Genomic DNA, 57,671 nt, shown 5'->3' with positions numbered 1-57,671 from the left:
ATGGGCCTGCTCGGTGAGTATATCGGGCGTATTTATAACGATGTCCGGGCGCGTCCGCGCTATTTCGTTCAACGGGTTGTTAAGGCTCCGCAAGCGCCTTCAGTTCAGCCATCAGTAAAGGAAAGTTCCCTATGAAGACCCTCGTTTTCGCCTACCACGACATGGGCTGTGTTGGTATCACGGCGTTGCTGAATGCCGGCTATGAGATCGTCGCCATTTTTACCCACAATGATGAGCCGACCGAAAATCACTTTTTCGGATCGGTGGCGCGGCTGGCGGCTGAACAGGGTATCCCGGTCTATGCCCCGGACGAGGCGAACCACCCGATCTGGCTTGACCGCATCCGCACGCTGGCGCCCGACATGATTTTTTCGTTCTACTACCGGCACCTGCTGAGCGACGAGATTTTGCAGTGCGCCCGTCATGGCGCGTTTAATCTGCACGGTTCGCTGCTGCCAAAATATCGGGGCCGGGCACCGCTCAACTGGGCGTTGATCAACGGCGAACGCGAGACCGGCGTCACCCTGCACCGGATGGTGAAACGGGCCGATGCCGGTAATATCCTGGCGCAGCTGCGGGTGGCGATTGAGGATCAGGACACGGCGCTGACCCTGCACCGTAAACTGTCGGCGGCGGCGGCGCAGCTGCTGAACGATCAGCTGCCCGATCTGCGTCACGGGCCAGTCAGCGAATGGCCGCAGGATGAGAGCCAGGCAAGCCGGGTCGGACGGCGCACCGCCGAAGATGGCCGCATCGACTGGCATCAGTCGGCGCAGGCACTTCACAATCTGGTTCGGGCGGTAACCGATCCCTGGCCGGGTGCCTTCGCCTTTGCCGGCTCGGTAAAATTTATCGTCTGGAAGAGCCGGGTTCACCCACAGCAACACCACGCCAGGCCGGGCACGGTGCTGTCGAAACAGCCTTTTCTGATCGCCTGCGGTGACGGTGCGCTGGAGATCCAGACCGGGCAGTCTGAGCATGGTGTCTACATGAACGGCAGCCAGCTGGCGCAAAGCTTAGGAATGGTGCCGGGTGCGCTGCTCTACTCACAGCCGCAGTCGGTACTGCAGCGCCGTACCCGGGTGCTGATCCTCGGCGTAAACGGCTTTATCGGTAATCACCTCACCGAACGGCTGTTACAGGATGACCACTTTGAGGTTTATGGTCTGGATATCAGTTCTGATGCTATCAGCCGTTTTCTCGATCATCCACACTTTCACTTTGTCGAGGGGGATATCGCTATCCATTCCGAGTGGATTGAGTACCACATTAAGAAATGTGACGTCATTCTGCCGCTGGTGGCGATTGCGACACCGATCGAATACACCCGTAATCCGCTGCGGGTGTTTGAGCTGGATTTCGAGGAGAACCTCAAAATCATCCGCGACTGCGTGAAGTATCAAAAGCGCATCATTTTCCCCTCTACCTCGGAGGTGTACGGCATGTGTACCGACGCCAGCTTTGATGAGGATTGCTCCAGTCTGGTGGTCGGACCGATTAACAAGCAGCGCTGGATCTATTCGGTATCAAAACAGCTGCTGGATCGGGTGATCTGGGCCTACGGCGAGAAAGAAGGGCTGCGTTTCACCCTGTTCCGTCCGTTCAACTGGATGGGACCGCGGCTGGATAACCTCAATGCGGCGCGCATCGGCAGTTCACGCGCCATCACCCAGTTGATCCTCAACCTGGTCGAGGGTTCTCCGATCAAGCTGATAGATGGCGGCAGGCAGAAGCGCTGCTTTACCGACATTCAGGATGGGGTGGAAGCGCTGTTCCGGATTATCGAAAACAAGCAGCAGAACTGTGATGGCCAGATCATCAATATTGGCAACCCGGATAACGAAGCCAGCATTAAAGAGCTGGCAGAGCAGCTGCTGGCCAGCTTCGAACGTCATCCATTGCGTCACCAGTTCCCGCCGTTTGCCGGTTTCCGTGAGGTGGAGAGCAGCAGCTACTACGGCAAAGGCTATCAGGATGTCGAGCACCGCAAACCGGCGATCCGCAACGCGCGCCGGCTGCTGGGCTGGACGCCGACCGTGACGATGGATACCACCATCGATAATACGCTCGACTTCTTCCTGCGAACCCTTGAGCAGCAGGCTGATCATCGATGAAAAGGATCGGTCTGCGGATTGACGTGGATACCTGGCGCGGCACGCAGCAGGGCGTACCGGCGCTGCTGGCGCTGTTCAGGCAGCACGCCATACGCGCCAGTTTTTTCTTCAGTGTCGGACCTGACAACATGGGACGCCATCTGTGGCGTCTGATCAAACCGGCTTTTCTGTGGAAAATGATGCGTTCGCGCGCCGCCTCGCTGTACGGCTGGGACATCCTGCTGGCCGGCACCGCCTGGCCGGGCAAGCCGATTGGCCGCGGCCTGAGTCGCATTATGCAGGAGACGGCCCGGCAGCATGAGGTCGGGCTGCACGCATGGGATCATTTTGCCTGGCAAACCTGGGCCGGTGTCTGGCCGGAAGAGAAACTGATTGAGCAGTTAGCCCGCGGCAACGAGACGCTGAGCGAGATCCTTGGTCAGCCCATCAGCTGCTCGGCCGCCGCAGGCTGGCGCGCCGACGGGCGGGTGATGGTCGCTAAACAGCACTTTGGCTTTCACTACAACAGCGACTGCCGCGGCAGCGGCCCGTTCGTGCCGATCCTGCCTGACGGGCAGGCCGGCACGGTACAGATACCGGTCACGCTGCCCACCTGGGATGAAGTGGTGGGCCGACAGGTCAGTGCGAACGGTTTTAATGGCTATATCCTCGAGCAGATGCTCTCCGCCGGGGAAACGCCGGTTTATACCATTCATGCCGAGGTGGAAGGCATTGTCGGCTATCAGGACTTTGCCACGCTGCTGACGTGGGCGGGCCGCAACGGCATTGAGTTTTGCCCGTTAAGCGCGCTGTTGCCTGCCGATCTCTCAACCCTGCCGCGCGGCAACGTGGTGAGAGGCGAAATTGCCGGGCGGGAAGGGTGGCTGGGCTGTCAGAAACTGATTGATGAGGTGAAAGAGCCCCGATGCGGATAACCAGCAAATGGCTGCTTTTTTTGGGTTTTTTTGCCCTGTATTACCTGATCCCGCCGATGTTTCGCGATCTCTGGCAGCCGGATGAAACCCGCTATGCTGAGATCAGCCGCGAGATGCTGGCGACCGGTGACTGGGTGGTACCGCATTTTTTCGGCCTGCGCTATTTTGAAAAGCCGGTGGCGGGCTATTGGGTCAACACGCTGTGCCAGTGGCTGTTTGGTCACACTCTTTTTGGCGTGCGGGCCGGATCGATAATCACTACCACGCTGACCGCCGCGCTTATTTACTGGCTGGGCAAACGGCTGTTTGATTCACGGCGTACCGCGGCGGTGGGTGCGGTGATTTTCCTCAGCTCTCTGCTGGTTTACGGCGTCGGGACCTATGCGGTGCTCGATCCGATGCTGATGTTGTGGCTGGCGGCTGCGATGTGCAGCTACTGGCTGGCAACCCAGGCTGACGCGCGCACCACCCGGGTCGGTGGCTACCTGCTGCTCGGCCTCGCCTGCGGTATCGGATTCATGACCAAAGGGTTTCTGGCGCTGGCGGTGCCGGTGCTGGCGATTCTGCCGTGGGCGATCTGGCGTCGGCGGATCGCTGAACTGCTGTTCTATGGTCCGCTGGCGGTGCTGGCGGCGGCGGCGATCAGCGCACCCTGGGCGCTGGCGATCTGGCATCAGGCGCCCGATTTCTGGCACTACTTCTTCTGGGTTGAGCATATTCAGCGTTTTGCCGAACCGAATGCGCAGCACAAAGCGCCATTCTGGTATTACCTGCCGGTTTTACTGCTGGGGACGTTACCCTGGCTGGGACTGCTGCCCGGTGCGCTGATGACGGGCTGGCGCGAAGGTCAGCATCAGGTTGCAGCACGCTATCTGCTGAGCTGGACGGTGATGCCGTTGCTGTTTTTTAGCCTGGCAAAAGGCAAGCTGCCGACCTATATCCTGCCCTGTTTTGTGCCGCTGTCGCTGCTGATGGCGCACTACGGACTTCAGACGGCGCAACGGGCGGGGCGGGCGCTGAAGATCAACGGCTGGCTGAATGCCCTGTATGGCGTGGTGATGCTGGCTACTTTGCTACTGGTGCTGGCACCGTGGAGCCTGACACACCATCCGCTGTTTGCGTCGGGTGAAAACAGTAAACTGGCGCTGGCGGCGCTGGCGTTCCTTAGCTGGTCGCTGATCGGCCTGTACAGCACCCGTTACGCCAGCCATCGCTGGCAGGCAGCGGCGCTTTGCCCGTTAGTCGTTGCGCTGACGATCGGCCCTGTGATGCCGGATAAAATACGTGACGCCAAACAGCCACAGCATTTTGTGGCGGCAATCAGCGATCGGCTGGCCGGCAGCCGTTATATTCTGGCGGATAATCCGGGCGTCGCCTCGGCGGTTGCCTGGCATCTGCGGCGCAGCGATATCGGTTTTTATGACCAGAAAGGCGAACTGGAATATGGGCTGAGCTATCCGGATGCGCAATCCCGCTTTGTCAGCGAGGCCGCCCTGGCCGGCTGGCTCACGGCGCATCGCCGTATCGGCAGCGTGTCGTTGCTGTTGCTGGTTGACTCGGTGCACAGCGATATCGCAGCGGCGATCCCGGTACCGGATGCGGTTTATCGTCAGGGCAGGCTGATCAGCCTCTATTATGGGCAGACTCCCTGATGGTGCTGCTGATTGTGCTGGTGAGCCTGCTCAGCTGCAGCGCGCAGCTATGTCAGAAACAGGCCACGCGGGTCAGCGGTTCCCGGCTGGCGGTTACTGGCTGGCTGGCGGGCAGCGTGCTGCTGCTGGGGATCGCCATGATCCTGTGGCTGGCAGTATTACAGCGGGTGCCGGTCAGTCAGGCGTATCCAATGCTGAGCCTCAATTTTATCTTTGTTGCGCTGGCGGCGCGCATCATCTGGCGTGAGCGCCTGACGCTGCGCCAGATCGGCGGCACGCTGCTGGTGGTGATTGGGGTGACGCTGATGGGCAGCCAGCTATGAAAAGATACGGCTGGATAACGGCCAGCGTGCTGCTGGTGTCAGCGGCCCAGCTGATGATGCGCTGGGCAATGCCGCAACTGCCCGACCTGCATAGGCTGAGCTGTTGCGGCAGTCCGCTGGCGCTGCTGCCCATTCTGCTGCTGCCCACCCTGTCACTGACGGTCGGGCTCGTGGCCTACGGATTGTCGATGTTGTGCTGGTTACGGGCGTTGCGCTGTTTTCCACTCAGCCGGATCTATCCGCTGCTGAGCCTGAGCTATGTGCTGGTGTGGCTGGCGGCCGTCAGCCTGCCGTTTTTCCATGAACCTTTTAGCTGGCGTGGGCTGGCAGGTATCGCGGTTATCATTCTCGGGGTAACGTGTCTGCTGCTGGAGGAATAAAATTTCCGCCAGCCCGGCCGCTCGCGTCACCTTATCGCGATCGGACGACCACGGACGCTTATGCCGTCTGACCGGGCAGCCCCGTGCTGCTCTTTTCCCGCATATTTTCGGTGGGGAAAGCTGTTCCGGGCCGTTCCCACCATGCTCTAATCTTTAACGCCCGAATACCCTTTCCCGGCGTCCAGCCTGTTGTCCCGACAGCAGCAATGCGATCGCATTGTGACTCTGTGATTATCATTTTCACTGACAACGTCACTTTCATTACTCTTTTCACCTGAGCAATAGCGTTCTCTGGCTGGCGAAATTAGCATTTCCGTGTTAAATCTGCTTTTTATTATCATTTTTAATCTTCTGATAAAGGATTTAACCGATGCTGGTCGGCTTTAAAGCGCTGTCTGAACGTTATGCTATTGAACTGGCGCAACCGCTGCGTGTGGCGTCCTTTATCGGCACTGTACGATCCCGCCACGAGAATCAGGGGCAGATAGAGAACCGCTATCCGCCGAGCTACCGCCCGGAAGACGACGTTGCCGGTCACTTCGCCTTTGGACTCAAATATGAAGAGATCCATCTGGAATTTTTTGCCCGCCTGTTTGCCGCTATCGGCCCCGAACCGCTGGAGAACTGGTGCCGCCGCGAACCTTACGGACAATATGCCCGCCGCGCCGGTTTTTTCTATGAGTGGCTAACCGGCGAGACGCTGGCGGTGCCGGATGTAACCAACGGCGGCTATGTGGATGCGATTTCCCCGAAGGCCTACCTGACCCGCACCAGCCTGAAGCGGTCAAAGCGCTGGCGCATCAATGACAATCTGCCTGGCAGCGTTGATTTCTGTCCGATAATGCGGCGGACAGCCGCCATCGAACAGGCGCTGGCTTTTGATCTGAAGAGCGCCCTTGCCGAGCTGGATAACGCGTTTGGTGCCGATATCCTGCTGCGTACCGCCAGCTGGCTGACGTTTAAGGAATCCCGCGCCAGCTTTCTGATTGAAAAAGAGGCCAGCCAGGCCGATCGTATTCAGCGATTCGCCCACGTCATTGCGCAATATTGCGGCCAGCTTGACGATCCGCTCAGCGATGCCAGTCTGCACACCCTGCAGCAGGGCATTCTCGGTCACGATGCGCTCGGACTGGGGCTGCGCCGCTCGCCGGTATTTGTCGGCCAGGCGACAATGCGCGAAGACATCGTCCATTACATTGCGCCGCAGTTTAGCGATGTTCCGCGTTTTATGCAGGGCCTGAAAGCCTTTGAGCAGGCTACGCGCGGGGCAGAACCGCTGGCGCGAGCCGGCGTGATCGCTTTTGGTTTTGTCTATATCCATCCGATGCGCGATGGCAATGGCCGCATCCACCGCTTTTTAATCAACGATACGCTGATCCGCGACCACGCCGTGCCGGAGGGCGTTATTCTGCCGGTCTCGGCCACCATCACCAGTTCAATCGATTTCCGCGCCGGCTATGATCGCACGCTGGACGTTTTTTCGAAACGGCTGATGCGCCGCTACGCCGGCAGCTATCGGTTTGCTGAACTGATCACCTATGAAGATGGCACCCTGAGTAACTTCGTTTTCACTGACTACGACGATGCCCGTTTCGCCTGGCGTTATCCCGACCTGACCGAACAGGTGTTGTATACCGCCCGGGTGGTCGAACATACGGTGCGAACTGAAATGGCAGATGAGGCCAGAGTGCTGGTGATTTTTCAGCGGGCACAGGAGCGGTTGAAAGAGGTGATTGAGATGCCCGACCAGGACGCCAGCCGCATCATCCGCTCGCTGAAAGAGAATGGCTGGCAGGTTTCCGGCAAACTGAAAAAGGCCTTCCCGCAGCTTGATGACGCCGAAAAAGCCCAACGGATTGTCGCAGCGGTCAGATCGGCCTTTGAGGAGCCGGTGCGCTAAGCGGCACCGATCGCACTACCAGGCCATTAACTGACCGGCTGGGCCTGTCGGTTAAGCGTCAGATTCTGACGCTGGATGCTCTGGAAAATATTGTCCTTCAGCCAGTCGGTAGAGGATTTTTTGCCGCTGCGTTGGTGGGAAAAGATTTTTACCGTAAAAGGCGGCGCGTGGAAGGGCAATCTGAAGACTCTGACCTGCGCGAGCGGGGCAATTTTACCGGCGACAAAGGAGGGGATGGCCATCAGCAATTCACTCTCCGCCACGATGTGCGGCGAACTGAGCATTGACGGGGTTTTGAGGGCGATCCGCCGCGTCAGCCCCAGCCGGGCAAGATGCGTATCCAGCAATCCCTTTTTTTCATTCCACGGCGTCACTACCAGATGGCCGGCGGCCAGATACTCCTCCAGCGTCAGGCTCTGGCGATGGATGTTACCGATCACCACGAATTCATCACTGAATAAATCCACCTCTTCCAGATCCTGATGCCGGACATCATCCGGCTCGCTAAAACTCAACGCCAGGTCAACCTCACCGGCCAGTAATTCGGTCAGTGCCGGATTGTGGGGCAGGTGACAAAGTTCGAAATTCACGCCGGGCGCGCTTTTTTCCAGCGCTTTGATCAGTTCCGGAAAGATACAAAAGGCGGTGTAGTCGGTTACCGCAACCCGAAAAGTTTGGCTGCTGGTTCCGGGATCAAAGGGCTGTACCGGGCTGAGATGCTGATTGAGCACCGCGAGGGAGGCAGCAATCTGCGGTGCCAGCTGGTGGGCAAAGACGCTGGGACACATCTTATGGCCTTCGCGATAGAACAGTGGATCTTTCAGGAATTCACGCAGGCGGGTTAAGGCGTGACTTAACGCAGAAGTACTCATGGAGAGCTCAACCGCAGCCAGCCTGACCGAGCGGTGGCGATAAACGGCATCGAAAACAGGCAGAAGATTGAGATCGAGACGTCTCAGTACATGATGCATGAAATTCACCTGTAATTGATTTTATTGCACTTAATTCATTAAAGAATAGCGATTATCCTTACGGGCATCAAACAGTACTGATCAGAGAATATTTATGAGCGTGATTATTCGCCAGGCCAGCCCGGAAGATACGGATGCCCTCTATAACATGATCAACGGCTTATCCGTATACAGCGAAGCGCCTTTGCAGGCGGTGCCGGACGTTGACGAAATCAGACACGCCCTGTTTGGATCTGACAGCACAGCAGAAGCCTATATTTGTGAAATTGAGGGCGTAATTGCGGGTTACTGCGTCATTTCGATGAGTTTTTCCACCTGGATTGGCCGCCAGAGCCTGAATATGGAAGACCTCTATTTTACGCCCGATTATCGCGGCAGAGGGGCGGGCAAAGCGATGCTTCATTATGTGGCGCAGCTGGCGGTCAGCCGGCATTGCAGCCGGATTGAGTGGAATGTGCTGGACTGGGATAAATCCGCTAAAGATTTTTATCAGAGTATTAACGCGCTTCCGCTGAGCGAATGGGTGCGTTACCGGCTGGATGGCCCGGCGCTGGAAAGATTTGCCTCGCGTGAGCTCAACTGAACCAATTTGTAAAAACCGACCGGTCCGCCCCGTGGCAGGATGACCTCAGCTGCCTCATCCTGAGCGCGGCCAGATGCACATCAGGGTAAAACAGTGCGGCGCTTTTACCCGGTGTTCAGCGCTTCAGCGCGTCAAAGGCGGAAAATGTAATGAAAAAAATATCAGCGTTGCTGGCTTCGGGCTCAGCACGGGCGATCGGTGCGGCAATTGCGGCGGGTGAAATCAGCGCGCTTGAAGCCACTGAATGGTACCTGGATCGTATTGAACGATTTGATCAGGGTAAAGACGGCATTAACTGCGTCAGAACCGTGTCCCGTCTGGCGCGGGAAGAGGCGAGACGTGCCGATGCCGCGCTGGCTGCCGGCCAGGCGGCAGGACCGCTGCACGGCGTACCTTATCTGATCAAAGATAATGCGTTTACCCTCGACGGCAGCTTTGCCTCGGCAGGTGCCCGTGCGCTGGCTGAGTTTATCCCGCCTTATGAAGCGACGGTTGTGGCGCGTCTTCGCGACGCGGGCGCTGTACTGCTGGGAAAAACTAACCTGACCGAATTTGCCGACTTCGTTGCCGAAACCATGCCCGCTGAGTTTAGCGGGGCGGGCGGCGTGGTCAGACATCCGCTGGGCGGGCGATACGATCGGGGTATGGGCTCCAGCGTCGGGTCCGCCGCGGCGGTGGCAGCCGGTTTTTGTGGGTTTGCTATTGGCTCTGAAACACAAAATTCGATTCAGGCTCCGGCGGTTCACAGTGCGATCGTCGGCTTTAAACCCACGGTGGGCCGCGTCAGTCGTCACGGCTTTATTCCGCTGGTGGCCAGCCAGGATTCGCCTGGTCCGCTGACCCGAACCGTAGATGACGCGCAATTGGTTTATCAGGCGATCTGTGGGGCGGATATGAACGATACCGCCACGCTTGCCGTGTTTCCGGCTGAAACGCAGCGCAATCAACCGCTGCAGGGGCTGCGAATCGGCATCCCGCGCCGCTTTATCGCTGACACGGTGCTGACGCCCGACCGCGAGGCCGTGTTTGACCGCCTGCTGCACGCGCTGGCGCAGGCAGGGGCGGTGATTGTCGATCCCTGCGATCTGCCTGCGGCAGAACAGCTGAATGGCGTACGCTCCTGCGTTTTTCGCGCGGAGTTTCGTGCCGGTCTCAACCGCCTGCTTATGGCACTTAAGCCGTGCGGCATGCGCTCTCTGCAGGACATTATCACGTGGAACAACGCACATCCGCACAGCATTCCTTATGGACAGTCTCTGCTTGAAGCGACAGATGCCGCGCCGGATCTTTGCTCATCAGCCTATATTGACGATCGGCGGCAGGACATTGCCCTCAGTCTGGACGCCGGGATTCTGGCTGCGCTGAACAACGGACCGGCAGATGTGCTGCTGTCGCCGATGTCGGCAGCGGCAAAATGCACCGGGAAAGCGGGCGCACCGGTGGTGGCGATCCCCGCAGGTGCAGATGCGGCAGGCTTGCCGTTCGGCGTTACGGTATACGCCGCACCGGGTCAGGATGCGACGACGCTGCAGGCTGCCAAAGCCATTGAAAGCGTCATCGGCAAACGTCTGATGCCTGCTGTCACTGAGATTGAGTCGCTGAGTCACTGATTAGAAAAAAACCGAACAGCAAAGGGCTACCCGTGGGCAGCCCTTTGCGCAAAACACAGCGATTATTTAGTCAGACGGGCTGTCATGTGGACCTGATTTCCGCTGTAGGCTTCCGTAATGCTGTAGCTGGCACCCGCCATTTTCGCTCTGGCGGCGATCTGCGCTTCGGCTGCATCAAGCGTGGAGGCAGTGGCTGTCACCGTCTGTGCGAAGCTGACGGTTGAAATCAGTGAGAGGACGACGATTGCAGCGAAATTTTTGACGTTTTTCATGGCGATTTTCCCGGCGTTGACGTTTGTTTGTGAGGCATCGTGCCTCGATGGAATGAAGAATACGCAGGGAAGGCGGCGATGAACATCCCGAAAATATGCTGAAGTAAATCAAAAAAATTGATGTATCCGGTTGGCCAGCAACGCAGGGTAAGCCAGGCTACCGGTCGGGATAGTTATACCTAAAGATAATAGTCCGAAGAAAAAAAGGTTCTTACAATGACACCAGACCGTTACGCAACCGGAAACCGGCAGGCTTTCGGGCGTTAGTGGATGACTGACCGTCAGGGCGGATCGGGCCGATTCCGCTAACGACTCAGCGATCGTGACCGGTTCTGCCGCCTGGCTGACAGACTGACCCGCCAGACGGACGCGAAACCGGCTGAACCGCCCGCCGTTTTACCCCTGCTGTTCCGCTAAAACCGGCAACACTCCACCGTTCTCAGGTGACAAATCCTGCCAGGGACGTGCCTGACACAGGCCTGAGCTTTATTTAAGGAAAACAGCATGCAGCTGTCGCAGCGTATTGTCGTCATTGATGATGAACGTTCTGTTCGGAGTGGTCTGACTAATCTGCTCCAGTCTGAGGGCTATCTGACCAATGCCTTCGAGTCGGCAGAATCTCTGCTGTGTGATGAAGCCGCGATAGCCAGTGCCGCGCTTTTTATCATTGATGTGCAACTGAAAGGCATGAATGGGTTTGAGCTGTTTATCAACCTGACCCAGCGCATTGAAAATCCGCCGGGAATTATCATTTCCGGCAACGGTGACGACACCATGTTGCGCTATGCCATCAACCTGGGGGCGATTGCCTTTTTGCCAAAGCCGATCGAAATTGATACGTTGTTTGAACATATCCGACAGGAATTCTCCTCAAGGGCTGCCCGCCAATGAGTACTAATCCGCAGGCGTTACATTCAGCAGAAAACGATGAAATCGCACTATCAGAGGATATACTTTTCAGCCCGCTGGCACAGGAGGGCAATATCGACTGGCTGCTGTGCCGGCACGCCACCGCCGGTGACACCTTTGTGCTGGCGACCGCAGGCAATGAAGCGTCGGTCTTTCATGTCACGCAGCTGCTGAAAAATGAATATGCCCTCCGTGACCGGTTAGCGGAAAGCTGGGCGCTGAAACCGCAATGGCACACCCATTACCAGGGGCGTTATGCGCTGATTTATCCCGCTTTTGATTACCGCACCCTGACGGATGTGCTAAGCATGCCGCCGGGCACCCTCTCTGACTTTCTCGATTGTGCCGCGAGGCTGTGCACTACGCTGAGCCAGGTTCATCAACAGGGACTGGTGCACGGTGATATCAAACCGGCAAACTTCTTTCTGAGCGATGATCATCGCGTTTATCTCGGCGGCTTCGGGCTCTCCTCGCTGCATAATCCGCTGCCCGAGCAGCAGCGACTGCCGGTAACGGGCGGTACGCTTGCCTATATGTCGCCCGAACACACCTCCCGTTCAGCCCATCAGGTGAGTCACGTCAGTGATTTGTACAGTCTCGGCATTGTGCTTTATGAGCTGCTGACCGGCAGACTGCCTTATGGCAGCATTGAGGGCGGCCACGCGGAGTGGGTGCACCATCACATCGCCTCGGAAGCATTGCCGCCTCATCTGCTGCGTCCTGACGTGCCGGTGATCCTCTCCTCCATCATCCTGCGACTGCTGGCCAAATCGCCGGAGTACCGTTATCAGACCGCCGATGGGCTGCTGGCCGATCTTCGTCGCTGTGCGGCCACGCTGCAGCCGGATGGCATGATTGAGCCCTTTACGCTGGGACTGCAGGATTCACCTGCCGCCAGTCTGTCAGCCGATTCACTGTGTAGCGATCATCCGCAGGCCAATGAGATCATGACGGCATTTGATGAGGTCAGCAACAGCGGCAAACACAGCCTGGTGACCATCAGTGGTGCTGCCGGTGCCGGGAAATCCTCGCTGATCGCTTCAGCGCTTAAACTGCTGCGCAGCCGGAAAACCTTACTCACCCTGGTGAAAGTCGAACAGCATTCGCCGGTGTTACCCTATACGGTTTTCACCGCCGCCTTCAGGACGCTAACCCTGCACGTGCTGGGCCTGCCTGCTGAAGAGATGGTTCGCTGGAAAACGCATATTTCACGATTGCTGGGTGCCTACGCCGGACTGGCGGTAAACCTGGTGCCAGAACTGGGAATATTGCTTAATCAGAAAGCGGCAGTTTTACCGCACTCGCATACGCTGGATGCGAAAAATCGCTTTAATCTGGTTGCCTGTAGCCTGGTAAAAGCGTTTACCGCCCAGGGGCGGCCGCTGGTCATCCTTATTGATGATGGCCACTGGGCCGATCAGGCAACGCTGCTGCTGTTGCAAAATCTGCTGAGTCAGGGAGAGGATATCCCGCTGCTGCTGGTGATCGCGCACCGGGATATCACTTCGTTACCCTGCCCGCTTATCGCGGGTAATCTGAACCAGCTCTGCGCAAGCACCCCGCGCATCATGGCGATCACGCCCCAGCCGCTGTCGGAAAAAAGTATTGCGGGCTGGCTGGCGGGGCAGTTTCATACCCGCAGTTCAGCGACGGCTGAACTGGCACAGGTCATCCACGAAAAAACCGGCGGTAATCCGCTTGCTACCCATGACTTCTTCCGCCAGGCGGTGCAGCAGGGGTTAATCACCCACCATGCGCCGTTCAGATGGACCTACGATGCAGAGGCGCTGAAAAACAGCCACTACACCGCCAACGTCGCGGCCAGCGTACTGTTGCACCTCGCCTCGCTACCGCTGACGGCCCGGCATATGCTGGGTAGGCTGGCCTTGCTGGGCAGTGCCGGTGAGCTGCCGGTCCTGAGCCAGATTCTGGCCGTCTCCGCTGCGGAGATCGAGGCGATCCTGCTGCCGGCGGTGACGGCCAGACTGGTCAGCCGCAATGAGGAGGGCTATGCCTTTATGCATGACAGCGTGCATGCGGCGGCGCTTAATCTTCTGCCGGATGCAGACAAAGATGCTTTCCATTGCGCTGCTGCCAGCTATTACATGCATCAATCGCAGCACGACATCACTAATGCGGTACTGTTCCGGGCGGCGCATCACCTGCTGGCGGTTAAAAAAATTACGCTTCTGCGGCATCAGACCGGGCCGTTCTGCCAGCTGTTGCTCAACGCCAGCCGGCGGGCAAAAACCAGTGGTGATTACCTCTCGGCGCTGCGCTATTTGCAGACCGCCCGCTTACTGCACAACGACGCCGATGATGCCGGAAGCAGCGAATTTCTGCTGGAAGAGGCGGAATGCGAATTTCTTAACGGCAATCTGCCCGCCGCACTGACCTTAAGCTCCCGGGTCCAGTCTTCACCCGGCGACGCCGCCGATAAAGCCGGTGCGGCCTGCCTGATTGCTGAAATTCATATGCGTCAGTCGGACAGCAAGCTGGCGCTGGAGACCGCGCTCGCCTGGCTGGCGGTGTTTGGCATTCATCTGAACCGTCATCCGGACCAGACGGAGTGCGATGCGGCCAGAGTGAAGCTGAAGGAGGCGGTGGGTAAAAATCCCTATGCCCGCTTCCGTTCGCTGGCCCGGGTCGACTGTAAAAATACCGAAGCGGTGATGAATCTGCTGGCCAGCGCCAGTACCTTTGCCGCGTTCATCAATCCGCGACTGCACTTTATGATCCTGTGCCAGCTGCTGCATCTGACAATGGAGCGTGGGCTAAGTGGCGCCTCGACGCTGGCGCTGGCGTGGTATGGCGTGGTGTGCGGCGACCAGTATGATGAGTACAGCCGTGGCTTTGCCAGTACGCTACTGGCGCGCGAGCTGGTCTATAAGCATGACTTTGTCAGCTTTAAGGCCCGGACGCTGCTGCCGCTCGATCAGGTCAGTATCTGGACGATGCCGCTGACCTATGCCATCGAGCGAGCGAAGGCCACCTTTGACGTGGGGGTTGAAACCGGCGACCGGACGTCAGCGTGTCTGGCACTGCGGCACATCGTCATGAATTACCTGGCGCGCGGCGATCATCTTGATGGCGTACACACCTCGATTGCGCGAGGCATGCAGTTTGTCAGAAAGGCACAATACCGCGACGTGGAAGTGATCCTCGGGATGCAGCTGGACTACGTCCTTTTCCTGCGCAAGCCGCGCAGCACTATCTTCACCGGTGATGATTTTCAGCCGCCGGTGCTGGCGGTGGTTAAACCTGAACAGGCGGTTGAACCTATCTACCTGATGCAGTTCTGGTCCCGGCTTTATAAAGCGATGGCCCACTTCTTTGCCAGTGAGTATGCGGCGGCAGAGGCATGGTTTAAGCAGGCCGAACCGTTCACCGCACGTATACCGGGGCATGTGCATATGCTCGATTATCATCTCTACAGCGCGCTTTCGCTGACCGTGCCGCTTAAAAGCGGGGCGATGACGGATAAGTTACGACTGCAGCTGAAGCAGCACCTCGACAGGATCGTGACCTGGTCAAACGAAAACAGCAAAACGTTCGCCGATAAAGAGGCGCTGCTGCGCGCCGAGTGGCTTCGTCTGGAAGGGAAAACCGCACCGGCGTTTGAGCAATTTGAACAGGCGATCGTGCTGTCACGCGAAGGGCAGTTTCATCATATTAACGGGCTGACCTGCGAACTGGCGGCACGGATGGCCTATGCCAGTAATATGACGTTTGCTGGCGATGCCTACATCAAAGGGGCCATCGCCGCCTGGGATCGCTGGGGAGCCGGGGCTAAGGTTCGCCAGCTGGAGATGCAGCATCCGGCGCTGGCCAGCCAGGCAACGCAGACCGCGCTGAGTACCGTTCCGTTTGAGCAGAGTGCGGTGATCGGCGATTTACAAAGTATGGTGACGGTGATGCGAGCGCTGACAGAAGAGATTAATCTGGACCGGCTTATTCATGTGCTGATGATGATGCTGGTGGAGCGTGCCGGTGCCCAGCACTGCATGCTGATTCGACTGGTCGACGGCAATATCCCGGAAATCCAGGCAAGGGCTTCGACCACCGTCGACGGCGTTAAGGTCAAAATTGTTCGTGAGTTGCCGGTCGCCACCGATCTGCCGCTGTCGGTGCTCTCTGCGGTGATCCGTACCGGGCAGGAGATCCGTACCGGTAAGCCAGAGGTGTTCAGCCCCTTCAGTCAGGATAACTATCTGGTTGCCTCCGGCGCGGCGGTGATGTGTGTCCCGATGTTCAGACAGGCGCAGATGGTGGGCGTACTTTATCTGGAAAACCGCCTGATGCCAGACGTGTTTACCGCCGATCACTCGCGGATCGTTTCAATGCTGGGGGCGCAGGCTGCGGTCTCACTTGAGACGGCTCGTTTGTACGCCGAGCTGGTTGATGAGAATATTCAACGCCGCAAAATTGAGAAGCAGCTGCGCGCCAGCCAGACTTCTTTAATGCTCGGCGAGAAAATCAGTCATACCGGCACCTGGCACTGGCATCTTGAACCCGACATTCAGTACATCTCCGATGAATATAAACGCATTATGGGACTGCCACAGCAGCAGGCGACGACCTCGATGGTTGAGTTTCAGAGTCGCGTTCATCCGGATGACATTCTGTGTCTGAGGGAGCTGATCGAAACCAGCGTGCGGGAAGGGACGGTGATGCAGGCTGAGTTTCGTATCATTCGCGATGACGGTGAATGCCGCTACATCAAAGGCATCGGCGAGCCCAATGAAAACTGGCCAGAGGTGGCAGAATATTTTGGTACGCTCACCGATATTACGGCTCAGCGCCAGTCGGAAGATGCGGTGCGCATCGCTCAGGCGGAACTGGCCCGCGTTGCGCGGGCAACCACCGTCGGCCAGCTGACCTCTTCGATTGCCCATGAGATTAATCAGCCACTGATGTCAATCGTGGCCAATGCCGGAGCCAGCCAGCGCTGGCTTAAACGTGACCCGGCGAATCTTGACAATGCCAGTCACAGCCTTGATGAGATCATCCGGGAAGGCCGCCGGGCTGGCGACATTATTCGCGGACTGCAGGCGCTGACGCGTAATCAGGTTGCTGAATTTGCGCCGGCAAAAATGCACCAGATTACCCGCGATATTATCGTTCTGTCGCGTCTGGAGCTGGAACGTCGGTTTGTCTCACTGGAGCTGGATCTGGCGGCAGAAAACGACGACGTTTTCTGTGAGAGCGTTCAGATACAACAGGTGTTGCTCAACCTGGTGATCAATGCGATTGAAGCGATGGCTGACAACATCGGTGCGCGCCATTTACGCATCGCCTCTTCACATCCTTCCGCTAAGGTGATTCGCATTGAGGTTGCTGATAACGGCGCGGGTCTGTCTGAAGCGGTGATTGGAAAAATATTCGATTCGTTTTACACCACTAAAGCGGAAGGGATGGGCATGGGACTGACCATCAGTAATGAGATTATTAAGCGTCACGGCGGTGAGCTACGCGCAGAAAACCGTCCGCAGGGCGGGAGCCTGTTTTGGTTCACTCTGCCATTAGAAGGAAAAGAGACGACTGCCTGACTGCGGACCCACTGTGTTGAGCGCAGAACCGGGCAGGGCGAGCGGACAGGCTGACGGGCCGCGTCCGCCCGCCGGTTTATCATTGTCACTATCCCGCCGGCCTGGCGTATTTCTTCATAATCAGCAAAAACAGGCCAACAACGATCAGCACAACGCAGGTTTTCAGCATATTCACGGTAATTATCTCTTTTAATAGTCGGCTGTCAGGCGGCAGAATTATTTATCCACACAGCAGTCGTGTTAGTCGTGCAGGCGAGGAAACGGTTTAAGTTTTCACTTATATTGTTTAACGCGTATTTTCGCGGTGATATTCAGCAAGCCGATAACCGCTGTCATTGAGATGCATGTTATGCGTTCAGGACCCGGTTTAAAATAGAGAGATTATGCTGAAGTAAATCAGTTAATTTGAACATCCTGAGATGCGTATTCTGTGGCGGCGTCACACTGTCCGGGCGAACGGCAGGAAACAGATTAAGCGTTTTAGCTATTATCCATTGGTATACCTATCCCTTTGTATAACTTCTCTTTTCCCCGTTCGTGCCTGATAATCCTTTGTCTCCCCTTGCGGAAATTTATTGCCCTGACATCAAGCAATCAGCGGCGACGTGAACCTGTCTGACGAGGCCGGCTAGCGGTCTTAACAGGCTATGAGGAATGAATGAAAGCGAATTATCTGGCGCTAATGTCGTCTTTTTTTTTAACCCTGCCAGTGTCCGCCGCTGAAATTTATAATAACCACGGGAATAAGATTGACCTGTATGGTCTGGTTTCCGGGCTGCGTTATATAAGTGGTGACAAAAGCCAGGATGGCGATCAGTCTTATATGCGAATAGGTTTTAAAGGACAAAGCCAGATCGCTGAGCAGATCACTGGCTATGGCCAGTGGCAGGGTCAGTTCAACACTAACCAGTCAGAAAGTGACAGCAACAGTCTGTTCACCCGCCTCGGTTTTGCCGGTATTAAGATCGGTCGCTACGGGTCATTTGATTATGGCCGCAATGTCGGCGTGTTGTATGACGCGCTGAGCCAGACCGACATGCAGCCCGAGTTTGATGCGCAAACCTATAACACCGATCAGTTTATGTTTCGGCGAGGAAACAGCCTGGCCACTTATCGCAACACCGATTTCTTTGGCCTGGTGAACGGTCTGGATTTTGCCCTGCAGTATCAGGGGAAAAATAGCGGCACGGGTGAACCGGGTACACGGGATGTGTTGCGTCAGAATGGTGAGGGATACGGCGTCTCTGCCTCATATTCCTTTGGCGCAGGTTTTAAAGCGGTGGGAGCGTTAACCCGTTCCGGTCGTACCGCTGCCCAGAACAGTGACGCCGGGATTATGGGGGAGGGCGACAAAGCGGAAGCTTACTCTGCGTCGCTTAAATATGACGCCCACAACCTCTATCTGGCGGTGATGTATACGCAGGCATTCAATGCCTCGCGGTTTGGCAGCAGCAGTGCAACCGGGATTTATGGCTACGCTAACCGGTCAGATATCATCGAACTGTTTGCACAATATACCTTTGATACCGGCTGGGTTCCTTTTATCGCCTATAGCCAGTCCCGGGCAAAAGACCTTGGCGCGGCAGGTAATGGCCGCGTCTACGGTAGTCAGGATTTGGTGAAGTTCATCGACTTTGGCGGCTCCTGCCTGTTTAACCGCAATATGCTGGCGTACGTCGATTACAAACTCAACCTGATTGATAACAGCGAATTTTCTCAACAGGCCGACGTATCCACCGATGATATTCTGGCCGTCGGCCTGGTTTATCAGTTCTGATTGTGCCGTTGTTTACTGAATAATGAGGATCACCATGAATACTGCCCTGAAGTTTGTCACGCTAACCTGCAGCCTGCGCGCCGGCTCATTTAATGCCGCCATTGCAGCCGCGCTACCGCAACTGGCACCTGAAGGTGTCACTTTTGAGCCGTTAGGATCGCCAGGTTTATTCCCGCATTACAGCCAGGACACCGAAGCAGCAGGATTTCCAACTGAAGTGCTGGCGATGGCTGAGGCAATTTACAAAGCCGACGGGCTGATTATCATCACACCGGAATACAACCATTCGATTCCGGGCGTGCTCAAAAATGCCCTCGACTGGCTGTCCCGGGTATCACCTCAGCCGATCGCCGGTAAGCCGGTACTGATTCAGTCTGCTTCGCCCGGCAAGCTGGGTGGGGTAAGGGCGCAACTGCATTTGCGACAGATCCTTGGCTACTTCGATGCCCGTATCCTCAACAAGCCGGAGGCTATCATTGGTGAAGTCAGTGATAAGGTTACAGACGGTATCCTGACCGATCAATCTACCCGTCAATTCCTGTCACGCCAGCTGGTGGCTTTCAGAGATTTTGCAGGTAAATAAGCGCGGCATTCTTTAAGCGCAGCTCCGACGTATTGCTGTACAAAACAGGTGCTGCGGAAGGCATTTAAAGGGGGCAGTGACGGGCAGCCAGAATCTGGCTGATGGCATGGCCGGCGTGAAATTTATATACCGCTTCAGCAACCCGCAAAACCAGAAAAGGCCGCCTGACGGCAGCCCTTTCTGGCAAATCCTTTTGCGACCATGATTATTTAATCAGTCGCGCGGTCATATGGACCTGATTACCGCTGTAAGCCTCGGTAATACTGTAATCCGCACCGGCCATTTTTGCCCGGGCCGCAATTTGTGCTTCCGCACCATCCAGCGTGGAGGCTGTCGCGGTTACGGTCTGCGCAAAACTTGCTGATGAGATAAAGGTCAGTACAGCGACAACAACGAATTTTTTGAAGTTTTTCATGGCCAGTTCCTGAAGTTGAGTTTTAGTTTGTGAGGCGTTGTGCCTCGATGGAATGAATAATAGAGAACAGGCCTGATAATGAAAATCGGTATTTATTGCTTTGCTTAATCAAAAAATATGAATGATGATTTTGCGGCAGAAAGTTTTAAACAGAGGCGGTTTTTTTAGTATGCGTGGCCGCATCTTTTGAGAGCGGCGGATTAGTGGTGCCGTCGGAGTGAGGGCATGTTTTATCTGGCGGTAACTGGTGCTAAGGCCTGGCTGAACGGATGCTGCTGTCTGGAAAGAAGAATGGAAATGCCAGAGATATAAATGCGAAAAATGTGATTATTGCTAAATAATGTCGAGAGTAGCTATAACATTTCCCTGCCGTATTGACGGTATTTTATGACTCCATCACTCCTCTGGCTTGGCCCCCTGCGAGCAAAGATAATTGTGTTTCATTTATCAGCGGTTACGCGATGAAACAGTATGTCCGTAAACGCTAAAAATAACCCGAATGGCTTCCTGCGGGAGTAGCGGGTCTTTTCACCATCCATACTGACGGTTTTATGCCTGTGGTAACATACGTCGGTTATTTTTCAGAGCCGGAACGGATGAAGAAGAAAAACCGCACAGCAACTCCTCACGATGCCACGTTCCGGCAGTTTCTGACCCACCCGGATGTCGCCCGTGATTTCATGGAACTCCACCTGCCCGCTGAGCTGCGTGCTATCTGTGACTTAAGTACGCTGAAGCTGGAATCCGGTTCGTTCGTCGAGGATGATCTCCGCCAGTATTTCAGTGACGTGCTCTACAGCCTGAAAACCACAGCCGGTGAGGGTTACGTACACGTGCTTATCGAGCACCAGTCCTCACCCGATAAGCACATGGCCTTTCGCCTGATCCGCTATGCGGTGGCTGCCATGCAGCGGCACCTTGAGGCGGGCCATAAAAAGTTACCACTGGTGATCCCGGTGCTGTTTTACACAGGTAAACGCAGTCCGTATCCGTACTCCACACGATGGCTGGATGAGTTTGACGATCCGGAACTGGCAGGCAGACTTTATAGCCAGGCTTTTCCGCTGGTTGATGTTACCGTCATTCCGGATGATGAAATCACAGGCCATCGCAGTATGGCTGCCCTGACCCTGCTGCAGAAGCACATTCATCAGCGCGATCTGGCCGAACTGGTGGACAGGCTGGCGCCCATTCTGCTGGCCGGCTATCTGTCTTCATCCCAGGTGATATCGCTGGTACACTATATTGTACAGGCAGGCGAAACAGCTGACGCCGGGGCCTTTGTACGCGAACTGGCACAGCGTGTGCCGCAACACGGAGACGCACTTATGACCATCGCACAGCAGCTTGAGCAGAAGGGTATCGAGAAGGGTATCGAGCAAGGTATCGAGCAAGGTATCGAGCAAGGTATCCAGCTGGGTGAACAGCGCGGCATCGAAAAAGGCCGAAACGAAGGCAAACTCGAAGTTGCGCGTACCATGCTGCAGAACGGCATCGATCAGAGCACCGTCATGAAAATGACAGGCCTGACGGAAGATGAACTGGCACAAATCCGTCACTGACTCATTGGTTAGTTTTTCCGGCCGCACTACCCGGCCGTCAGCCTCAGCCTCACTGTCCCCCTTTCGGTGATATCCTGGCCCTCCTGCGCCTTCAGTAATCTCAGGGACTTCAGCAGCATTTAATCGGGAATAAGACCCCATTAATGTCTTACCAGTAGCTTCCTATGTGTATACGGAACAGTCCGTGTCCCCGCAGTCTGGAATCACTGACTGGTGGTGGCAGGCCATTCCCTGTCAGTATCAATGGCGACTTACCTGTAACATGTCCGGCCAATTAAGTAAGGATTAGTTTGTATTAAATCTGTCAGAGATAGCGCAGCTGACAGGTTTAAAGCCTGTAATCGGCCAGATTGTAAGGCACTGGCAGCGCGCAGGAAGCCCTGCGATGCCGCGTAACGGCATAAGGTCGCTAACGGTTGTACAAATCCCTTCAGAGCTGAATGACGGCCATTTTGCTGAATTGATATTTGCAGTCCGCCGCTGAGTATGTAGCCAGCGCGCAATCTCATCCAGAGAGCCGGTTTAACTCTTACACCCTGCTGCTAATTCCACTCCTGTCGCAAGCGTTAAGCAGGATAACTCTGCCGTTTTGCATATTACTCTTGCCTCTATTAACGAGTGTGGATTCATTATGAAGGACAGAGCGCCAGTAATTATATTCGTCTCGACTCACCAACCGAAATGTAAGTAAGATATCTATATTTTACTCATGCTCACAGCATTTTAAAACTCAGGCTAAGATGAGAAATAAACATTCATTTTATAAGGTGTGTATGCATAAATGCATAAATCCATGGAAAACAAAAAATAAAAGTTAATAAAAAAACAAAAAACCATAAAATTGACTACAATGCGTAAATTTTTAATGTACTTCCTTGTGACATTTGCTATTTATTATCGCGGTAACAACAACAAGGAAGATGCGTACATGATAGTTTTTATAGATAAAAAAGACAGAAGCATTATATTTCACGGGAAGTGTATTTCACTGAGCAAGAAGGAGTTCCTTCTTTTTGAATTGTTAGTAAAAAACAGAAAAATAATGCAGGTTGATAATGAAACCGTTGTTTCATATGTGTGGGGGAATAGATGCAAAGGGATCGCAGCGCATAACATCTCACAACTCATATATCTGGTAAGGAGGGAAATGAAAGAAATAAAAATACCAATGACTATAAGCTATTCGAAAAGAGAGGGTGTTTACACCAAAATGAACCGCAAAGTTGTTTTTTTTAATTGCAGAGGTGTTTTAATCAAGGCAATAATAAAGTCGGTGATTTATAACACAGAGCAAATAGAGTGATAAATATTTATTTTTTTATTGAGGGTTATCTCCCTGTCAGGTAATTTTAAGTTGCATTAATACTGCTCACCCTTAACGAGGAGGTAGGCTTTGCAATTCGACTTACAAATAATAAACTGGCTTATGGTTTTATTAACGTCTTTCTTAGGGGGGTTAACTAAATACTTAAATGGTTACAAAAGAAGAACGCTAACTTCAGAATCTTCTCGGTTCTTTGCTGACATGTCGTTGTCTCTATTCTCTGGCATGTTGATAGGTGCGTTATGTTTTTATCTGCAAACTGATATATACAGGGCGATGTTTTTATGCGGGACAATGTCTTTTTTCAGCAGCAAAGTCATAGCTGCCGGATATTCATAATATTTTGAATAAGGGTTTATAATGAACGTAACAGGTAAAAATTCTTTCCCAATAGGTAATTATCATACTGATTTTATTAACTGGTCCAAAGAAACCTCAGGTAAAGCCGTTCTTACGTGCGCACCTAAAAATTCTTCAGAATTAGTGGCGGTCATTAATTGGGCAAAGATGAACAAGTGCCGCGTTCGGCCGCTAGGAAATCAACACAATTGGTCAAGGTTAACCATCGATAATGGTGATAAAAATGAAGATGTTGTGTTCGTCGATATGGCTAAACACCTTAACTCTTTAACTATCACGAAACAGGGGGATCACGGGTACGTTACTGCTCAAACCGGCATCAAAATGGAGGCGTTAGCTACAGCCCTTGAGAAAAAGAAACTGGGTTTTTACGCCATGCCCGCGCCCGGTGATCTCTCACTGGGAGGTGTACTCGCTATCGGAGGGCATGGTACATGTATACCCGCATTGAATGAAGCATTAACGGACGGCGGCAGCTGGGGATCGGTCAGCAACAGCATTACTGAATTAAAAGCTATTGTATGGGATGAAAACAGCCAACTTTATGTGATAAAGGAGTTCAAGCGAGAGAATGCAGAAACATCTGCTTTTCTGGTCCACGTAGGGCGTGCGTTCATTCTCGAAGTTACGCTGCAGGTACCACGTAACAAGCGTCTCAGATGTCAGAGCTTTATGAACATAACGGCCCAGGAGCTTTTTAGCAAGGATGAGAGTACTCCGCGAAATTTCAGCTACTATTTAAATAAAGCAGGCCGGGCAGAAATCATCTGGTTTCCTTTTACGACAAAGCCGTGGTTGAAAGTCTGGACTAACTCGCCGACATACAACACCATATCCAAGCCAGTACATTCCCCATTCAATTATCCTTTTTCTGATACAATTCCGGTTCAAATATCTGACCTGGTGAAAAAAATAGCTAATGGTTTTCCAGAGCTGACGCCGACTTTAGGTGCCACGATGCTAACCCTGGTAAATACAGGGTTAGGGGCGACTATCAGTGGTGATTTATGGGGATGGAGTAAAGATTTACTGATGTATGTAAAACCTGATACTCTTCGCGTTACTGCAAATGGATATGCCATTATAACCAGGCGTTCTAATATCCAACAAGTGCTTAATGAATTCATGATCAGGTATGAAATGATGGTTAATGAATATAAAGCAGTAAACTCGTACCCAATGAATGGTCCGATTGAAGTGCGTGTTACTGGTTTAGATTTTCCAACAGATACTAACGTTCCAGGTGTATTACCGCCTGCGTTATCAGCAGCCCGGCCTGTTGATTCACACCCGGAATGGGATGTCGCTATATGGCTGGATATTTTAACTCTGCCTGACACCCCGGATGCTTTAAAGTTTTATAGTGAAATGGAAGAATGGATTTTTAGTCATTATGCCGGTGATTATGCAATGGCCAGAGTAGAATGGAGTAAAGGCTGGGGTTACACTTCATCAGGAGCCTGGGAAAATGAAAAGGTTTTAAAAGAGCGTATTCCTGATAGCTTTACTGCGGATTTAAATAAGGATAGTGGATGGGAATTTGCAGTCAAAACTTTAGAAAAATACGATCCTCATCATATCTACTTTTCTCCATTAATTGACAAGATTTTTAGTAGTTAACTTCATGTCAGGGCATACAGACACTCACGCCGGTGTCTGTATGCCCTGAGATAAATCAAACTATACTATGCACCCCATTCATTATTAAAGTGATAGTCAATTCTTTCTGCATCGCCGCCAAGAAGTGCACCGATCCCTGCTATTGCCGAAAAAATCCCATAGCCAATAGAATCAGCGGCGTAATGTATACTACCAAGACCAATAGCATCAAAAAATCTACCTACTGATGACACCAGGTTTGTATTTAAAACATCATTAATAATTTTAACTGCATCTATAATGGTTTCACCAAGAAAAGAAAATAAAAACGCACCAGAGACATTTTCGATCTCATTTGTAGTAAGTTCTCGCACAATCAAATCCTTTTATATTGAATTAATAGACATTTTTTAAAATACATCACAGCTTTAACTGCAGGCTTACTTTTATACGTGGGGAAAATATATACAATACCAAATGCATTTATAATTTAATAAAGGTGACATTTATCACATGATTATAATTTCCTGATTCATCAAAGCGTTATCTCTGATGTCTTTTGAGAGGCTCGGGTTTCAATTATGTAAAAATATCGTTAATAATTTAAGGTGCAGTGTGCAATACAGATTATCCCATAACGAAAACGCTCTGTGCCTTGACCATTGCCCTATATGGAACTTAATAGCTTCTCCGGTGAGAATATTCCAGCTTAGTCCGACCTGAAATCTGTTACATCACGTTCTGAATAGTTAAATCAGGTGCGCAAAATATAGATTATGTTAAATGTCATTGAAAGAAGCTATAGCGATTCCCCTACGGTACAGCCGGCAGTTTCTGACCCACCCGGATGTCGCCCGTGATTTCATGGAACTCCATCTGCCCGCTGAGCTGCGTGCTATCTGTGACTTAAGTACGCTGAAGCTGGAATCCGGTTCGTTCGTCGAGGATGATCTCCGCCAGTATTTCAGTGACGTGCTCTACAGCCTGAAAACCACAGCCGGTGAGGGTTATGTTCGCGTGCTTATCGAGCACCAGTCCTCACCCGATAAGCACATGGCCTTTCGCCTGATCCGCTATGCGGTGGCTGCAATGCAGCGGCACCTTGAGGCGGGCCATAAAAAGTTACCACTGGTGATCCCGGTGCTGTTTTACACAGGTAAACGCAGTCCGTATCCGCACTCAACACGATGGCTGGATGAGTTTGACGATCCGGAACTGGCAGGCAGACTTTATAGCCAGGCTTTTCCGCTGATTGATGTTACCGTCATTCCGGATGATGAAATCGCGGACCATCGCAGTATGGCTGCCCTGACCCTGCTGCAGAAGCACATTCATCAGCGCGATCTGGCCGAACTGGTGGACAGGCTGGCGCCCATTCTGCTGGCCGGATATCTGTCTTCATCCCAGGTGATATCGCTGGTATTGTACAGGCAGGCGAAACAGCTGATGCCGAGGCCTTTGTACGCGAACTGGCACAGCGTGTGCCGCAACACGGAGACGCACATATGACCATCGCACAGCAGCTTGAGCAGAAGGGCATCGAGAAGGGTATCGAGCAAGGTATCCAGCTGGGTGAACAGCGCGGCATCGAAAAAGGCCGAAACGAAGGCAAACTCGAAGTTGCGCGTACCATGCTGCAGAACGGCATCGATCAGAGCACCGTCATGAAAATGACAGGCCTGACGGAAGATGAACTGGCACAAATCCGTCACTGACTCATTGGTTAGTTTTTCCGGCCGCACTACCCGGCCGTCAGCCTCAGCCTCACTGTCCCCCTTTCGGTGATATCCTGGCCCTTCTGCGCCTTCAGTAATCTCATGGACTTCAGCAGCATTTAATCGGAAATGAGACCGACATCACGCCTTATCGGTAGCTTCCCTGTGTGCACGTAACTGATAACGTTTGTGGGCACGCGACTGAGCAAATCCTGCCTGTTAAAACCCGGTTAGCTAACAGCCTCCCTTCCCTCATCAGGATACCGGCGGCTGGCAAGTGATTGCCCTTGATGACAAGGCCAAAGCGCCAGAACTGCCAAAACTCAACGTTATGATCGCCGCTGTTTAAACGCCAGAGGAGTGATTTTAGTCCTCGTACCAAAGCGCATTACCCTTGACGATCGCTATGCGTTAACTCAGTCACAATTTTTTAACTTCACGCTTTCATCCCTTGACTGTTGACCGCTCTGTCGTAAAACTTGCAAAAAGTAAAACGTTTTACTTTTCGACTCAGGCGTCGCGGTATATATGCATTTTCCGTGATATTTCCGGGGGTTATAACTCTACTGGGATACATCATGAAACACGTAGAAGAGTACGATAATTCACTGGTCGGCATTGATGTGATGCCGGATCATCCTCAGCCAGAAATATCATCACTGGCCAGTGGCGCGATCAAAAAAGCCCGGATGCGCTTAATGCCGCTGATCCTGATGATGTATCTGCTGGCGTTTATTGATCGTTCTAATATCGGCATGGCGGCATTAACCATGAACCAGTCTTTAGGGTTAACGCCTCAGCATTTTGGCTTCGCTGTCGGCATTTTCTCTTTTGGCTACATCCTGTTTGAAATTCCCAGCAATGTTCTGCTGGAACGTTATGGTGCACGCTTCTGGTTAGCCAGGATCATGATCACCTGGGGTGTTATTTCGATGGCGATGGCGTTCGCACAAGGTGTGGTGAGTCTCAGTATCCTGCGATTCTTATTAGGTGTAGCCGAAGCAGGTCTGGCGCCTGGTATTGTTTTTTATCTCACCACATGGTTTCCCAAAAAAGAGCTGGCCAGGGTTTTCTCCATTTACTATTTAGGTGTTCCGCTGGCCGCTATTATTGCCAATCCTTTATCGGGATATATTCTCGACAATTTCCATGATGTGGGTGGACTGGAAAGCTGGCAGTGGCTGTTTTTAATTGAAGGATGTCCGCCGGTAATTTTGTCGGTCATCGTTTTTCTTTACCTCACGGATAAACCGGCTAAAGCTTCCTGGCTTAAGCCTGAGGAACGTCAGGCCTATCAGGAGCTGATGGAAAAAGAGCAGCAGGCAACATTAGCGGTGGGCCACTCTGGTTTGAAAGCGATGTTCAAAGACCGGCGGGTATGGATCTTAGGCCTGGCTTACTTCTTTACGGTCATTGGCTTAACCGGTCTCGGTTTCTGGATGCCGCAGTTTATTAAACGCTTCGACTATTCAGACACGGTGGTAGGACTGCTTGGCACTATTCCCTATATCGTGGGTGCCGTGGTGATGTGCTGGTGGTCAAATCATTCTGACAAAACCAACGAGCGCACCTGGCATTTCATTCTGCCTTCGCTACTGTTTTCTGTCGGTTTCGTGGTCGCAGCTATCAGCGATTCTCCCGTCATATCCATGCTGGGATTGACGCTTTCGACTGTTGGTATGCTGGCATGTGTACCGACGTTTTATACTCTGCCCGCCTCCTTCCTTACCAGCCAGGGTTCTGCGGGTGGCCTGGCGCTCATCAACTCTATCGGGAATGTTGGCGGTTTCTTTGGCCCTTTCCTGGTGGGTCTCACTATTTCTCTTACCGGTAAATCACAAAACGGCCTCTATCTGTTATCGATTCTGGTGCTGTTCTCGCCGCTACTGATTTATCTCCTGAGTAAAAGTCGCCGTCAGGTCGCTGGCTGGCGTTAAATCCCACGCATCAAACCCTGTCAAGGAGTAGAAAATGAACTTAGCAGCACTGTTAGCTGAGCGTGCCTGTGCCGTGAAATCAGGTGCAGCACAACCGATCCGGGTTGGCATCATTGGCGCAGGTAAATTTGGGTCGATGGTTCTTGCCCAACTGCGCCATCTGGACGGTTTACAGGTGGTCGCCATTGCCGATCTTGACGTGAGTAAAGCCCGTGCAGCTCTGGCGCGCGTGGGCTGGCCTGAATCTCAGTATCAGGCACAAACTATCGAGGCTGCGTTACGCGAAGGTTCAACCTGTGTGGTTGAGGATGCGGAAAAACTGTTCCGCTGCGAGCAGATCGATTGCATTGTTGAAGCCACTGGACATCCGCTGGCGGGAACGCGTCATGCACTCCATGCGGTTGAACATGGCAAGCATGTGGTGATGGTAAACGTTGAGGCCGATGTGCTGTGTGGCCCGTTAATCGCTGAGCGTGCACGTCAAAATGGTGTGATTTACAGCATGGCGTACGGCGATCAACCCGCCATTATTTGTGAGCTGGTGGATTGGGCCAAAGCCTGTGGATTTGAAATTGTTGCGGCCGGCAAAGGCATGAACTTTGAACCACGCTATCGCTATTCTACTCCGGATACAGTTTGGGGATTTTTCGGCTGGAGCGAAGAAGAAGTGGCGGCCGGAGACTTTAATCCAAAGATGTACAATTCCTTCACCGACGGCACCAAAGCGGCAATTGAAATGGCGGCGGTGGCCAACGCTACCGGACTGGATTGTCCTGATAACGGACTGGCGTTCCCTCCAGCCGGTGTGCATGACCTGGCGCGGGTCTTCTCACCTGAGTCTGACGGTGGGCGACTGAGCCGTAGCGGTCTGGTGGATATTGCTGCCAGCCAGGAGCCAGATGGCAGGGAGGTACTGAACAACATTCGCTATGGCGTATTTGTCACCTTTAAAGCCCGGGATGAATACAGCCGCGCCTGTTTTAAACAGTACGGACTGTTGACCGATCCCAGTGGCTGGTATGCCTCTATGTGGCGCCCTTTCCATCTCATTGGCCTTGAAACCAGCATCAGTATTCTCTCTGCGGTGCTGCGTAATGAAGCCACCGGTTCGGCTTTAAGCTTCCGGGGTGATGCTGTCGCAACGGCTAAACGAGACCTCAAAGCGGGCGAAATGTTGGATGGCGAAGGTGGGTTTACCGTCTGGGCCAATGCTCTGCCTGCTAACATCAGCGTGGCGCAGGATCTGTTACCTATGGGATTAGCGCATCACGTTCGTCTGGTGAAAGATGTCGCCAAAGACAAAGCGGTGCGTTTTTCAGATGTTCAGTTTGATAACAATCTGGATATCGTCGAGTTGCGTAAGCAGATGGTCAGTCTGGCAGGATTATAAACAGTGACATTACCCGCTATTGACGTTGCAGTAGCGGGTAATGTCAGGAGGAACAACATGGCTTCAGAAATACGTATTGGTTTGGCTGGCACCGGATTAATGGGACAGCCAGTGGCGCGGCGCTTAGCCGCTGCCGGTTATTCCGTTACGGTGTGGAATCGTTCTCAAGATAAAGCGTATGCACTGGAAAAGTATGGCGTTACGGCGGTAGACACGCCCGCCCGGTTAATAGCAGGCAGTAATGTCATCATCTGCTTATTGAGCGATGCGCAAGCCTGTAACGATGTTCTTTTTACCGATGATGCGCTGAAGCACATCGAGAAAAAAGCAGTCATCATTATGATGAGCACCCTGTCGCCACAGATTGTGCTTGAGCAGCAACACAAAGCCAACGCAGCACAGGCGGACTATATCGATATGCCTGTCTCAGGAGGCACTTCGGGAGCTGAAAACGGCACATTGTCATTGATGGCCGGTGGTAAGGCAGAAACTATTGACCGGTTACGCCCGCTGCTGTCTCAGCTGGGAAAAGTCACGCGGGTCGGTGAGGTGGGCGCGGGTCAGCTGACAAAACTCGCCAATCAGATTATTGTCGCAGGCACGCTAAGCTTGTTGTCGGAAGCCTTTACCCTTGCCCAGCGCGGCGGAGCCGATCCGGTAAAAGTGCGGGAAGCATTGCTGGGTGGTTTTGCTGACTCAACCCTGCTGCAACAGCAAGGGGAACGTATGGTAAACCAGGACTTTAAGGCCCGCGGCGCGGCAAAGTGGCAGCTTAAAGATACGCGCAGTAGTGTGGCGCTGGCTGAGCAATTTGGTCTGACATTGCCGCTGACTGAAACGGTGAACCAGCTTTTCAGCCAGATGATTGAAGCTGGCGATGGCGACTTAGATCACTGCGCCATTATCAGGCAAATTCAGCGTTTAAACGGCATGACTATTTAACCCGGGCCACGCTCTCACGTTTGATTAACGTGCTGTTTAGTTCACAGGTCGTCTGCTTCTCAACGGAGAGACTTAATAGTGCCTTATCGGCCAACGCTTCAAGAGGATGTTTGATAACGCTTATTGACGGGCTCAGGAGACGGCTCCAGTGGCTGTCATGGTAAACAATCAGCGAGAGGTCTTCAGGAACAGAGAGCTTCAACTGCCGGATGCGCGACATAATCATCGGTGCAATCGACGTATTTCCAATAATGACTGCAGTCGGTGGTTCCTCAAGCGATAACAACTCATCAAGCGCCTGACTGGCTAGCGGATCACGAAAGTTCTTCACTACCGCATACTGTTTTTCCCAGTCAATTCCATACTCTTTCAATCCTTGTTTATAACCCTTCAGCCTTTGCAAAGAGGTCGAGGTGTTCAGCGGTCCGCTTATCCAGCCAATACGGCGATGGCCTTGCTGAGCAAGATAACGGGTTGCCTCACAAGCGGAAGCTTGATTGTTAAAGCCGATGACGCTGGCATGTGTCACCTCGCTAAGGTAGCGATCGATGAAAACAATAGCGATACCCATTTCGCTAATGGATTGCCACATATCGCTATTTGCGCTGGTGGGCGTTGCTATAATGGCTTTAACCCGCTTTTGCATTAACATACTCAAGCTTTCCCGCTCCAGTAGCGGGTCTTCCTGGGTAGTCACCAAAATGACATTCATCGCCATTTCTCTGGCGCGACGGACAATGAGATCGGAGATCTCAGAAAAAAAATCGTTTGCGATGTCTGCTACAACCAGGCCGATAGTGTTATTCAGACTGGTTTTAAGCTCACGAGCGGCACTTTGAGGAGTGTAATTCAGCGTTTGCATTGCCTCCAGAATACGCTGACGGGTGCGTTCAGATACTGAACCTGAACCGGGGTTCAATACCCGAGAAACCACACCGATAGAGACCTCTGCTAAGGCCGCCACCTCTTTGATGGTACTTTTCTTTTTCTCTGTCAACGCAACACTCAGCCTCACATCATCAGGTTAGCTAAGGTCATGTTAGATTAATCACTTCATAAGATAAACGTTCTTCAGTGATCAGCCTTCTTTAGCAGGCGTGAGACTGCATTACTCAGCTTTGGAGGGGGTTGTGCTGGCGGGAGGTTATTAAGGCTGTTTTGAGATGTCCGGGCTTTAGCCAAACTCTTTTCCGGCAGATCTGTCACACCAGGATCCACGCGCAGCCAGTAATAGTCCTCGGCATGGGGAGCAGTCTTAAGCGTGACGGGTGATTCCCTTTACCCTGTCGATATCCTGTCGCGTCGCTCTGGCGCCCTTCAGCTGCCCCGGCGGCAGATTTGAAAAATTAAGCTTCAGAGAGCATTCGGCAGGGCGGCCCCTTCTCAACAACCAAGACACTGCTCTTCATCAGGATGCCAGTGCGGCTGCCCTTCAGGACGTTTGTCCTGGCTAATAAACGCATCCTCTGACCTGCCCGCACCAATCCTCAGGCCAGTAGTTGAAGATACAGATCATAATTTTCCGCATCAAAGCAGACTAAGTTAACCTTGCCGATTTTGCTGTTCTCAGCGATGCAATGTTTGATTACTTCTAAGGCAATCGCCGCGGCACGTTCTTTAGGGAAACCATAAATTCCTGTGCTGATGTTGGGAAACGAAACCGTTTTGATATCATGCTGGTCGACGAGTTTAAAACAACTCAGGTAGGCCCTTCTTAACAGTGCATCTTCGTCATGTCTTCCATCACTCCAGCGCGGGCCAACGGTATGGATGACGTAATCAGCGGGCAGATTGCCTGCGCCGGTAATAACGGCATCACCGACTTTGCAGCCACCCTGACGATTGCGGATTGCCTGACACTCAGCCAGAATCGCCGGCCCGCCTGCGCGGTGGATTGCGCCATCAACGCCGCCACCACCCAGTAACGAAGAATTGGCGGCATTGACAATCGCTTCTGCCGCGATTTTAGTGATATCACCCTGAATTACGGTTATTTTATTCATCGTATTTCCCTGCTTTTTAACTTTAGTGATTAGCTCAGTGAACATCGATTCTGCGCTTCGTTGTTGTCAGAGGAATAGCAATCATGTCCAGATTTTTCATTACGGATCATTGCCATCAACGTGCATTGAGTGCTCACTACAGGATAGAGTAAATACCAGGAGTGGAAGATGCACGGTTTGAAGGCAGGGCAGCAAGCGAAGGTGGTAGTTGAAAGCGGATAGCTAATCATCATGCAGGCAGAAGCATGATCGGTATTAAACGATCCGCTGGCTCCGGCCTTCTGGTACTGCGCTTCCATCCGGTCGATACGGTCAATGTAGGAGTGCTTCACCGCATCCGAGACATTGCCCAGCACATCGCCGCTGTTAAACAGCGTCTACAATGCTTCGTAGGTTTCCACCGACGGACTGCTGGCTGTTTTCACGATACTGTTCACAGCGTCATACAGACCTGCCGGAACCCCGGCCACCATACCCGCCGCAAAGCTGCCATCCTGACCCATGTCAATCGCCGTCCATTTCGCCTGCGCTCCCGCTTTGCAGGCTACTGTCTGGCATTCAGCAATTTCTTTATCCTTCTGAGCCTGCTGTTTCTGGCTCAGATAGTTATTCTCAACAACAAACTTAGCCGCTGGGGTTGGAATCGAGCATTCATTCAGACGGAGTTTTCCGGCTTTTTCTCTCCTTTAACCAGATTTTTATCCAAATCCCGATACCTAAAATAAGGCCACCTACATATCCAGATTCAAAGAAAGATGCAAAAACATCACCCCAATTAAAGGGGAAAAAACCCTTTTTAAAATAGACAATTAATGAGGCAAGCAACACTGATATCATATCGAAAAATAAAAACAGTATCAGGCACATGAACATCAATTTGATCAATAAGAAAAAATTACTTTTTATTGTCATTTTCTTCCCTCCCATCCAATTGACCTTTTATATAATTGCCCCCTTTTTCAGCGATATAGCTACCACCAATGGCACCTGTTAAATCAGAAACAGCTTCTTCCGTAACTTTTGATGCCACACCTTTTATTATGATGCCGCCAATACCTCCAGCTACAGTACCAGCACCGGCCCCAACCATGGAGTTAACCGGATTCTCCCCTTTAATACTGCCTCCAATCGCCGCTCCCCCCATATTGACAGGAGTTGAAGCTATGATCCCTTTTCCTGTCGTTGCTGCCGCTGTGATCCCCGCCATAATCACATCCACATAACTGAACGGATCTTTTCCGGCAAGCTGAACTCCAGTATTAACCCCCACACCGATTGTCGCATTCGTCGCCATACCTTTCACCGTAAGACCCAGCACGCTACCGCCAAATATCAGTGGCGCATCACCAATACTGGCATTCGATTTATGATAGCCCCAGGTGTTCATAATGCTCTGCGCCTTCGCCATTACCTCTGAGTCAGGATTCCGTTTTATATAGTCCTGCCCCGACAGCAATCCCTTAACCAGCTCCTGCGAGACGGCGGAACCGTATTCCTTCTCCATCTCAGCCGCATAAACCCGCAGATAGCCCGCCAGTTCAGCGCGTTCCGTGCTGCTCATTTGTGAAGGGTCTTTAGTAAATTTAGACACAAGGGCATCACTGCGCTTATCGGCGTTTTCCAGCTTAATCAGCTCATTCGCGGCAGCTAATGACTTATCACCCTGCTTAATTTTCTCAACGGCCTTATCGAGTTTGTCTGAGGATGTTGCTCCAAGGAAGTTATTCTCCACCGCATTCTTACCCGCCCCGGCACCGGCACCACCACCGGCCGACGAGTCTGCCGCTATACCGCCCGCCAGCCCTGCCGCTATCTGGCTTAGAGTACTGACGGTCTGCTTCTGGCTTTCCGTCAGCTTGCTGATGTCCGTGTCAGGATACATTGCCGCCACAATTGCCCGTGCGGCCAGCTCACCGCCTGCGGCACCGGCGGCGCCAGCGCCGGCACTGCTGCCTGCTATCTGTGCCAGTACTGCGCCCGCCACGGCGTGCGCCATGGTGTTGGCCGCCAGGTTGGTGTTTTCCGTGCCGTCAGCGTTTTGAGTGGTGGTTGCCTTTTTGATGGCGTTGGCGATGTAAGGAGCCATCGCCCCGCCCGCGGCTGCACCAGGGTTATTCGCACTCAGTCCACCCAGTGCACCCGCCACGGCGCTGGCAACCATCGAGTAAGTACCGCCGGTGCCCCACTGAGCCGCCACGGCTTTATAGCCTGCATCTTTCTGCACCAGCGCGCTGAACGCATCTTTTGACAGACTGGCGTTTTCCGGATTCTCTTTAAGCAGGCGGTCAGAGGTCTCCTTCGCTGCCGCGTCCAGCTTGTAGGCCCTGACGTCGCCGACGACTTTGCCCGCCAGCTCCTGTACGCCCTGGGCAAACGCCATCTGGCTGGCAACGTTTTCTTTATTGAATATTTTGTCGATATGGCCGTTGGCATTGTCCGTGTCATGACTCAGGCCCGCTACATCCTGCGTCTGGCGCTGCGTATCGCGCACGGTAAGCGAGCCATCCGCTACGGCCGAATGCGTGGTGCCGGAGGCGCTGCCGCTCATGTTCACTACCGCCGGAAGCGCGCCGCCGCCAAACTGCTGGCCGGAGGCCATGCTGCTGTCATATCCGCCGCTGATGCCGATGGCGGTGCTGCTGGCGTGGTATTCAGCGTGATTTCCGATGCTGTCCCAGCCCAGCGTGCCGGTGGAGAGGCGGTTATCTGCCGCATCCGCAGTGGAAGCGATGACTGCGCCGTTCAACTGCGTATGGTTGCCGGCGTAGATGTCATAACCGCCGTCGCCGGCAAACAGCCCGCTCTGGTCACCGACGCTCGCGTACTCGCTGTTGATTTTAGATTTGCTGAGGCTCAGGCCAGCAGAGCCGGTCATGCTACCAAAGGTAAAGCTGAAGCCGCCGCTGGCGCTCTGCTGCTTGCTCTGATAGTTATCGGTATCCTGCAGGCTGGCCAGCGTAAGGTTGTTGCCCGCGTTAACGCTGATACTGTCACCCAGTGCCTGGGCACCAGAGAGCAGCATGTCGTTACCACTGCTGAGAGTCAGGTTATCTTTGGCATTGACGCGGCTGTTGACGAACGTCGTACTGTTGCCGTTTTCCGCACCGCTGGCCATAAATCCGCTAGCCTGCACGCCAATACCGGTTCTTTGGCCAATAGCAACATGGACTCCGGCACTCCAGCCAGATGAATTATTGCTACTCTTCTGTTCGGTATTATTACTGGCGGCTACCAGATTAAGGTCGTGCGCGGCAGCCAGCGTGACGTTGTTACCGGTGATCCCACTGCCTGCCAGTGTCAGATTGCCGCTGGTACCGTTGCCACCGGTGGCTACCACCGCGACGCTACCGCCCCCGCTGAGCGAACTGCCGCTGACGGTATTGCTATTATATTGCGATGACGATTTGCTTTTGCTGGCACCGACGCTAAGAGCGATTTTTATGCCAGCCTCTTTCATGTTGCCATTAGCCAGCGCGGTGGCGGACTGCCCGGCAGCACCTGACATCGCCCAGCCGCTTTCCAGCATTTTCACGGCATTAAGCGCCTTGAGGCGATCATCACCTGCCTGACCCGCCTCCTTTGCCTGCGAGCCCAGGCTGAGTAGCGCATCAGTAATCGGGCTGGTGAGCTGAAGCGTCAGGCCGCTCTGCTTCTGCTCATAGCTCTGACGACGTGTCAGCGTATCATTGCCCGGGTCGATAGTAACCGATCCGCCGACCAGGCTGATATCCTGCTTCGCAATCACATCTGAACCCGCCACATGCGCATCGCGTCCGGCAACCAGAGTGACATTCCCCCCCGTGCTTCCTACTGTGCTGGCACTCTGGCTTTGGGTCGTACCATCCAGTTTCAACTGCTGTTTCGACGAGGCGCTGCCAAACGTGACGCCGATACCGCCGCTGCTGAGCATGCCACTCTTTTTGGTTTCACTCAGACGATAGCGGGTCTGGCTCTCAGTAGCCGCTGCGAGGGTAAGATCGTTACCGGCTTTCAGGCCCACATCACTTTCGCCAATCACCGATGAACCTTTTACCGTCAGGTCATTACCCGCAATGATCGACACCCGATCACCGCTCAGCTGTGAGCCTTTTTCGACAGTTGAACTCTCTTCGCTGATGGTGTGAGTCGTTTTCTTGCTGAAAAGCCCTTTTTTGGTCTTCGTCTCTTCTTTGTAAGCGTAATCACTTTCAGTGGATGAAGTGATGTTCACATCGTGACCAGCCTGTACCACAAGATCGTTATTTGCAGTCATGGTGCTGGCCTGGCTCGTAATGTTATTACCGGCCAGCAGCGTGGCGCTGCCACCGCTGATGATTTCGGTACCCTGCTGGCGCACCGTTTCGTTAATAATGGTTTTCTTACTGCCACGCTCACTATTGCCTGAACGGTTCTCTTGCGCGTTGAGATTAATATCGCGGCCAGCCTGCAGGTGAATATCGTCATTCGCTGCGAGTGCCGAAGCCTGACTGGTAAGATCATGACCAGCGGAGAGAGAAAGATTGCCGCCACTGACAATGGACGTGCGGTCACTGCCGGAATCGTGCGTCTCTTTATTGCCTTTGGTGGTGTTCTGGCCAGTAACTGCACTATTGAGATTGAGATTATTGCCAGCTGCCAGCGTGGTATCGCCTTTGCCTTCCAGCGTACTGGCTGTTACGCCGAGATCATGGCCAGCTTTTAGCGTTAAGTTGCCACCAGCTGCGATCTGACTGCCGATGTTGCTGATTTTCTGGTCGCTGGTATTTTCAGTTCTTAGCCAAATCCCTTTTTCGCCTTTCTGCGATTTGCCTTCCACCTGCTGATTCGCGTTAATCGCAATATCATTCCAGGCATCCAGCAACACGTTGCCGCCCGCGTTGAGCGTGGCTGCTGTCAGCGTAATGTTATTGCCCGCTTTCAGGCTAAGTGTGTCGTCCGCGCTGATCGCAGCAGTATTGCCATTGAACGTATCACTAAAGGATTTAGTACCTGCATCCAGCGTCCACTGTTTAGAAATGGTGATGCTGTTAATGTTGCCGTCCACGCTCTCCAGCGCCACCTTTTTGCCGCTGATGGTTGAACTGACATTATTGATATTGCTGATTGCGCTGAGCTGCAGATCGCCGCCCGCGCTTATTAATCCGGCATTGAGATTAACAATGCGGTTCTGGCTATTGGCTGACAGCGCATTTTGAGCCGTCAGAGTACTCCCATCGTTAATAATATTGCCGCCAGATAAGGTGACATTATTTCCGGCAATCACACTGCCGTCGTGCATATCCACATCTTTAGGGGACAAATAAACTTTCGGCACCATAACCGTCTGGCCATTAACAGTAGCGGCTTCCCACCAGATAAGGCTTTTATCCAGTGACGCAACCTGCTCAGCCGTCAGCGAGACGCCGAATTGTAAGCCGAGGGATTGCTGTGCCGCTGCAGCGTTGTCCATCAGATAACGCATCTGATCAAGATCAGACCCAATGCCATTCAGGTAACGACTGCCAGTCTGATTGAGTACGGTGTTACTGACATAGCGTGTATCAAATGCGGCATCGCCGAGGAAGCGATAATCGTAGTCAGGTTTCAGGCTGAGGCGATCAAGCAAATAAGATGAGCCAAGGAAGGTATTGACGTCGGTATATTGCTGGCGGGTCTCTTGCGGGGCACTGCCCGGTTGTTTGCCCAACAGCGCATTGAGATCGCCAAACAGACTGCTATCAAGCTGACCGAGACCGTTCAGTTCAGGGTTGATAGTGATCAGGTAAGGGCTCTGGCTATTGCCGGTAACGAAGTAACCATTGTCGCTGGTTGGTAGTGGATAGGCACTGGTGTCAACGTTTGACAGCTGATAATCATGTAGTGAGGCTGGGTGGATATCCCCGCCTGCAAGACTCTCTGCTTTGCCAAAGCCGGTCAGGTCTTTACTGGAGCCAGAGGGTGCAGATAAGGATATCTCCGCTGATTTGGTGTTATCCAGCACAACGCCACCGTTAATCTGCTGCAATGCATTGCGCAACTGGTCTCGCCATTCAGGTGAATTGACAGCGACTGCGTTACTGCCGGTTAATGTCTGACGCTGTGCCGCTGAAGCCTGACTCAGTGCCGTTAAACCTTTAACGCTCGGTACCGACAATGTATTTCCTGTCCAGCCAGCATTTGCCGTATTTGACGTATTGCTGATATCGCCGTTAAAGCTGGCACTGACGTTGCCTCCCGCCTGAATGACCGCGCGATAAAGCTGACCTGGCGTAAAGCTGGATTCATTACCCGTTAACGTGTAAATGATATTATTGCTTTCAGTATTTACATTAAGCCTTCCACCGGAAGACGATTTACCTGAAGTCGGTAAACCATTAGTCGGTTTAGTCCCCTTATATTGATAAATGGCATAGTCGTTTTGTGTACCGGCTTGCCAGGACTGATTATTGAGTTGGTCACCACTCAGGCTGATATTTTGGTTCGCTAATATGTCACTAGCCTGATTTTCCAGGCTCAGTGCATGTACAGACATATCTCTGCCTGAAGAGATGCGCCCGGCAGCGCCATTACTGACAACATCGATAGTTGAACTACTCAGGGCGAACTTTTGAGTAGTGGCTGCTGCAAAAGGTGCGTAATAGTTTTTGATTGTGGTGTGCACAGAGCAGCCGCCATCAGCGCCGGAGCAACCACCACCACTCTCTGTATAGGTTTTAGTCGTGTAGTAGCCATAAGAACCGTCAGGAAGCTCACTGACATTAACTCTTATCGTGGCATTACCTACCCCCTCATGCGTGGGTAATACCTGACTGGTCTGAGTAACGTTCAGCCCCTCCCGCGTATTCAGCAAATGTCCGGTATTGATCGTAATATCACCGTTTTGGGTCTCAATCGTTCCGGAGTTATTAACCACCTCGCCATTAGCATTGCCCGTTGCATCGCGCTGCATCCATAGGCTGTTGCCAGCTAAGATATCGGCTTGCTGATTACGAATGCTGTTAGCGAACAGATACAGATTCTGTCCGGCGTACAGCAGTGCGGTGTTGACGATATTGCCGGGGGAAGTGATGGTGAGATTGCCGCGCGTGCCGGTAAAGCCATTAAGATCGACATCGCTGCGGCTGGTAAGGGTTACGTTCCCGCCACCCTGAAGCGTACCTGCGCCGTTCATCATAATACGACTGCCGCTAAGGCTACTGTCGCCGGTGCCGGTGGTGATTTGACCGTTATTGGTCAGATCGCCGCCGGCACTTAGCGTCACCGCCTGACCCTGCAGGGTTGCCTGATTTTCAATCGCACCGTTACTGACGATGGAGAGGTGATTTCCTGCTGCCAGAATATTACGGCTGGTAAAACCGTTAACTAACTGCAGGGCGGCATCGCCCAGCGCCACAACCTGACCAAGCTGGTCAAACCCGTGGCTTTCAAGCAGCAAATTGCCGCCGCTGAACAATTTACCGCTCGCTTGTTGCGTCACCTGTGAGGCTTTAACGTTGAGCTGGTTGACGCCCAGCAGCGTGCCACCGTTAGTCAGCTGCGCATAATTTACCGTCAGATTGCCGCCTTGCACGGTGCCCTGATTCTGTAATTGTGTGCCGGTCAGCGTACCCTGTTGATCCGCCAGCAGCGTACCGCTGTTGCTGGCATTATCGGCATTAAGGATCAGTTGAGCGGCCTGCAACCAGCCGCTATTGGTTAACTGCGGCGTGGTCAGGGTGATATCGGCAGAAGAAAGCAGTTTGCCGCTATTGTTGGCCAGCCCGTATGCGGTGATGCGGCTGGTGGCGCCCTGAATCAGCCCATAGTTATAAAGTTCAGGTGTGGTGAGCGTCAGTCCGTTCTGACTGAGCAGAATGCCGTTGGCATTGTTGGTTAGCCGACCGCTGGCCGTCAGCAGCAGGCTGCTGTCGCCCTGTACGCGACCGTTGTTATCAACCGCACCGCTGGTCAGTATCAGCTCTTTACCCTGTATCTGCCCGCCGTTGTTAACCGCCGCTGCCTGCAACGCCAGCTTGCCGCCGGTTAATAGTGTGCTGTTCTGCTGCTGGGTTAATGCGCCGCTGAGGGTGACGCCGAGTGCATTAACGCCTGAAATAGCACCGCTATTATTAAGCGTTACGCCCTGCAACGACAGGTTTTGGGCTATCCACTGTCCCTGATTAGCGAAGTTGAGCGCATTGAGCACTGCGGTGCCATTAGCGGTAATTTTGCTGCCTGCAGTGGAGGTAAGGGTATCTCTGAGAGTGAGTTGCAGGCCGTCAGCGCTTTGGATCGCGCCGCCATGAGTCAGGCTGGTGGCATCCAGCAGAATTTGCTGGCCCTGCCATGTTCCGTTATTAGTGACCGTGTCACCCTGGAGTTGCAGCGTTCCCTGGGTTAGCAGTTTGCCACCCGCATTATTGGTTATCACGCGCGCTGGCTGAGCCTGTGCGACCCGCATCCGCAAGTTACCGGTCTGGGCTGGGGCGAGCGTCAGCGATTGCAGTCCAATCAGACTGCCCTGATTAGCGACGTTCGCCGGGGTAATGGTTAGCGTATCGCCCTGCACGGTACCACTGTTATTAAGCGCGCCACCGTTAAGATTTACGGCTTTTTCTGCCAGTAACGATCCTTTGTTTACCAGGCTTTGCGCATTAATCTGTGCTGTTCCCTGTGACAGCAGTTCACCGCTATTACTTAACTCACCACTAACCGACGCCATCAGGCCGCTGCTGCTCAGCAGAGAACCCTGATGTTGCCAGCTACCGGCGCTGACGTGCAGGTTATCGCCCTGTAACGTCCCTGCCGTTTCCAGACGGGTAGCCTGCAACCACAGATCGCCAGCCGTCAGTGCTTTACCGCCGGCATATTGAGCCAACGTACCGTTAGCCTGGATATCCAGTGCCGCGCTTCCCTGCCACAACCCGCGGTTCTCCAGCGTATCCCCGCGCAGGTCCAGGTTATCCGCCATCATCTTACCGCTGTTGAGCAGAGTGGATGCCGCAAGCGTGGCGCTGCCGCCTGAGCGCAGATCGCCGCGGTTATCCAGCAGCCCGTCAGACGATCCACTCAGTGACGCAAACCCGTTCACCGTGCCGCTGTTAGTCAACGAGTCGAAATGATAAGTGAGATTATTGCCTTGCCAGACACCCTGATTGCTGGCGGTCACGCCCTTCAGCATGAGTTCGCCAGCGCTCAGTATCTGACCCGCGCTGAGATTGTTGAGCTGACGGAAGTCGCCGGAAACACCGGCATCACCCTGCAATAACCCCTGATTATTCAACGTATCACCGGTTGCGCTAAGCTGCTCAGCAGCAAACGTACCGGCATTATCCAGCCTGTCAGCGTGCCACTCAGCCCGCTGCTGCGCGAACAACAACCCTGCGGCGTTGTTGTTCAGCGTGCCGTTCAGCTGGGCGTTGATGCTGGCGGCCGTGAGCTGACCACTGTTGCTAAAGTCGCGTCCAGTGAGGCTAAAGTTGCCAGCGACCTGAAGCAGTCCGTTATTAGTCAGCTCAGCCGGAGCAAGATCAAGATCGCTGCCGCTAATCAGCTGGCCGCCGCTGGCGTTAATCATATTTTTACTGTCCAGCGTCAGCGCACTGTTGCCTTGCAGCAAGCCTGCATTGGTCAGCTGTGCTGCGGTTACGCTGAGGCGATCTGCAGCCAGGGAGCCGCTGTTGCTGATTTCGCTGCTGAGCAGGTCGAGGTTGCGTTCGCTTAACAGCGTGCCGCTGTTTACCAGCGATCCGCTAACGTCGGCAGTAAACTGCGCGTCCGCCCGCGCGCTGCCCGCATTGTTTAAGTTTTGCAGCGTCAGGTCGAGTTGACTGGCCTGCAGTGAACCCTGGTTATCCAGCGTGGTGGCCTGGGCTTGCAGGCTACCGGCGGTAAGCAATTGTCCGCTGGTCTGGTTGACGAGCCGATCGCCCTTCAATGTCAGCGCGTTATTTCCCTGAATCAGGCCGCTGTTAATTAAATCACTCTGTAACGTGAGAACCTGGGCCATCAGCCAGCCACTGTTATCTGTCTTGCCAGCCTGCAACTGAACCTGCTGCTGACCAAGTATTTTGCCGCTGTTGCTTAACGTCTCTGCTGTCAGTTCAGCGTCGGCCGCACTTAAGGCATTGCCCCGATTCAGCCAGTCGCGGGCCGTCAGTTTTAGCTGCTGACCTTGCAACAACCCACTGTTATCGAGCCGATCGGCCGCGGTCGTTAGCTGGCCGCCACTGAGTAACGTTCCGCTATTGGTCAGCTGCTGACCGTGAGTTTGCAGGGACTGCTTACCCTGCAACATCCCGCTGTTGTCGACTACGCCACTGTTAATACTGAGCCGATCTGCTGCCATCTGGCCGGCATTACCCAGTGAGGCATTCTTTAGATTCAGATCGTGATCGGCCAGCAGCAGACCAGACGGCCGGTTGATGAGATTAACGTTATTTGCGGTGATATCGCTGGCGTTGATCTCACCAGCATTGGTCAGGCTATTGCCATCCAGCGTCAGCGAGGCGCCACTGGTTATCAATCCGTAGTTAGTGAATTCCGGCAGATTAAGCGCAAAGCTGTTGTCTGAACTGACGGTGCCATTGTTGCGGTTAATCAGGCGGTCAGCGCTGAAACGCAGCGCGTGCGTGCCCTGAATCAGTCCGTCGTTGTCTGTGGATGCGCCAGCCAGTTGCAGTGCTTGCTGGCTCAGGATGCTGCCCGTGTTGTTCAACGTCGCGGCGATAAGATCAGCGTCACCCAGGCTCAGCAGATTGCCACTATTCTGCCAGTCGTTTGTCCGCAACGTCAGCTGCTGTCCCTGCAGCATGCCGCTGTTCAGCAGATTGCCTGAGGCGATCGCCAGCTGACCGTCACTGAGTAGCCTGCCGCTGTTGGTTAACCGCTCGCCTTCAGCCTGAAGCGCCTGCTTTGCCTGTAGCGTTCCGTTGTTATCGATCACTGCGCTGTTAAGGCCCAGCTGCGTGGCCGCCACTTTTCCGTTATTGGTGAGTGAATCGCTGGTCAGCTGCAGCGTATGCTCCGCCAGCAGCGATCCGCCCTGCTGGTTGATCAGATGGACAGTAGACGCTGTAAGATCCGCTGCGTTTATTTCGCCATTGTTGGTCAGGTTCTGGCCGCCCAGTGACAGCGTCGCCCCACTGGAGATAAGTCCGCTGTTATAGAGATCCGGCAGGTTGAGTGCAAAGCTGTTGTTTGAGCTAAGCGTACCGCCTGCCTGATTATTGAAGCTGCTGCCGGTAAAACTGAGCGCATTCGTGCCCTGTAGCAGGCCGTGGTTGCTGGTTGTGACGCTGTCTATTGTCAGCACAGGGGCTGAAATTACCCCCTGGTTGTGCAGATCACGTCCGCTGAACGTCAGGCTGCCGGAGCCAGCGATCGTTGCACCGCTGCTGTTTTGCAACCCACCCGCATTTACGCTGGTAACGCTGCCGGTAAGCATGCCGCCATTACTGATCTGCTGAGCCGTCGCCGACAGGGCTTTACCGGCGGTAAACTGACCGCTATTGCTGAGCTGATTGTTCGCCTGAAGCTGGATATCGTCACCTGCATTAGCGATAGTGAGCTTATCTGCGGTGATGGATGCGCCATTCAGTTTAATGCCGCGTCCGGCAGTGAGACTGCTGTTGCCGGATGTCAGATTCCCCGTTGCCGAGACGGCAATACCGGCATCACTGACCAGTTGAGTGCCGCTAAACGTGGCATCCTGTTGCGCAGCGACGGTAATCTGACCGGACGCTTTGTTTTCGCCGGTCAGCGTTACCGATGTTCCCTGCGCCGTAAGCGCCCTGCGGCTCAGGCTGTTATTGATCACCAGTTTGCCGTTGGCATCCAGCTGAATATCACCCTGTTTAGCCACCAGATTGCCAAGATTTACCCCGACGCCCTTCTCGCTCGACACCAGATGAATACGGTTGGCATACATGCCGCCCAGCGCGCCGGTATCCACCGCCACCGACGGTGCTGCATCTTCACCGGCAATCGGCGTTACGGAACCATCCGCACCGACGTGGTTGGCCCCGGTTGTGACCGTTAAATCTTTGGCGTGAATACCGGCGTTGATTTCGGTGGCGCGCGCGATAATTGACAGCGCATCACTCTGACTGCCGTCCAGCCCTTTGCCTTCAACGGTGATCGAGCCTTTAGTGACATCCAGAGAAGAGAGATTGCCGTTTGCATCCAGCTGCGGTTTACCGGTGGTGAGCGTGACGTTCGGCGTGTTGATGAAGCCGCAGCCGTTACAGGTAATGCCGTAAGGGTTGGCGACCATCACATTGGCCGCTTTGCCCGCCACTTCGGTATAGCCCTGCAGCTGCGATCGGTTCGCGCCGGTGACTTCATTGATGATCGCCTGCGCTTCATGGCCCGCTTTCAGATTGGGGTTGTTCTGGATCAGACCGCCGAGTTGCGTTGAATTAAGCTGGCCGGTGGCATTGTTCAGGATCAGTCCTTCCTGCCCGACGTTGTACTGCTGGTACTGGTTATGGGAAATCCCCGCGCCGTTCGGCGTCGCGATGTTGAGCACCGGCACGCCGTTAGCCGCCGCATCCAGTTTTGTCCCTGGGGTGACCGGGGTAATAGCCGCTGAAAACGCAGGCAAAAGCGGCTGAAAGGCGACCAGACCACACACCAGATAACTGAGCAGACGGCGTGACAGTGAAACGGGTTGACGATTATCCATAATCTTTGCCTCTTAAAAAACCAGGGTGACGCGGGCGTAAACGTTGAGATGATCCGGGGCCAGATAGCTGGGATAGCTGACCGGAATGCCCAGCGTGAACTGGGTTGAGACGGTTTGATTGCGGGTGCTGATACCGATTGCACTGCCCCATAAAGAACCTGAACCGTAAGGATCCTGCTGGTCACGCTTCAGCCAGCCGCCATCCAGCGCCAGCGTGCTGTTAACCTGGCCGATAACCGGTAACGTCAGCAGGGTATAGTTCAGTTCATTGCGCAGATAACCGCCGACGTCGCCAGAGAGATACTGCTCTTTAAAGCCACGCACCGAACTTTCACCACCAATAGTCAGGCGTTCACTGCCATACAGACGATCGGGCGTCCACTGGCTGTAAAAGCTGCTGAGCCACCACACATCCTGTGTTACCGGGCGCTGGAAACTGCCGCTGAGGCTCCATTTACGAAACGCTGCTTTTGATAACGCGTCCGATTTACCCGCATCGCTCTCCGCATCAAACCACGGCATTCCGCGGCTAAACGTCGGATTAAACGTGGCGACGCCACCAAAGATTTTTTGGGTATGATTAACGCCAGCCTGCAGGCTGGTCAGCTTGCGACTGCTGCTCTGAAGCAGTGTGCTGTTGAGGTAGTTGTGGCTGACATAGTGATTCAGACCGAGTTGCACCCCGGTTTTGACATCTCCATTACGGAACAGTACCCATGATCCATTCAGACGATGAGAAACGTTGTCTCCGTTGCTTAGCCAGCTGAAGTTGTTGTTAACGAAGCTGCTGTGGTAGTTGCTCCAGCTGTAACTGTAATCCAGCAGACCGTAGCCATACGGCACGCTGACGCCTGCCTGGAGATTTTGCGCGTCACGCCACTCACTAAAGGCGCTACTCCGCCCTCCACTGACAAACCAGCGATCGGCAATGCCCAGCAGATTATTTCCTGTCAGTGACGCGGAAAGTTGCCCGGTGCCGGTGCTCTTCTGTCCGCTATTGTCAGCGTTAAGCATCAGGGATAGCGGAAACTGCGGTTTAGCAGTGAGATTCACAATGGAATAGCCCGGCTGTGGCGCAGGCTGGATTTCGATCTGTACCGGCGTGTTTCGCACCCGGTTAATCTGCTCCATGCCCTGCTCAATATCCCGCAGGTTAAGGATCCTGCCTTCCAGACCCGGGAATGCCATTTTTAGCTGGCGAGAGGCACTGCCCTCAAGACGAATACTTTCCAGTTTACCTTCCAGCACCGTGATACTGAGCTTACCTTGTGTCAGGTCCTGTTCGGTTAAAAAAGCGCGGCTGGTGATATAACCGCGCTGAATATACCATTCGGAAATATTGCGTATAAGCTGTTTAATTTCACTTAAATGCAGACACTGATTCAGATAAGGTTGCGTGAGACGTGTGGTGGTCGCTTCAGATAACAGGCTTGCGTGCGCAATAATAATTTGCTGGATTGGAAAACAGGGGCCTTGTGGATCGTCCATAGACTGTTCAGGCAACGTCACCTGATGAGCATTTAGCAGCGTATCGCGCTGCTGCTGATTATCCTGCAGGCGTTGTTGCTGTTGCTCCTGAATCTGATCGCGGTCTGCCGGACTCAGCGGCGCAGCTGAAATCTGAAAAGTTATCAGTGCGGCAAGCAATATCCGCCACTTCCCTGTTTTGGCTATCATAGTTAAATGCTTAAGTAATTGTGATTGTAAGTAATCCATTTGTAAGGGAACGCAGAATAACATCTCAACAATCGGATAACAGTGATAATGAACAAATAACGAGAATGGTTTTTTACAGCTAAAATAATGAGTGGGATGTTGTTACTTAAGTTAAATAGGCAGGTGTTTTGAATATTCTTATTCGTTTAATCGCTGGGTGAACTATTAATTCTTATGCTCAGGCTATTTCACCTGACGTCAGTATTTACTGTAATCCTTAACTAATCCTTTATCAGAATCTCTTTCTCCCGACCGGTTAGTGGTAGAGATAACGCGAATATCCGCCTTGAAAAGCGCAAAAAAACCGTGCCAGTTTGACTCTGGCGCTGGTCAGTTGTGATTTTTAATCGCTAGCGCAGCGTAAAACAGGGTTTACCGACTGTTTCCGGCATGGCTGCGTAATAACCAGCCGGAATTCTCCCGACGTTACCCGTCACCAATATTATATCCTTATAATTCAATACGATGACTGCTAACCACCGCACATCGTTACTACTTGTGATGAATTTGTGATCTGCCTCGCCAACTCGATTCATTATGTGTTGTTATATTGGTTATGAGTCATCTCGTTACCAGGCTGTTCAGCTGTTTATTCATGACCCGCGCCGTTCAGGGACATGCGGCTTTCTGCTGGCGTTATTTCGACGAGCTGCTCGTAACCCTACAACCCTGAAAATTAAAAAAGGTAACGATATGGAAAGCCAGGATCTGCAACGCAAGCTCGGCTTCTGGGCCGTGCTGGCAATTTCCGTCGGAACCACCGTCGGTTCCGGTATCTTCGTTTCGGTGGGTGAAGTAGCAAAAGCGGCAGGCACGCCGTGGCTTACCGTGCTGGCATTTGTGATTGGCGGGCTTATCGTCATACCTCAGATGTGTGTCTATGCGGAACTCTCTACCGCCTATCCTGAAAACGGCGCCGATTATATTTACCTGAAGAACGCCGGCAGTCGTCCGCTGGCATTTCTTTCTGGCTGGGCCAGTTTCTGGGCGAATGATGCGCCGTCACTCTCGATCATGGCGCTGGCGATTGTCAGTAACCTCGGCTTTCTGATACCGCTCGATCCACTGAGCGGCAAACTGGTTGCCACCGGGCTGATTCTGGCTTTTATGCTGCTGCATCTGCGTTCGGTAGAAGGCGGAGCCACCTTTCAGACGCTGATCACCATTGCCAAAATCATTCCCTTTGTCATCGTGATCGGCATTGGCATCTTCTGGCTGAAAGGTGACAACTTTGTCGTCGCGCAGAGTACGGTAACGACCAGCGCGACAGCAGGCTTTATGGCACTGCTGGCGGGGATTTCAGCCACCAGCTGGTCTTATACCGGCATGGCGTCGATCTGTTATATGACCGGCGAAATCAAAAACCCGGGTAAAACGATGCCGCGCGCCTTGATTGGCTCCTGCCTGCTGGTACTGGTGCTTTACTCGCTGTTAGCGCTGGTGATTTCAGGTCTGATGCCGTTCGACAAACTGGCTGCCTCCGAAACGCCGCTCTCCGATGCCCTCACCTATATACCGGCGCTGGGCAGCGTAGCGGGTATTTTTGTCGCCGTGACGGCTATTATTGTCATCCTCGGCTCGCTCTCCAGCTGTGTGATGTACCAGCCCCGGCTGGAATATGCGATGGCCAAAGACAAGCTGTTTTTCAAAAGCTTTGCTCACGTTCATCCCCGATACAACACGCCGGATGTCTCGATCATTTTGCAATGCGCGCTCGGCATTTTCTTTATCTTCGTTTCCGATCTCACCAGCCTGCTCGGCTACTTCACGCTGGTGATGTGCTTTAAGAACACCCTCACCTTCGGTTCCATCATCTGGTGTCGCAAACGCGAAGATTACAAACCGCTGTGGCGCACGCCCGCCTTCGGTCTGATGACCTTCGCCGCTATCGGCTCCAGCCTGATTCTTGTGGCGTCTACCTTCGTGTGGGCACCCGTTCCGGGGCTGATCTGCGCCCTGATTGTCATCGCTACCGGTCTGCCCGCTTACGCCTTCTGGGAAAAGCGCAATCGCCGTCTGGCTCACGTTTCTTAACCCTGTCTGGAGAGTTGTTTCATGTTGAATATTGATAAACGCAGTGTGGATTTTCTGGTAACTGAAAACATGGTAGCGGAAGTTGAAAAGATTCTGGCGCAGGATGTGCCGCGCGTTGACGCTATGGTGGATGAGATGGTGCAGCGCGGAATCGATCGCATCTACTTTGTCGCCTGCGGGTCACCGCTCAATGCCGCCCAGACGGCAAAGCACCTCGCCGATCGTTTCTCCAGCCTGCAGGTTTATGCGCTGTCCGGCTGGGAATTTTGCGATAACACGCCGCATCGCCTCGATGCGCGCTGCGCGGTGATTGGCGTCTCGGATTACGGTAAAACCGAGGAGGTGATTAAGGCGCTGGAGTTGGGTGCAGCCTGCGGTGCGCTCACGGCGGCCTTCACCAAACATCACGACAGCCCGATTACCCAGGCGGCTGACCATGTCCTGGCCTATGAAGCGGACTGTATCTGGGAGATTCACCTGCTGCTCTGCTACAGCGTGGTGATCGGGATGATTACCCGTCTCTCACCGCATACCGAGATCGGCAAAATCAAAAATGACCTGCGTAAGCTGCCGCAGGCGCTGGGGCATCTGGTGCGCACATGGGAAGATAAAGGCCGTCAGCTTGGCGAACAGGCGAGTCAGTGGCCGATGATCTATACCGTATCGGCCGGTCCGCTGCGTCCACTCGGCTATAAAGAGGGCATTGTCACCTTAATGGAATTTACCTGGACGCACGGTTCGGTGATTGAGAGCGGCGAGTTTCGTCACGGGCCGCTGGAGGTTGTCGAGCCTGGCGTGCCTTTCCTGTTTTTGCTGGGCAGCGATGAGAGTCGTCATACCACCGAACGGGCAATCCGCTTCGTACGCGAGCGCACCGATAATGTGATCGTAATTGATTATGCGGAGATTTCTCAGGGACTGCATCCGTGGCTGGCACCTTTCCTGATGTTCGTCCCGATGGAGTGGCTCTGCTACTACCTTTCTATTTATAAAGATCATAACCCGGACGATCGCCGTTATTACGGCGGATTGGTTGAGTATTAACCCTTTTGCCCGGCCTGATGAAGGCCGGGCGCTGCGACCAGGAGAAGCGAAATGAAAAAGGATGATGCAGGTGCAGGTGCAGGTGCAGGTGCAACAACGCAGCCTGACGGGATGATGCGGTTAGCGACGGTGGGCGATAACTGCGTGGATATCTATCCGCAACTTAACAAAGCCTTTTCCGGCGGTAACGCGGTGAATGTCGCGGTCTACAGCAGACGTTATGGCATGCAGTCTGCCTGCGTGAGCTGGGTCGGTGACGATGAGTATGGCGCGCTGCTGAAGCGTGACCTGCTGCAACAGGGTGTTGATATTTCTCATCTTTACACTAAAACGGGCGTGACCGCGCAGACCCAGGTCGAGCTGCGTGACAACGACCGCATGCTGGGCGATTACACCGAAGGCGTCATGGCGGAATTTACGCTGAATAATGAAGACCTGGCCTGGCTTAACGACTTTGATATGATCCATTCGGCTGTCTGGGGGCACGCGGAGTCGGCGCTGCCGGGGTTAAAAGCGGCGGGCAGGATCGTCTCCTTCGACTTTGCCGATAAATGGGAAAACCCGTTGTGGCAGAGCTTGCCGCCGCATCTTGACTACCTGTTTGCATCGGCGCATGTCGAATCAGCCTGGCTGCGTGACCGGCTGCAAACCGTGGTGGCGTGCGGCGCGGGCGTCGCGATTGCTACGCTGGGCGAAAATGGCAGTCTCGCCTGGGATGGTGAGCAGTTCTGGCGTATGCCGCCTGAACCGGTGAACGTGGTGGATACGATGGGAGCTGGCGATTCCTACATTGCTGGCTTTCTCTGCGCGGTTGCTGTCGGCCAGCCGATCGCACAGGCCATGCGGCAGGGATCGCGCTGTGCCGCGCGGACACTGCGCTATCATGGCGCCTGGTAATCCCGGGGTTGGCGTGACGCTGGGCGCGCCAACCCCTATGACTCCGCCATAAAGCCTCCTATAATCACCTCCACTGTTTCCTACTGTCAGGGTCGACTCATGCCAGCGACGGCGCGATATTCACATCAATTGCTCTATGCCACGGTACGTCAGCGCCTGCTGGATGATATTGCGCAGGGCGTTTACCAGCCGGGCCAGCAAATCCCGACCGAAAGCGACTTATGCAGCTTGTATAACGTCAGCCGCATTACCATTCGTAAGGCGATAACCGAGCTGGTTAACGATGGCGTATTGATCCGCTGGCAGGGAAAAGGCACCTTTGTGCAGCGTAAGAAGGTTGAGAACGCGCTGCTGACGGTGAGTGGCTTCACCGATTTCGGCGTCTCGCAGGGAAAACCGACGCGTGAAGAGGTGATTGAACAGGAACGTGTCAGTAGCGATCCCTTCTGCGAACGGCTGAATATTGCCGGTAATGGCGAGATGTTTCGCCTGCTGCGGGTGATGTATCTTGATAACGAGCCGCTGTTTATCGACTGTTCGTGGATCCCGCTCTCGCGGTATCCCGATTTTGACCGGGTGTATCACGTTGGTGCGTCAACCTATAAACTTTTCCAGCAAAAATATGACAGTCGCGTGGTCAGCGACAAAAAAACCATCGACATATTTACCGCCACCAAAGCCGAAGCGCTCAGGCTGCAGTGCGAGCTGGGCGAACCGCTGTTTCGCATCAGTAAAATCGCTTACGACCAGAACGACAAACCGGTGCACTATTCAGAGCTGTTCTGTCGGGCAAACCGGGTAAGCCTGACAATTGATAACCATCGTCACTGAAAATCGGCGTATTGGCGGGGAGCATGCTGAAACCCGCCCTGACGTGATCCCTGCCGCACGCGATCGCGCTGGCTTTCCGATCGCAGGCAACAGCACCCCCGCAGCGTGACGGAATGAATAGCGCTCACCCGGCGGTGGCGTGGTGGCACCGGGTGAGCTGACCGGCTTCGGCTACCGTTCTGTAAGCAATGGCGGAACCGTGGGCACTTCAGGTGCGGCGTCAATATCTTGCTGCGTCATGCGAAACGCTTCAGGATAGTGCTCGCGCTGCGTGCGGCGTGCCGGTTCGGTGTCCCGCCACGTGTAGAGGCAAAGCTGACACTGATAAACGGTCCAGATACCTTTTACGGGTGACGTCGCCATCGTTTCAATATGCTCGTGGGCACAGCGTGGACAGATCATTTGCATCTCCTTATCAACGGTTAGCCAGCATGGCGGTCAGTTTCTCTACCCACTGCGCGGTTTCTGGCAGATCCTTCACCGGCTGGCTGTAGTGGCCGCGGGTATCGGGCGCAACCGGGGTGGTGGCATCGATAATCAACTTATCGGTAATACCGGCCGGGCTCGAACCCGGATCAAGTTCCAGCACCGACATATTCGGCAACTGGACCAGATCGCCGGCAGGATTCACTTTGGATGACAGCGCCCACATCACCTGCGGCAGGTCGAACGGATCCACATCTTCATCCACCATAATCACCATTTTTACGTAGCCCAGACCGTGCGGTGTGGTCATTGCACGTAAACCCACCGCCCGCGCAAAGCCGCCGTAGCGCTTTTTGGTTGAGATGATGGCGAGCAGCCCGTGGGTATACATCGCATTCACTGCCTGCACTTCAGGGAACTCGGCTTTTAATTGCTGATAAAGCGGCACACAGGTGGCCGGGCCAATCAGATAGTCGATCTCTGTCCACGGCATGCCGAGATAGAGCGACTCAAAAATGGGTTGGGTGCGGTAAGAGACTTTATCGATACGCACCACGGTCATATTCCGGCCACCCGAATAGTGACCGGTAAACTCACCGAACGGGCCTTCAATTTCGCGCTTGCGCCCTTCGATCACCCCTTCCAGAATCACTTCCGAACCCCAGGGTACATCAAAGCCGGTCAGGGGTGCCGTGGTGATGGGATAGGCCGTTTCCCGTAGCGCCCCCGCCATCTCATATTCAGACTGATCATATTTCAGCGGTGTGGCGCCCATCAGGGTAATAATCGGGTCATTACCGAGGGTGATGGCGATAGGAAGATCCTCACCACGCTCTTCTGCTTTATGCAAATGGAGGGCGATATCGTGCATCGGGACCGGTTGCAGGCCGAGTTTGCGTTTGCCTTTCACCTCCATGCGGTAAATGCCGACGTTTTGCTTGCCAAAGTGGTCAGGATCGTCGGGGTCGCGGGAGACAACGCAGGCTTTATCAAGATAAAAACCGCCATCACCATCGTTGAGGCGGAACAGCGGCAGGATATCGAACAGGTTGATGTCATCATTGTCGACGCTATTTTCTGCCCAGGCTGGATTCTCACGTCGTTCTGGCGCAACCGGGAAGTTATCCCAGCGGCGGATAAACGCATCAACCTGCTGTTTCACCGGTGTGCCGGGTGGCAGGCCGAGTGCAATGGCGTGGTTCTGCCACGAACCCAGCGTGTTCATCACCACATGTGCGTGGTTGAAACCTTTAATCCGGTTAAAGGAGAGTGCCGGCGCGCCTTCCCCAATGCGGCCGGTGGCATTCGCGGCGGCGGCGATATCGGGTTCGGCATTGACCTCTTCGTCGATGTGCAGCAGTTGTCCCTGCTCGTCAAGTGCCTTAAGAAAGCTGCGTAAGTCGTCAAACGCCATGATCAATCCTCCTGTTGAGCGCAATCGCAATGCGGTGAAGCGGCCCGATGTAATCCCTGCCAGCGCTGCGCCAGCGGAAAATCGAGACCAAACTGATCGAGGACGCGCGCCACAATGTGGTTAGTCACGTCATCAATCGATGTGGGGTGGTTGTACCAGGCGGGCATCGGCGGCACCAGCGCGACGCCCATGCGGGAAAGCGCCAGCATATTTTCCAGATGGAGAGTGCTGAGCGGCGTTTCGCGTGGCACCAGTACCAGCTTTCTTCCTTCTTTCAGCACCACATCGGCTGCGCGGCCAATCAGTCCATCCGCATAGCCTGCCCGGATACCTGCCAGCGTTTTCATGCTGCAGGGGATGACGATCATCCCGTCGGTACGAAACGACCCCGAAGAGAGGGTCGCTGCCTGATCGGCGGGGTTATGCACCACGTCAGCCAGTGCGGCGACATCACGTGGGCTAAAAGCCGTTTCCAGTTCAATGGTGGTCTTAGCCCATTTTGAAATAATGAGATGTGTTTCAACCTCAGGTATTGCCTTCAGCGCCTGCAATAACGCGATAGAAAGTGGTGCACCGGTCGCGCCGGTCATGCCGATGATGAGTCGCATCAAATCCCTCCGGAAATACGTTCGTACACGAACTTTGTATTTACACTAGCGGCCGGGATGAGAGTCAGCAACCTTATGTGGCCAAAAAGTTCGTATACGAATGTTTCAGCGTGGAAGCCTGTCAAACGTTCAGGTGTCGGACCGAATAGGGTATTCTGGCGTTTTTACGGCGCGCAAGCGGTTCGCTTATCTATGAAAAATCAACTCGGCAATATCCCTTTTCACCTGATGCGTCAGCTGCTTCAGGAACATACTGCCCGGTGGCAAAGGTCGTTGCCGGAACTCACGAAGCAGCAGTTTTCAGTGCTGTGCGCGGTCGCGGATAAACCCGGAATTGAGCAGCTCGAGCTGATGGATGAGGCCCTGATGACCAAGGCGACGCTGGCTGAGCTGCTGGTGCGCATGGAGAAAAAAGCGCTGTTGATCCGCACGCCAGGCGAAACGGATAAGCGTCGACGGCTGATTACGCTGACGGCGCAAGGTCGTGCGGTGCTGGAGCAGGCGCGTCCCCTTGCCGCAGCCGTCGACGCCACTTTTCTTTCCCGCCTTAACAGCGGACAGCAGCAGCAGTTAATCACGCTGCTGCAATCGTTGCTGGCTGAACAGTGAGTATTACTGCGGAAAGACATTATCACGGCCGCCATCAGGCGGCGTCGATCCGCCTCCTGACAGCTTACAGCGGCCGGTAATCCGCCGCCTGACAGCCGTACAGCGGCCGGTGATCCGGCCAATCATTTCAGCGCCTCACTGGCCGCTTTGGCAATGGCAATTTCATTCGGGTTGGCTGAGCCGCTGACGCCAACCGCGCCGGTGACCTGATTATTGACGGTCACCACCGATCCGCCGCCCAGTGGCACCATTCCGGGCAGCGTGGCGATGGCGGGTTCAGCGCCATTGGCACGCGCCATATAGCGATCGGTTGAGGTGCGATAAAGCGCGGCGGCACGTCCTTTCTGAATTGAAGAGTCGATACAGCCGACAGGCGCATTATCCATCCGCTTAAATGCCAGCAATTGACCGGACTGATCCAGCACCGCGATGCAAACCTGCGCATTGAGGGTCTGCGCCTGCTTTTCAGCCCGGGCAATCATGTGCTGTGCATCTTCAGCGCTGAGGATGGTCTGGGTCAGGGTAGCATCAGCCGTCGCTGTCCAGAGCGTGGCGAGCATGCAGAGCGAGGTACAAAGTGATTTTTTCATTGTTTCTCCTTTTACCGGTTCATTTTTTTGGCGTGATAATGCCTTGCCAGCAGGCCGATCAGCAGTACCAGCAGACCCAGAACGATCCACGGCGCGCGCTGCAGCCAGGGATTGTTTTTCGGCTGTAGCAACACCTTTTCTACCTGTCCGTCGGTGACAGCGTGATCGGGCTTACCAAATCGGGTTGAAACGTAATCCAGCAGGCGTGTCAGCTCGCCACGGCTCATCTGATGGGCGAAGGCAGGCATAAAAGCGTGCCCGGCTTCAGTGGTCCGGTTGACCCCTTCAGCAACGGTCATAATCAGATTGGCCGGATCGGCGGCAATCACCGCAGCGCTGCCGGTGAGTCGCGGGAAGGATTGCGGATTATCGTGAGTGCCTTCGCCGTTTGCCCCATGACAGCTGGCGCAGGCGGCATTGTAGAGCTGCGCGCCACTCAGATGATTACCGGATATCGCGTCATCGAGCGTCGCCGCCGGCCCGGCTTCCACCGCCGCCACGTTAAGTTTGTCCGGCGAGGCGAGCACCTGAGGTTTTGCCGGCGCTTCTCCCAGCGTTAACAGATAGCGGGCGATGGAGTGACGGTCGTTATCGGTAAGGCGTGAGAAAGAATTCTCAACGGCAGTGCCCATTTCACCCGCCGCAATGGCTTTGCCCGGCAGCGAACCGGTTTTGAGATAGGTGGCCAGTTCCTGTTCTGACCAGTCATACAGATGAGCCTGGGTCAGATCGGGGGCATTCCAGCTGCCGACTTCGCCTCCACCCAAAAAACGCCCGTTGTCCTCTGCCATCATCAGGTTGCGCGGCGAATGGCAGCTGCCGCAGTGCCCCAGCGTTTTCACCAGATATTCACCGCGCGTTTCGCTGATTCGATCCGCAGTTCCGGCGGGCAACGCTTCCTGAGACAAAAACAGCCCATTCCAGACGGCCATCATCGATCTGACAGAGAACGGAAACGGCAGTTGTGTCTCAGGCACGCGGTGATCTTCAGCCGGAACGCGGTAGATGAAGTAGTCATAGAGCGCGTCGATATCCGCATCGGTCATCGATGCGAAGGCGGTGTAAGGCATTGCCGGATAGAGATAACTGCCATCCGGCCGCCGGCCTTCCCGCATCACGCGCCGAAAGTCGCTCTGCGAGTAACCGCCGATGCCATTCAGCCGTGAGGGGGAAATATTGGTGGCGATGATATCGCCCAGAGGTGATGAGATGCGGTAACCGCCTGAAAACGGGTGGCCATTATCGGGATTCCGGTGACAGGCCGAGCAGTCGCCAGCAATCGCCAGATATTCACCCCGCTTAAGCGTCGCCTCATCAGGTGTTGCCCGCACCAGCACCGGAAGCAGCAACAGCAAAAACAGTATCATTCGCATCATCACAACTCCCGAACCAGGGTGTCAGCCAGCCGGAGCGCCAGCGCGATGCCGGTCAGCGTCGGATTCACCGTGGCAGACGTTGGCATTACCCCGGTGGTGGCAAGAAACAGATTAGGATGATCCCAACTGCGGCAGTGTGCATCGACCACCGAGTCGCGCGGGTTGTCGCCCATAATCGTGGTGCCCATGATGTGATACTGATTACGCCATCCTGTGGGTGCTTCCACTATCTCGCCATTAAAAGCCATCAGAAAATTAGCGAAATCCCGGTAAGCCTGCGGGCGCATGCCGCGAACATAGCTGTCCAGCTGATAGTTCACCTGCAGCATGGGTAATCCGATAGCATCACGCCGACTCGGGTGCGGAATCACGCGATTGGTGGGGCTGGGCAGAGTTTCGCTCATGGTGCTGATGTTCATAATGCGTGAGGCGCGATCGCGAATCGCCGCATCAAGTTCAGGTCCCATCAGGCCTTGCTTCAGCAGTGACGGTGTCACGTCAATATTCGGCACCAGATTGCGCAGCGAGTAGCGAATGGCAGAGTGTTGCGCCCGGCTCGGCTCATCGCGGCGGGTGGCAATAGTGCCGTGCTGAACCGAGCCGCGCCCTGTCCAGAGCGGTTCATCTGCCAGAAACGTCATGCTTAAGCCGGTGTGATCCATCAGGTTGCGGCCAACCTGATCGGAACTGTTCGCCACCTCCGACATCAACAGCAATTTT

General features: G+C 54.0%; 39 protein-coding genes and 2 pseudogenes (2 of these 41 only partly in view). 26 read left to right on the top strand and 15 right to left on the bottom strand.

Features of this window, described 5'->3' with window-relative positions:
- The 7 genes from arnC to AC6I8I_RS23540 form a co-directional block, all read left to right on the top strand.
- On the top strand, window positions 1-135 hold the 3' end of the coding sequence (gene arnC, locus AC6I8I_RS23570; RefSeq protein ID WP_312056189.1) for an undecaprenyl-phosphate 4-deoxy-4-formamido-L-arabinose transferase. 861 nt of this gene lie to the left of the window's left edge; the window shows 135 of its 996 coding nt (coding positions 862-996); the start codon falls outside the window, past its left edge; its stop codon occupies window positions 133-135.
- Complete coding sequence (gene arnA / locus AC6I8I_RS23565; RefSeq protein ID WP_497828928.1) at window positions 132-2,114, top strand: bifunctional UDP-4-amino-4-deoxy-L-arabinose formyltransferase/UDP-glucuronic acid oxidase ArnA; 1,983 nt, start codon at window positions 132-134, stop codon at window positions 2,112-2,114. Before arnC ends, arnA begins: the two co-directional genes overlap by 4 nt.
- Entirely contained in the window at window positions 2,111-3,028 is a 918-nt protein-coding gene (arnD, locus tag AC6I8I_RS23560) for a 4-deoxy-4-formamido-L-arabinose-phosphoundecaprenol deformylase (RefSeq protein ID WP_497828927.1), read from the top strand. Before arnA ends, arnD begins: the two co-directional genes overlap by 4 nt.
- Window positions 3,019-4,680: a lipid IV(A) 4-amino-4-deoxy-L-arabinosyltransferase gene (gene arnT / locus AC6I8I_RS23555; RefSeq protein WP_497828926.1), complete on the top strand. Its 1,662-nt coding sequence runs from the start codon at window positions 3,019-3,021 to the stop codon at window positions 4,678-4,680. Before arnD ends, arnT begins: the two co-directional genes overlap by 10 nt.
- Complete coding sequence (gene arnE, locus AC6I8I_RS23550; RefSeq protein WP_497828925.1) at window positions 4,680-5,003, top strand: 4-amino-4-deoxy-L-arabinose-phosphoundecaprenol flippase subunit ArnE; 324 nt, start codon at window positions 4,680-4,682, stop codon at window positions 5,001-5,003. The genes arnT and arnE overlap by 1 nt, the downstream gene beginning before the upstream one ends.
- On the top strand, window positions 5,000-5,383 hold the full coding sequence (gene arnF / locus AC6I8I_RS23545) for a 4-amino-4-deoxy-L-arabinose-phosphoundecaprenol flippase subunit ArnF (protein ID WP_497828924.1): 384 nt from the start codon (window positions 5,000-5,002) through the stop codon (window positions 5,381-5,383). The genes arnE and arnF overlap by 4 nt, the downstream gene beginning before the upstream one ends.
- Before the next feature lie 370 nt (window positions 5,384-5,753).
- Window positions 5,754-7,283 (top strand): Fic family protein, encoded by a 1,530-nt coding sequence (locus AC6I8I_RS23540; protein WP_312760118.1) that lies wholly within the window; start codon window positions 5,754-5,756, stop codon window positions 7,281-7,283.
- Window positions 7,284-7,309: 26 nt separating this feature from the next.
- On the opposite strand, the gene AC6I8I_RS23535 is transcribed toward AC6I8I_RS23540, so the two are convergent.
- Complete coding sequence (locus tag AC6I8I_RS23535; RefSeq protein ID WP_312056181.1) at window positions 7,310-8,254, bottom strand: LysR family transcriptional regulator; 945 nt, start codon at window positions 8,252-8,254, stop codon at window positions 7,310-7,312.
- Window positions 8,255-8,348: 94 nt separating this feature from the next.
- Between AC6I8I_RS23535 and AC6I8I_RS23530 the strand changes: the two genes are divergently transcribed.
- Both AC6I8I_RS23530 and AC6I8I_RS23525 read left to right on the top strand, forming a co-directional pair.
- The gene (locus AC6I8I_RS23530; RefSeq protein WP_312056179.1) at window positions 8,349-8,837 is read left to right on the top strand and encodes a GNAT family N-acetyltransferase; all 489 of its coding nucleotides are present in this window, start codon (window positions 8,349-8,351) and stop codon (window positions 8,835-8,837) included.
- Window positions 8,838-8,986: 149 nt separating this feature from the next.
- The gene (locus AC6I8I_RS23525) at window positions 8,987-10,447 is read left to right on the top strand and encodes an amidase family protein (RefSeq protein WP_497828923.1); all 1,461 of its coding nucleotides are present in this window, start codon (window positions 8,987-8,989) and stop codon (window positions 10,445-10,447) included.
- Between the two features lie 62 nt (window positions 10,448-10,509).
- Here the strand turns inward: AC6I8I_RS23525 and AC6I8I_RS23520 are convergent, their stop codons facing one another.
- Window positions 10,510-10,719 carry a YdgH/BhsA/McbA-like domain containing protein gene (locus tag AC6I8I_RS23520; protein ID WP_312056177.1) on the bottom strand — a complete coding sequence of 70 codons (210 nt, stop codon included), beginning with the start codon at window positions 10,717-10,719 and terminating at the stop codon, window positions 10,510-10,512.
- A 504-nt stretch (window positions 10,720-11,223) separates the two neighbouring features.
- Between AC6I8I_RS23520 and AC6I8I_RS23515 the strand changes: the two genes are divergently transcribed.
- The 4 genes from AC6I8I_RS23515 (at window position 11,224) to AC6I8I_RS23500 (ending at window position 19,537) form a co-directional block, all read left to right on the top strand.
- On the top strand, window positions 11,224-11,610 hold the full coding sequence (locus AC6I8I_RS23515) for a response regulator (protein ID WP_312760124.1): 387 nt from the start codon (window positions 11,224-11,226) through the stop codon (window positions 11,608-11,610).
- Window positions 11,607-17,177 carry an ATP-binding sensor histidine kinase gene (locus tag AC6I8I_RS23510; RefSeq protein WP_497828965.1) on the top strand — a complete coding sequence of 1,857 codons (5,571 nt, stop codon included), beginning with the start codon at window positions 11,607-11,609 and terminating at the stop codon, window positions 17,175-17,177. The genes AC6I8I_RS23515 and AC6I8I_RS23510 overlap by 4 nt, the downstream gene beginning before the upstream one ends.
- Before the next feature lie 658 nt (window positions 17,178-17,835).
- Window positions 17,836-18,954, top strand: coding sequence for a porin (locus AC6I8I_RS23505; RefSeq protein ID WP_497828964.1), 1,119 nt, complete (start codon window positions 17,836-17,838; stop codon window positions 18,952-18,954).
- Between the two features lie 34 nt (window positions 18,955-18,988).
- Window positions 18,989-19,537, top strand: a complete 549-nt coding sequence (locus AC6I8I_RS23500) for an NADPH-dependent FMN reductase (RefSeq protein ID WP_312760129.1) — start codon at window positions 18,989-18,991, stop codon at window positions 19,535-19,537.
- A gap of 205 nt (window positions 19,538-19,742) precedes the next feature.
- Here the strand turns inward: AC6I8I_RS23500 and AC6I8I_RS23495 are convergent, their stop codons facing one another.
- On the bottom strand, window positions 19,743-19,952 hold the full coding sequence (locus AC6I8I_RS23495) for a YdgH/BhsA/McbA family protein (RefSeq protein ID WP_312056173.1): 210 nt from the start codon (window positions 19,950-19,952) through the stop codon (window positions 19,743-19,745).
- Between the two features lie 596 nt (window positions 19,953-20,548).
- On the opposite strand from AC6I8I_RS23495, the gene AC6I8I_RS23490 reads away from it, so the two are divergent.
- The 4 genes from AC6I8I_RS23490 to AC6I8I_RS23475 all read left to right on the top strand — a co-directional run bounded on the left by AC6I8I_RS23490 (window position 20,549) and on the right by AC6I8I_RS23475 (window position 24,818).
- Window positions 20,549-21,514 carry an Rpn family recombination-promoting nuclease/putative transposase gene (locus AC6I8I_RS23490; RefSeq protein WP_497828966.1) on the top strand — a complete coding sequence of 322 codons (966 nt, stop codon included), beginning with the start codon at window positions 20,549-20,551 and terminating at the stop codon, window positions 21,512-21,514.
- A gap of 850 nt (window positions 21,515-22,364) precedes the next feature.
- Window positions 22,365-22,817 carry a winged helix-turn-helix domain-containing protein gene (locus AC6I8I_RS23485; protein ID WP_497828963.1) on the top strand — a complete coding sequence of 151 codons (453 nt, stop codon included), beginning with the start codon at window positions 22,365-22,367 and terminating at the stop codon, window positions 22,815-22,817.
- Window positions 22,818-22,940: 123 nt separating this feature from the next.
- On the top strand, window positions 22,941-23,177 hold the full coding sequence (locus AC6I8I_RS23480) for a phage holin family protein (protein WP_409519818.1): 237 nt from the start codon (window positions 22,941-22,943) through the stop codon (window positions 23,175-23,177).
- Between the two features lie 21 nt (window positions 23,178-23,198).
- On the top strand, window positions 23,199-24,818 hold the full coding sequence (locus AC6I8I_RS23475; RefSeq protein ID WP_497828962.1) for a cholesterol oxidase substrate-binding domain-containing protein: 1,620 nt from the start codon (window positions 23,199-23,201) through the stop codon (window positions 24,816-24,818).
- Between the two features lie 65 nt (window positions 24,819-24,883).
- Here AC6I8I_RS23475 and AC6I8I_RS23470 read toward each other — a convergent pair whose 3' ends face one another.
- Window positions 24,884-25,171, bottom strand: coding sequence for a hypothetical protein (locus AC6I8I_RS23470; protein ID WP_312759926.1), 288 nt, complete (start codon window positions 25,169-25,171; stop codon window positions 24,884-24,886).
- Window positions 25,172-25,580: 409 nt separating this feature from the next.
- Between AC6I8I_RS23470 and AC6I8I_RS23465 the strand changes: the two are divergent.
- From AC6I8I_RS23465 to AC6I8I_RS23450, 4 genes and pseudogenes are all read left to right on the top strand, one after another.
- Window positions 25,581-26,512 (top strand): annotated as a pseudogene (locus AC6I8I_RS23465) (Rpn family recombination-promoting nuclease/putative transposase).
- Window positions 26,513-27,090: 578 nt separating this feature from the next.
- Window positions 27,091-28,449, top strand: a complete 1,359-nt coding sequence (locus AC6I8I_RS23460; RefSeq protein WP_497828961.1) for an MFS transporter — start codon at window positions 27,091-27,093, stop codon at window positions 28,447-28,449.
- Window positions 28,450-28,483: 34 nt separating this feature from the next.
- Window positions 28,484-29,839 carry an NAD(P)H-dependent oxidoreductase gene (locus tag AC6I8I_RS23455; protein ID WP_031377937.1) on the top strand — a complete coding sequence of 452 codons (1,356 nt, stop codon included), beginning with the start codon at window positions 28,484-28,486 and terminating at the stop codon, window positions 29,837-29,839.
- Window positions 29,840-29,896: 57 nt separating this feature from the next.
- Entirely contained in the window at window positions 29,897-30,781 is an 885-nt protein-coding gene (locus AC6I8I_RS23450; protein WP_497828960.1) for an NAD(P)-dependent oxidoreductase, read from the top strand.
- Here the strand turns inward: AC6I8I_RS23450 and AC6I8I_RS23445 are convergent.
- The 5 genes and pseudogenes from AC6I8I_RS23445 to AC6I8I_RS23425 all read right to left on the bottom strand — a co-directional run bounded on the left by AC6I8I_RS23445 (window position 30,774) and on the right by AC6I8I_RS23425 (window position 47,083).
- Window positions 30,774-31,778 (bottom strand): LacI family DNA-binding transcriptional regulator, encoded by a 1,005-nt coding sequence (locus AC6I8I_RS23445; RefSeq protein ID WP_497828959.1) that lies wholly within the window; start codon window positions 31,776-31,778, stop codon window positions 30,774-30,776. The two genes, AC6I8I_RS23450 and AC6I8I_RS23445, sit on opposite strands and share 8 nt — an antisense overlap.
- A 490-nt stretch (window positions 31,779-32,268) precedes the next feature.
- Window positions 32,269-32,784 carry an O-acetyl-ADP-ribose deacetylase gene (locus tag AC6I8I_RS23440; RefSeq protein WP_312056710.1) on the bottom strand — a complete coding sequence of 172 codons (516 nt, stop codon included), beginning with the start codon at window positions 32,782-32,784 and terminating at the stop codon, window positions 32,269-32,271.
- A 254-nt stretch (window positions 32,785-33,038) separates the two neighbouring features.
- A pseudogene (locus AC6I8I_RS23435) lies at window positions 33,039-33,410 on the bottom strand (VENN motif pre-toxin domain-containing protein); the annotation flags it as partial.
- Between the two features lie 269 nt (window positions 33,411-33,679).
- Complete coding sequence (locus AC6I8I_RS23430) at window positions 33,680-45,406, bottom strand: hemagglutinin repeat-containing protein (protein WP_497828958.1); 11,727 nt, start codon at window positions 45,404-45,406, stop codon at window positions 33,680-33,682.
- A 12-nt stretch (window positions 45,407-45,418) separates the two neighbouring features.
- Window positions 45,419-47,083, bottom strand: a complete 1,665-nt coding sequence (locus tag AC6I8I_RS23425; protein WP_497828957.1) for a ShlB/FhaC/HecB family hemolysin secretion/activation protein — start codon at window positions 47,081-47,083, stop codon at window positions 45,419-45,421.
- Window positions 47,084-47,815: 732 nt separating this feature from the next.
- Between AC6I8I_RS23425 and frlA the strand changes: the two genes are divergently transcribed.
- From frlA to AC6I8I_RS23405, 4 genes are all read left to right on the top strand, one after another.
- Window positions 47,816-49,156 (top strand): fructoselysine/psicoselysine transporter FrlA, encoded by a 1,341-nt coding sequence (gene frlA, locus AC6I8I_RS23420; RefSeq protein ID WP_312056705.1) that lies wholly within the window; start codon window positions 47,816-47,818, stop codon window positions 49,154-49,156.
- A 21-nt stretch (window positions 49,157-49,177) separates the two neighbouring features.
- Entirely contained in the window at window positions 49,178-50,200 is a 1,023-nt protein-coding gene (frlB, locus tag AC6I8I_RS23415) for a fructoselysine 6-phosphate deglycase (RefSeq protein WP_312056704.1), read from the top strand.
- A 111-nt stretch (window positions 50,201-50,311) separates the two neighbouring features.
- Window positions 50,312-51,097, top strand: a complete 786-nt coding sequence (frlD, locus tag AC6I8I_RS23410) for a fructoselysine 6-kinase (RefSeq protein WP_312056719.1) — start codon at window positions 50,312-50,314, stop codon at window positions 51,095-51,097.
- Between the two features lie 99 nt (window positions 51,098-51,196).
- Window positions 51,197-51,928, top strand: a complete 732-nt coding sequence (locus AC6I8I_RS23405; RefSeq protein WP_312056703.1) for a GntR family transcriptional regulator — start codon at window positions 51,197-51,199, stop codon at window positions 51,926-51,928.
- Window positions 51,929-52,099: 171 nt separating this feature from the next.
- On the opposite strand, the gene AC6I8I_RS23400 is transcribed toward AC6I8I_RS23405, so the two are convergent.
- The 3 genes from AC6I8I_RS23400 to AC6I8I_RS23390 are packed head-to-tail and all read right to left on the bottom strand — an operon-like array spanning window position 52,100 to window position 54,376.
- Window positions 52,100-52,330 (bottom strand): non-oxidative hydroxyarylic acid decarboxylases subunit D, encoded by a 231-nt coding sequence (locus AC6I8I_RS23400; RefSeq protein ID WP_312056702.1) that lies wholly within the window; start codon window positions 52,328-52,330, stop codon window positions 52,100-52,102.
- Between the two features lie 13 nt (window positions 52,331-52,343).
- Window positions 52,344-53,768 (bottom strand): non-oxidative hydroxyarylic acid decarboxylases subunit C, encoded by a 1,425-nt coding sequence (locus AC6I8I_RS23395; protein WP_312056700.1) that lies wholly within the window; start codon window positions 53,766-53,768, stop codon window positions 52,344-52,346.
- A gap of 2 nt (window positions 53,769-53,770) precedes the next feature.
- On the bottom strand, window positions 53,771-54,376 hold the full coding sequence (locus AC6I8I_RS23390) for a non-oxidative hydroxyarylic acid decarboxylases subunit B (RefSeq protein ID WP_312056699.1): 606 nt from the start codon (window positions 54,374-54,376) through the stop codon (window positions 53,771-53,773).
- 192 nt (window positions 54,377-54,568) lie between these two features.
- Here AC6I8I_RS23390 and AC6I8I_RS23385 point away from each other — a divergent pair, with 192 nt between their 5' ends.
- Entirely contained in the window at window positions 54,569-54,985 is a 417-nt protein-coding gene (locus AC6I8I_RS23385; protein WP_312056698.1) for a MarR family winged helix-turn-helix transcriptional regulator, read from the top strand.
- A gap of 122 nt (window positions 54,986-55,107) precedes the next feature.
- On the opposite strand, the gene AC6I8I_RS23380 is transcribed toward AC6I8I_RS23385, so the two are convergent.
- The 3 genes in view from AC6I8I_RS23380 to AC6I8I_RS23370 are tightly spaced (at most 11 nt apart) and all read right to left on the bottom strand, a layout consistent with a single transcriptional unit that may run on beyond the window.
- Window positions 55,108-55,575 carry a GlcG/HbpS family heme-binding protein gene (locus tag AC6I8I_RS23380; RefSeq protein WP_312056697.1) on the bottom strand — a complete coding sequence of 156 codons (468 nt, stop codon included), beginning with the start codon at window positions 55,573-55,575 and terminating at the stop codon, window positions 55,108-55,110.
- A gap of 11 nt (window positions 55,576-55,586) precedes the next feature.
- Window positions 55,587-56,951 carry a c-type cytochrome gene (locus AC6I8I_RS23375; protein ID WP_312056696.1) on the bottom strand — a complete coding sequence of 455 codons (1,365 nt, stop codon included), beginning with the start codon at window positions 56,949-56,951 and terminating at the stop codon, window positions 55,587-55,589.
- Window positions 56,951-57,671 carry the 3' end of a GMC family oxidoreductase gene (locus tag AC6I8I_RS23370; RefSeq protein ID WP_312056695.1) on the bottom strand. It continues 872 nt past the right edge of the window, so only the last 721 of its 1,593 coding nucleotides appear in the window; the start codon falls outside the window, past its right edge; it ends in the stop codon at window positions 56,951-56,953. Before AC6I8I_RS23370 ends, AC6I8I_RS23375 begins: the two co-directional genes overlap by 1 nt.

It is taken from the genome of Pantoea sp. X-Soil-YNGN-775 (assembly GCF_059730575.1).
This window is presented reverse-complemented; position numbering and strand designations above follow the sequence as displayed.

What these genes read in the sequence shown, in the direction of transcription:
- frlA (WP_312056705.1), top strand. Translation starts at nt 47,816, where the DNA reads ATGGAAAGCCAGGATCTGCAACGCAAGCTCGGCTTCTGGGCCGTGCTG.
- AC6I8I_RS23450 (WP_497828960.1), top strand. Translation starts at nt 29,897, where the DNA reads ATGGCTTCAGAAATACGTATTGGTTTGGCTGGCACCGGATTAATGGGA.
- AC6I8I_RS23480 (WP_409519818.1), top strand. Translation starts at nt 22,941, where the DNA reads ATGGTTTTATTAACGTCTTTCTTAGGGGGGTTAACTAAATACTTAAAT.
- AC6I8I_RS23380 (WP_312056697.1), bottom strand. Translation starts at nt 55,575, where the DNA reads ATGAAAAAATCACTTTGTACCTCGCTCTGCATGCTCGCCACGCTCTGG.
- AC6I8I_RS23455 (WP_031377937.1), top strand. Translation starts at nt 28,484, where the DNA reads ATGAACTTAGCAGCACTGTTAGCTGAGCGTGCCTGTGCCGTGAAATCA.
- AC6I8I_RS23500 (WP_312760129.1), top strand. Translation starts at nt 18,989, where the DNA reads ATGAATACTGCCCTGAAGTTTGTCACGCTAACCTGCAGCCTGCGCGCC.
- AC6I8I_RS23525 (WP_497828923.1), top strand. Translation starts at nt 8,987, where the DNA reads ATGAAAAAAATATCAGCGTTGCTGGCTTCGGGCTCAGCACGGGCGATC.
- AC6I8I_RS23505 (WP_497828964.1), top strand. Translation starts at nt 17,836, where the DNA reads ATGAAAGCGAATTATCTGGCGCTAATGTCGTCTTTTTTTTTAACCCTG.
- AC6I8I_RS23440 (WP_312056710.1), bottom strand. Translation starts at nt 32,784, where the DNA reads ATGAATAAAATAACCGTAATTCAGGGTGATATCACTAAAATCGCGGCA.
- AC6I8I_RS23460 (WP_497828961.1), top strand. Translation starts at nt 27,091, where the DNA reads ATGAAACACGTAGAAGAGTACGATAATTCACTGGTCGGCATTGATGTG.
- frlB (WP_312056704.1), top strand. Translation starts at nt 49,178, where the DNA reads ATGTTGAATATTGATAAACGCAGTGTGGATTTTCTGGTAACTGAAAAC.
- AC6I8I_RS23490 (WP_497828966.1), top strand. Translation starts at nt 20,549, where the DNA reads ATGAAGAAGAAAAACCGCACAGCAACTCCTCACGATGCCACGTTCCGG.
- AC6I8I_RS23400 (WP_312056702.1), bottom strand. Translation starts at nt 52,330, where the DNA reads ATGATCTGTCCACGCTGTGCCCACGAGCATATTGAAACGATGGCGACG.
- AC6I8I_RS23425 (WP_497828957.1), bottom strand. Translation starts at nt 47,083, where the DNA reads ATGATAGCCAAAACAGGGAAGTGGCGGATATTGCTTGCCGCACTGATA.
- AC6I8I_RS23390 (WP_312056699.1), bottom strand. Translation starts at nt 54,376, where the DNA reads ATGCGACTCATCATCGGCATGACCGGCGCGACCGGTGCACCACTTTCT.
- AC6I8I_RS23385 (WP_312056698.1), top strand. Translation starts at nt 54,569, where the DNA reads ATGAAAAATCAACTCGGCAATATCCCTTTTCACCTGATGCGTCAGCTG.
- arnD (WP_497828927.1), top strand. Translation starts at nt 2,111, where the DNA reads ATGAAAAGGATCGGTCTGCGGATTGACGTGGATACCTGGCGCGGCACG.
- AC6I8I_RS23535 (WP_312056181.1), bottom strand. Translation starts at nt 8,254, where the DNA reads ATGCATCATGTACTGAGACGTCTCGATCTCAATCTTCTGCCTGTTTTC.
- AC6I8I_RS23530 (WP_312056179.1), top strand. Translation starts at nt 8,349, where the DNA reads ATGAGCGTGATTATTCGCCAGGCCAGCCCGGAAGATACGGATGCCCTC.
- AC6I8I_RS23475 (WP_497828962.1), top strand. Translation starts at nt 23,199, where the DNA reads ATGAACGTAACAGGTAAAAATTCTTTCCCAATAGGTAATTATCATACT.
- AC6I8I_RS23375 (WP_312056696.1), bottom strand. Translation starts at nt 56,951, where the DNA reads ATGATGCGAATGATACTGTTTTTGCTGTTGCTGCTTCCGGTGCTGGTG.
- AC6I8I_RS23540 (WP_312760118.1), top strand. Translation starts at nt 5,754, where the DNA reads ATGCTGGTCGGCTTTAAAGCGCTGTCTGAACGTTATGCTATTGAACTG.
- arnT (WP_497828926.1), top strand. Translation starts at nt 3,019, where the DNA reads ATGCGGATAACCAGCAAATGGCTGCTTTTTTTGGGTTTTTTTGCCCTG.
- AC6I8I_RS23515 (WP_312760124.1), top strand. Translation starts at nt 11,224, where the DNA reads ATGCAGCTGTCGCAGCGTATTGTCGTCATTGATGATGAACGTTCTGTT.
- arnF (WP_497828924.1), top strand. Translation starts at nt 5,000, where the DNA reads ATGAAAAGATACGGCTGGATAACGGCCAGCGTGCTGCTGGTGTCAGCG.
- AC6I8I_RS23405 (WP_312056703.1), top strand. Translation starts at nt 51,197, where the DNA reads ATGCCAGCGACGGCGCGATATTCACATCAATTGCTCTATGCCACGGTA.
- AC6I8I_RS23495 (WP_312056173.1), bottom strand. Translation starts at nt 19,952, where the DNA reads ATGAAAAACTTCAAAAAATTCGTTGTTGTCGCTGTACTGACCTTTATC.
- frlD (WP_312056719.1), top strand. Translation starts at nt 50,312, where the DNA reads ATGATGCGGTTAGCGACGGTGGGCGATAACTGCGTGGATATCTATCCG.
- arnA (WP_497828928.1), top strand. Translation starts at nt 132, where the DNA reads ATGAAGACCCTCGTTTTCGCCTACCACGACATGGGCTGTGTTGGTATC.
- AC6I8I_RS23485 (WP_497828963.1), top strand. Translation starts at nt 22,365, where the DNA reads ATGCGTAAATTTTTAATGTACTTCCTTGTGACATTTGCTATTTATTAT.
- AC6I8I_RS23430 (WP_497828958.1), bottom strand. Translation starts at nt 45,406, where the DNA reads ATGGATAATCGTCAACCCGTTTCACTGTCACGCCGTCTGCTCAGTTAT.
- AC6I8I_RS23510 (WP_497828965.1), top strand. Translation starts at nt 11,607, where the DNA reads ATGAGTACTAATCCGCAGGCGTTACATTCAGCAGAAAACGATGAAATC.
- arnE (WP_497828925.1), top strand. Translation starts at nt 4,680, where the DNA reads ATGGTGCTGCTGATTGTGCTGGTGAGCCTGCTCAGCTGCAGCGCGCAG.
- AC6I8I_RS23520 (WP_312056177.1), bottom strand. Translation starts at nt 10,719, where the DNA reads ATGAAAAACGTCAAAAATTTCGCTGCAATCGTCGTCCTCTCACTGATT.
- AC6I8I_RS23395 (WP_312056700.1), bottom strand. Translation starts at nt 53,768, where the DNA reads ATGGCGTTTGACGACTTACGCAGCTTTCTTAAGGCACTTGACGAGCAG.